The 57,671-nt window shown below is 41.1% G+C and carries 37 protein-coding genes, 1 tRNA gene, 2 pseudogenes and 2 riboswitches; of the genes and pseudogenes, 22 read left to right on the top strand and 18 right to left on the bottom strand.

The genetic code is table 11. The annotated features are described in order from the left end of the window. Nucleotides 1-352: 352 nt before the first annotated feature. The 3 genes from H6G83_RS22630 to H6G83_RS22620 all read right to left on the bottom strand — a co-directional run bounded on the left by H6G83_RS22630 (nt 353) and on the right by H6G83_RS22620 (nt 5,441). The gene (locus H6G83_RS22630) at nt 353-739 is read right to left on the bottom strand and encodes a 6-pyruvoyl trahydropterin synthase family protein (protein ID WP_190476221.1); all 387 of its coding nucleotides are present in this window, start codon (nt 737-739) and stop codon (nt 353-355) included. Between the two features lie 759 nt (nt 740-1,498). Further along, nucleotides 1,499-3,496: an ABC transporter ATP-binding protein/permease gene (locus H6G83_RS22625; RefSeq protein ID WP_190476220.1), complete on the bottom strand. Its 1,998-nt coding sequence runs from the start codon at nt 3,494-3,496 to the stop codon at nt 1,499-1,501. A 547-nt stretch (nt 3,497-4,043) separates the two neighbouring features. Then, a complete protein-coding gene (locus tag H6G83_RS22620) occupies nt 4,044-5,441 on the bottom strand; it encodes a proton extrusion protein PcxA (RefSeq protein WP_190476250.1) in 1,398 nt (465 codons plus the stop codon). 86 nt (nt 5,442-5,527) lie between these two features. On the opposite strand from H6G83_RS22620, the gene H6G83_RS22615 reads away from it, so the two are divergent. From H6G83_RS22615 to H6G83_RS22605, 3 genes are all read left to right on the top strand, one after another. Further along, nucleotides 5,528-7,825: a recombinase family protein gene (locus H6G83_RS22615; protein ID WP_190476219.1), complete on the top strand. Its 2,298-nt coding sequence runs from the start codon at nt 5,528-5,530 to the stop codon at nt 7,823-7,825. A 416-nt stretch (nt 7,826-8,241) separates the two neighbouring features. After that, nucleotides 8,242-8,910 (top strand): peptide-methionine (S)-S-oxide reductase MsrA, encoded by a 669-nt coding sequence (msrA, locus tag H6G83_RS22610; RefSeq protein ID WP_190476218.1) that lies wholly within the window; start codon nt 8,242-8,244, stop codon nt 8,908-8,910. A 327-nt stretch (nt 8,911-9,237) separates the two neighbouring features. Further along, nucleotides 9,238-13,707, top strand: a complete 4,470-nt coding sequence (locus H6G83_RS22605; RefSeq protein ID WP_190476217.1) for an ATP-binding protein — start codon at nt 9,238-9,240, stop codon at nt 13,705-13,707. A gap of 499 nt (nt 13,708-14,206) precedes the next feature. Here H6G83_RS22605 and H6G83_RS22600 read toward each other — a convergent pair whose 3' ends face one another. Then, nucleotides 14,207-15,151, bottom strand: coding sequence for a class I SAM-dependent methyltransferase (locus tag H6G83_RS22600; protein WP_190476216.1), 945 nt, complete (start codon nt 15,149-15,151; stop codon nt 14,207-14,209). 106 nt (nt 15,152-15,257) lie between these two features. On the opposite strand from H6G83_RS22600, the gene H6G83_RS22595 reads away from it, so the two are divergent. Then, nucleotides 15,258-15,893, top strand: coding sequence for a Uma2 family endonuclease (locus H6G83_RS22595; protein WP_190476215.1), 636 nt, complete (start codon nt 15,258-15,260; stop codon nt 15,891-15,893). A gap of 146 nt (nt 15,894-16,039) precedes the next feature. Here the strand turns inward: H6G83_RS22595 and H6G83_RS22590 are convergent, their stop codons facing one another. Beyond that, nucleotides 16,040-16,354 carry a threonine dehydratase gene (locus H6G83_RS22590; RefSeq protein ID WP_190476214.1) on the bottom strand — a complete coding sequence of 105 codons (315 nt, stop codon included), beginning with the start codon at nt 16,352-16,354 and terminating at the stop codon, nt 16,040-16,042. Nucleotides 16,355-16,750: 396 nt separating this feature from the next. On the opposite strand from H6G83_RS22590, the gene H6G83_RS22585 reads away from it, so the two are divergent. Next, on the top strand, nt 16,751-17,050 hold the full coding sequence (locus H6G83_RS22585) for a hypothetical protein (RefSeq protein ID WP_190476213.1): 300 nt from the start codon (nt 16,751-16,753) through the stop codon (nt 17,048-17,050). Here the strand turns inward: H6G83_RS22585 and H6G83_RS22580 are convergent. The 4 genes and pseudogenes from H6G83_RS22580 to H6G83_RS22565 form a co-directional block, all read right to left on the bottom strand. Further along, a pseudogene (locus H6G83_RS22580) lies at nt 17,038-17,296 on the bottom strand (PAP/fibrillin family protein); the annotation flags it as partial. The gene H6G83_RS22585 and the pseudogene H6G83_RS22580 overlap by 13 nt on opposite strands. A 19-nt stretch (nt 17,297-17,315) precedes the next feature. Further along, nucleotides 17,316-17,954, bottom strand: coding sequence for a hypothetical protein (locus tag H6G83_RS22575; protein ID WP_190476212.1), 639 nt, complete (start codon nt 17,952-17,954; stop codon nt 17,316-17,318). Next, entirely contained in the window at nt 17,954-21,088 is a 3,135-nt protein-coding gene (locus tag H6G83_RS22570; protein WP_190476211.1) for an HsdM family class I SAM-dependent methyltransferase, read from the bottom strand. Before H6G83_RS22570 ends, H6G83_RS22575 begins: the two co-directional genes overlap by 1 nt. Nucleotides 21,089-21,448: 360 nt before the next feature. Further along, nucleotides 21,449-21,520: transfer RNA gene (locus H6G83_RS22565), tRNA-Thr, on the bottom strand. Nucleotides 21,521-21,789: 269 nt separating this feature from the next. Here H6G83_RS22565 and argF point away from each other — a divergent pair. The 4 genes from argF (at nt 21,790) to H6G83_RS22545 (ending at nt 26,894) form a co-directional block, all read left to right on the top strand. Next, nucleotides 21,790-22,710: an ornithine carbamoyltransferase gene (gene argF, locus H6G83_RS22560; protein WP_190476210.1), complete on the top strand. Its 921-nt coding sequence runs from the start codon at nt 21,790-21,792 to the stop codon at nt 22,708-22,710. A 411-nt stretch (nt 22,711-23,121) separates the two neighbouring features. After that, nucleotides 23,122-23,727 carry a transcriptional repressor LexA gene (gene lexA / locus H6G83_RS22555; RefSeq protein ID WP_190476209.1) on the top strand — a complete coding sequence of 202 codons (606 nt, stop codon included), beginning with the start codon at nt 23,122-23,124 and terminating at the stop codon, nt 23,725-23,727. A gap of 223 nt (nt 23,728-23,950) precedes the next feature. Continuing rightward, nucleotides 23,951-25,426 carry a DNA phosphorothioation system restriction enzyme gene (locus tag H6G83_RS22550; RefSeq protein WP_190476208.1) on the top strand — a complete coding sequence of 492 codons (1,476 nt, stop codon included), beginning with the start codon at nt 23,951-23,953 and terminating at the stop codon, nt 25,424-25,426. Nucleotides 25,427-26,108: 682 nt separating this feature from the next. Further along, nucleotides 26,109-26,894 (top strand): RNA polymerase sigma factor SigF, encoded by a 786-nt coding sequence (locus tag H6G83_RS22545; protein WP_190476207.1) that lies wholly within the window; start codon nt 26,109-26,111, stop codon nt 26,892-26,894. 69 nt (nt 26,895-26,963) lie between these two features. Here the strand turns inward: H6G83_RS22545 and bchD are convergent, their stop codons facing one another. Beyond that, a complete protein-coding gene (bchD, locus tag H6G83_RS22540) occupies nt 26,964-29,003 on the bottom strand; it encodes a magnesium chelatase ATPase subunit D (protein WP_190476206.1) in 2,040 nt (679 codons plus the stop codon). 329 nt (nt 29,004-29,332) lie between these two features. On the opposite strand from bchD, the gene H6G83_RS22535 reads away from it, so the two are divergent. The 5 genes from H6G83_RS22535 to H6G83_RS22515 all read left to right on the top strand — a co-directional run bounded on the left by H6G83_RS22535 (nt 29,333) and on the right by H6G83_RS22515 (nt 33,438). Beyond that, a complete protein-coding gene (locus H6G83_RS22535; RefSeq protein WP_190476205.1) occupies nt 29,333-29,947 on the top strand; it encodes a hypothetical protein in 615 nt (204 codons plus the stop codon). Nucleotides 29,948-30,197: 250 nt separating this feature from the next. Continuing rightward, nucleotides 30,198-30,785, top strand: coding sequence for a Uma2 family endonuclease (locus tag H6G83_RS22530; protein ID WP_190476204.1), 588 nt, complete (start codon nt 30,198-30,200; stop codon nt 30,783-30,785). A 729-nt stretch (nt 30,786-31,514) separates the two neighbouring features. Then, a complete protein-coding gene (locus H6G83_RS22525; RefSeq protein WP_190476203.1) occupies nt 31,515-32,048 on the top strand; it encodes an NYN domain-containing protein in 534 nt (177 codons plus the stop codon). A 129-nt stretch (nt 32,049-32,177) separates the two neighbouring features. Next, nucleotides 32,178-32,864, top strand: a complete 687-nt coding sequence (gene rnc / locus H6G83_RS22520) for a ribonuclease III (protein WP_190476202.1) — start codon at nt 32,178-32,180, stop codon at nt 32,862-32,864. Between the two features lie 238 nt (nt 32,865-33,102). Further along, nucleotides 33,103-33,438 carry a XisI protein gene (locus H6G83_RS22515; RefSeq protein WP_190476201.1) on the top strand — a complete coding sequence of 112 codons (336 nt, stop codon included), beginning with the start codon at nt 33,103-33,105 and terminating at the stop codon, nt 33,436-33,438. Here H6G83_RS22515 and H6G83_RS22510 read toward each other — a convergent pair. Next, the gene (locus H6G83_RS22510; protein ID WP_190476200.1) at nt 33,435-34,625 is read right to left on the bottom strand and encodes a sensor histidine kinase; all 1,191 of its coding nucleotides are present in this window, start codon (nt 34,623-34,625) and stop codon (nt 33,435-33,437) included. The two genes, H6G83_RS22515 and H6G83_RS22510, sit on opposite strands and share 4 nt — an antisense overlap. A gap of 382 nt (nt 34,626-35,007) precedes the next feature. Next, a riboswitch (cyclic di-AMP (ydaO/yuaA leader) is annotated at nt 35,008-35,331 on the top strand. Nucleotides 35,332-35,428: 97 nt separating this feature from the next. On the opposite strand from H6G83_RS22510, the gene ntrB reads away from it, so the two are divergent. The 5 genes from ntrB to H6G83_RS22485 all read left to right on the top strand — a co-directional run bounded on the left by ntrB (nt 35,429) and on the right by H6G83_RS22485 (nt 41,504). Further along, on the top strand, nt 35,429-36,304 hold the full coding sequence (ntrB, locus tag H6G83_RS22505; protein WP_190476199.1) for a nitrate ABC transporter permease: 876 nt from the start codon (nt 35,429-35,431) through the stop codon (nt 36,302-36,304). Between the two features lie 103 nt (nt 36,305-36,407). Continuing rightward, the gene (locus H6G83_RS22500) at nt 36,408-37,850 is read left to right on the top strand and encodes an ABC transporter substrate-binding protein (RefSeq protein ID WP_190476198.1); all 1,443 of its coding nucleotides are present in this window, start codon (nt 36,408-36,410) and stop codon (nt 37,848-37,850) included. Between the two features lie 198 nt (nt 37,851-38,048). Beyond that, complete coding sequence (locus H6G83_RS22495) at nt 38,049-38,885, top strand: ABC transporter ATP-binding protein (protein WP_190476197.1); 837 nt, start codon at nt 38,049-38,051, stop codon at nt 38,883-38,885. A 16-nt stretch (nt 38,886-38,901) separates the two neighbouring features. Next, nucleotides 38,902-39,172: riboswitch (cyclic di-AMP (ydaO/yuaA leader) on the top strand. 123 nt (nt 39,173-39,295) lie between these two features. After that, nucleotides 39,296-39,925: a universal stress protein gene (locus H6G83_RS22490; RefSeq protein ID WP_190476249.1), complete on the top strand. Its 630-nt coding sequence runs from the start codon at nt 39,296-39,298 to the stop codon at nt 39,923-39,925. Between the two features lie 241 nt (nt 39,926-40,166). Continuing rightward, nucleotides 40,167-41,504, top strand: a complete 1,338-nt coding sequence (locus H6G83_RS22485; RefSeq protein WP_190476248.1) for an ArsB/NhaD family transporter — start codon at nt 40,167-40,169, stop codon at nt 41,502-41,504. A 255-nt stretch (nt 41,505-41,759) separates the two neighbouring features. Here the strand turns inward: H6G83_RS22485 and H6G83_RS22480 are convergent, their stop codons facing one another. The 3 genes from H6G83_RS22480 to H6G83_RS22470 form a co-directional block, all read right to left on the bottom strand. Then, nucleotides 41,760-41,972, bottom strand: coding sequence for a high light inducible protein (locus H6G83_RS22480; protein ID WP_190476196.1), 213 nt, complete (start codon nt 41,970-41,972; stop codon nt 41,760-41,762). A gap of 197 nt (nt 41,973-42,169) precedes the next feature. After that, on the bottom strand, nt 42,170-42,382 hold the full coding sequence (locus H6G83_RS22475; protein ID WP_190476195.1) for a high light inducible protein: 213 nt from the start codon (nt 42,380-42,382) through the stop codon (nt 42,170-42,172). A 46-nt stretch (nt 42,383-42,428) separates the two neighbouring features. Then, a complete protein-coding gene (locus tag H6G83_RS22470) occupies nt 42,429-42,632 on the bottom strand; it encodes a chlorophyll a/b-binding protein (RefSeq protein WP_190476194.1) in 204 nt (67 codons plus the stop codon). Nucleotides 42,633-43,152: 520 nt separating this feature from the next. Here H6G83_RS22470 and H6G83_RS22465 point away from each other — a divergent pair. Further along, nucleotides 43,153-46,275: an MFS transporter gene (locus H6G83_RS22465; RefSeq protein WP_190476193.1), complete on the top strand. Its 3,123-nt coding sequence runs from the start codon at nt 43,153-43,155 to the stop codon at nt 46,273-46,275. Nucleotides 46,276-46,497: 222 nt separating this feature from the next. Continuing rightward, nucleotides 46,498-46,713, top strand: coding sequence for a bromodomain-containing protein (locus H6G83_RS22460; protein ID WP_190476192.1), 216 nt, complete (start codon nt 46,498-46,500; stop codon nt 46,711-46,713). Here H6G83_RS22460 and H6G83_RS22455 read toward each other — a convergent pair. Then, nucleotides 46,678-48,030: an RNA-guided endonuclease InsQ/TnpB family protein gene (locus H6G83_RS22455; protein WP_242044753.1), complete on the bottom strand. Its 1,353-nt coding sequence runs from the start codon at nt 48,028-48,030 to the stop codon at nt 46,678-46,680. The two genes, H6G83_RS22460 and H6G83_RS22455, sit on opposite strands and share 36 nt — an antisense overlap. A 79-nt stretch (nt 48,031-48,109) precedes the next feature. On the opposite strand from H6G83_RS22455, the pseudogene tnpA reads away from it, so the two are divergent. Next, nucleotides 48,110-48,517 (top strand): annotated as a pseudogene (gene tnpA / locus H6G83_RS22450) (IS200/IS605 family transposase). Nucleotides 48,518-49,734: 1,217 nt separating this feature from the next. Here tnpA and H6G83_RS22445 read toward each other — a convergent pair. The 3 genes from H6G83_RS22445 to H6G83_RS35485 all read right to left on the bottom strand — a co-directional run bounded on the left by H6G83_RS22445 (nt 49,735) and on the right by H6G83_RS35485 (nt 57,134). After that, nucleotides 49,735-51,423 (bottom strand): hybrid sensor histidine kinase/response regulator, encoded by a 1,689-nt coding sequence (locus tag H6G83_RS22445; RefSeq protein ID WP_190476191.1) that lies wholly within the window; start codon nt 51,421-51,423, stop codon nt 49,735-49,737. Between the two features lie 2 nt (nt 51,424-51,425). Next, the gene (locus H6G83_RS22440) at nt 51,426-56,474 is read right to left on the bottom strand and encodes a PAS domain-containing protein (protein ID WP_242044752.1); all 5,049 of its coding nucleotides are present in this window, start codon (nt 56,472-56,474) and stop codon (nt 51,426-51,428) included. A gap of 117 nt (nt 56,475-56,591) precedes the next feature. Then, nucleotides 56,592-57,134, bottom strand: a complete 543-nt coding sequence (locus tag H6G83_RS35485; protein WP_242044750.1) for an IS110 family transposase — start codon at nt 57,132-57,134, stop codon at nt 56,592-56,594. Nucleotides 57,135-57,671 lie beyond the last annotated feature (537 nt).

Here is a 57,671-nt window from a genome sequence, read left to right as displayed (position 1 = left end):
GTAAAGATGTAAATTATAAAATTTTGTTAAAACTTCTAATATTTCCCAAGGAACTGAAAATTAAGCATTTATTTATATATTGTTAACTACATAAATATTATCATAGTTAAGAAAAATATCTATTACCAAAAACAATTAGCAAAAAATAAAAAGTGCATTATGAATAATAATGCACCCTTAATCAAGACAATTATAGCTGAATTGTTGTTGAAATATTACTTTTACAGGAATTACGCAACTGGCACTTGGGGTAGGGTGCGTCAGATGTGGAAAATCCTTGAATCTGTAAGAAATTATTGGGGCTGACGCACCCTAAAGTTAGTGTGATGATGACACTTGCGTAAGTCCTATTTTAGTCTTCGTATTCTACCCAGCTATTAGGCGTTTCCGAAACATGAACTTTTAATTGTACATTTGGTGGTACTCGTTTCTTTGTTTCATCATAAATATACTTAGCAATCATTTCCGCAGTTGTTTCATATTCAGGAGGCATGACTTCATTTAAAATCCCGTGGTCTAGCCCTCCTTTGGTAACATCTTGTTTAGCCCAACGTAAGGTTCTAAAGTCAGCTACCATAACAGGATGTGGACAATACTGAGAAGAGTGCAGTTCTGTTGATGATGCTTCAATACGGACTTGATAATTATGACCGTGCATCCGACCGCAGGGGCCATTGTAATCTTTAATGTAGTGAGCGCTATTAAATGAAAATTCTGTTACTACTTTCCATTTTGGCATTTGAATATCACCTCGTAGGCAACTTTGAGATATTGTAGGGGACAGGTTAAAGGTAACAGGTTACAGAATGAAAAGTTTTATGTTATCTGTAATGGTTAGTTAGTGTTCTAATCTATCTGGCAAATAAGTATAGTTTAAGGTAGGAGGTAGAGAGCAGTGACAGGAACGTAGGGCTTTGCCCAAGTGGAGCAACTGCGGAGAGGGAAGAAGGTTTCAGCTTATTTTACTCAGGACTTATGCAACTGGCACAATAGGAGTGGCTTGTCTAGGCTAAAAGGTTGCATAAATATCAGGACTTACGCACCAATGTTATCTGTTAAGACTGGGTGTAAGGGTGTAAGGGTGTAAGGGTGTAGGTTTTGAAGGCTTACCCCCCTACACCCCTATACCCCTATACCCTTGTTCAAACCCTTGATTTTTCGTTTTCATGCGTAAGTCCTAAATATAACTCTTGTGGTGTAAGCATCTTGCCTGCACTGGACGGGCAAGATGCCCATCCCACAAGAGTTTGCTAATGCACAAAATTAGTCCGGTCACGCCAGTAGGGTTTGTCAGATGTGGAAAATCCTTGAATTTGTACGAGATGGTTGGGGCTGACGCACCCTAGAGTTAGTTTGATGATGACACTTGCGTAAGTCCTATAATTCTTACAGCGAATTGCTGGTAAATGAGGTACAGATATAAATTGTAAAATTCTTGTGGGGTGGGCATCTTGCCCGCCCTTGTGTACCTCACTCAAATAAAATGTACTGTACCTGCTTAACTTTCAATCCTCAGCCATTTCAACACAGTGGGGTTCTTGTCATAGCGGTAAGTCAAGCCATCCCTAGTAGTGATAGTTTCTCCTTTACTAGCCTTACTTCTAACAGTACTAATGGAATAGTTAGTTAATTGGCTCATTTCTTTATGAGAAAGACCTACATTTATGCTGGTTTCCGTCAAGATTTGTGTTTGACTTGAAGGTTCATTATTAGGTGTGGTTTGAGTATTTATATTTCTTTGGTTTCGATAATCTTGCACAGTCATAAGTCGCCAACTAGAGTCTTGTGAAAGTTCCAAAACCCATTGATGATAGTTAAGTAAACTTTCTCTATGACCAGCACTAATAAACGTTGTTCTTGTCTGTTGTAACTGTTGATATAAATTTGCTTCATTCCTTAAATCTAAAGCACTTGTGGCTTCATCTAAAATGGTGAATTGGGGATGAGTAATTAACAGTCGTGCAAAAGCAAGACGTTGTTGTTCTCCCAGCGATAATATAGTTTCCCAACTCACTTCAGTATCAAAGCCTTCAGAGCGAATTAGCAAGTTTTGTAGGTTGACTTGTTGCAAAATATCTCTGAGTTCTGCGTCGCTCATTTGACGATTAGTTTTGGGGTAGAGTAACTGTTCGCGTAAGGTTCCCAAAATGATGTAAGGACGCTGGGGTAAGAATAACACATCTTCTAGGGGAGGACGCAGCAACCTACCTGTTCCAGCATCCCACAAACCTGCGATCGCTCTCAACAAAGAACTTTTACCTCGACCACTTGGCCCTACAATTAATAAACCTTCTCCAGGCTGAACACTGACTGACAAATTTTCGACAATTACCTGTTCATAATTGGGTGTTTGTAGGGTGACATTCTCAAAAGCCAATTGATGATTTTCTATTGTTTTAATAGTACTAACATTTGCGGGTTGTTTAGTTACTTCTTCCAAAGCATCTGTAAACTCAGATAAACGTTGAGCATGACTAGAAAATCGCCCAGAAGTACTAAATTCACGTAATAATTCTTCTAAAGCCGTAGCAAACTGATAGCTAGCTGTAGTAGCTTGTCCCACTTGTCCAAAATCAATCTCACCTCTCATATATAAGGGTGCGAGTACCAAGAGCATACCAATTTCTATCGCCGCTCGATATCCTCTGTTGAAAATTGCCTGATTTCTTTCCCAATCAATTCGACGCTGCATATTTTTGATCAGAATCAGAAATCGGCGTTTAATTATATTCAGTTCTTGTTTTTCTCCTTGATAAAAAGCGATGGATTCGGCATGATTGCGAACATGAGTGAGAGAGTAGCTATAATCCCCTTTAGATTCGAGTTCATCCTGATTAATATTAATTATTTCTTGAGTTAAGTAAATTGCAATAAAATTACATATAATTGTATATACAATTAAACCTATAGCTATCTTTTGAGAAATTGACCAGATAATTACTAAAAAAGCCAACATTGCTAGCAGTTTTTCTAGTAAACTAGCTAAAAAAGTTAGAGAATTATAAGTAATTGGCTCAATTTCTTGAGCTAAACGTTGGTCTGGGTTATCAATCTCACTTTGGAAATTAATTTTATAATAAGCCCGCTTGTGCAAATATTTCTCTAAAATCAGATTATCAAGCCATTTATACCAGTCAAGAGAAATTTGTCTCCTCACTGCTCTAGTAAATCCAATTAAGAATGTGACTAAAACAAGCCCCACAGCATAAATTGCTATGGTATAAGTAAATTTAGAAACATCTTTTTCTTGAATAATGACATCGATTAAGTAGCGATAAATAAAAGTGTTAAAAGCAGTTGCACCGACCAGACTGAAAATTAGCAATAATAGTAAGATAAGCATTCCCCAAGCGCGGATAACGTCGGAAAATGCTCTTTCAGTTACCGAATTGGGATACCAGTAAGGTGCAGCGATCGCTTTTACATCTTCCCAAAATTGAATAAAATCTGAAAAAAGATTTGTTGAGGATCGCTCTTGAACAACTTGGGTTTGCATATACTATAAATAAACTGATATCTTTAAGAATTAGATTTAATACTTTTTTGTCTTGAATAACCAGGAATTTTATAAATTTTTATACAGTATATGTAATATTTGTTGTGACTTGAGTCGCACTTGTCATCTTTTTTACTCCCTGAATGTTGCTATTATTTATTTAGACCATCTTATGGAAGAAGAGTGGATCTGAGGCTAGAGGGTTTTTTGGAGACCATGCTTGTATCATCTAGCGATCGCCCTTCAATATGCAAGGACAGTTAAGACAGTTAAGCAAATTTTCGGGACAGTTAAGAAAAAATCATCATCAGGGTTTTCGGCTGTGATTTTCGAGTGGAAGGAACTGGTGCAAGATACCATCCAATGTCTGCGGTAAAGTATCTAAGTCAAGACTTACGCATATTTTAGCCTTGCCACGCCACTACTTAATATTTACTATTTTTTGATCAAGTAAGACGATATTTACAAAACTCTTGAGTATGTGGGTGACTAAGTCACCCACATAAATCTTTTAGGTAGCATATGTAGTCGCAACAGCAATTTTAATTTACTCATTCATATTGCGATAAGTAGCAACGGCGGAAGGAGATATACGATTGAGATAGCGGAAAATCCAGTATTTAAATATAGTGTCCAAAATTACAGGGAAAGTAGCAATGAATAAAAAGATAAAATCTCTATTGGCTGGTAGTCCCCAGTGGCGAGATAAACCTTCTAAAATTACTTCCCAGCCATGAGGAGAGTGAAATCCTACGAATACATCAGTAAACAAAATAATGATAAATGCTTTGGCGCTATCACTCAAGCCATAGACGACATTATCAAAAAATTCTTTAAGTACCATGATAGAAGGCTTGCTGACAAGTAGTAACCAGATAAATGCACCCACAGAAAAGACATCAGCAAAAACATTTTTAATTGCATTCGTACTTTCACGGCGAAACTCAGTGGCGATTTCTTCTGCTCTTCTTTTTACCTCAGTTTCTATGGCTTCAGCAGAAAGAGGTGGTGCATTACTAATTAGGCTTTCAAATTTTAGCCTTTCTTCAAACCTATGCAAATTTGTTAAGGCTTCTTCCTCCATTTCCGAATTTAAAAATATCTGCTGTGTCTGTGGAGTTTTAAAACGGTCAATAATTGGCCCAACTAGTAAAGCTTTTGATAACTGATGGGTTAAAAGAGGTACTATAATTAGTAGTAATATAAATCTAATGGATATGATACTTCTTTTTTGAGCTTGCCGAAAATTATTCACAACATCTTTTTCGGCATTGGGGTCTAATTCAATTTGTAAACGTCCGATGGTACTCAAGATAGAACGTGGCAAAACACCTGTTGTATCGGCTTTACCCTTTGGTCTTTTGTTTTGTTCTGTTCTCCTCACTACTTGTGGAGGTGATGTTGGCGTATAAATCCGCTCGACTAAATTATTCTTATCAATTTCATTAGTTTTTACAGTATAGGTGAGTGACTGATCGTTAGGCAAGGTTGAGTTATTTTCCTTAACCGTTACTGCTGAAACTTCAGATGGTGCAATTTCACTATCAGCAATGGTATATTTAGAAATTATATCATCAATAAATTTTAATTTTTCTAAGATAGTAGCCTGACTGGCATACTCTATACCCGCTTTCCGAGCAGCTTTTTGATTGGATTCATTAGAAAACCAACGGCTGAAGCGAAATTCAGTTAGCCGCATTCTAGCTATCTTCAATTGTTGGGCTAAGTCAGCCTCGAAATAATCCATCACACTATTACTGTAGATGGGAGAATTTAAGTCTATTTTGTTACCATTAAAATGTTCATTTTCTAAAGCTCTAATGTTTAATGCTGCTCTATAGGCTTCTTCTAAAGAACGCTCTGGAGTGCGTAAATACCATCGATAAGCGGACAAGAGAAAGGGATAAACTTTTTCGCTATAAAATGAATTTCTCATTGTAGGAATTGGCTTGTAACTACTGAGTAGGGGTGCTTTGATAACTGAAAATTAACGCAATAAATATACTAACAAATCTGTTCAGGAGATATTTTGTGGTTTCTCATTCTATTTGGATTGTTGGGGGTAGCCGTAGTGGTAAGACTACTCGTTTGGTAGAACAATTTTGTGCTTGGGTAAAGAATAATCAGCAGGTTCCTGAATTATTTTATACTAAAAAAGCAAAATTAAAAGCAAGCACTTCCGTATCTTTATCTTTAGATATTCAACAGGCTCGACCCGGAGTTTTAGTTTTATCTGCTAATGATGATAATCGCCGAGAACTGGGTGATATAATTGTTACTAATACTCAAGGAAAATACCCAGTTAGGGTAAAAACTCCATTAGGTTTTTTTCAGGATGACATAATTTTATTTTGGCCTTTACTGACTCAATTGCTGAATCTCAAGGCACAATTTCCTGTAAGATTACGCCCAGAAACTGAGCAAGAACTAGCGACAAAACTCTGGCGATCGCAATTAGATGAAGCAACCCTCCGCCGTGCAGGAGTAAATGAGTATCGCTTAGTCAGGCGCATTTTGGACTTGATGCAGCTAGCGGCTTATAGTGGTACAGCCTGCGAAAAGATAGCTGAGGTTTTGCAAACAGGACTAGAAGATAATAATCTCGATTTAGAGCCAGAATTTTTGGCATCTTTACTACTAAAATGGCGTAATTGGTGTTTAGAGAGAGGATTTTTAACTTATGGAATTATTACTGAACTTTACGGTCAGCATCTTTTAACCAATGAAAATTACCAGCAACACCTAGCTAAAAGATATCAAGCAGTGCTGGCTGATGATGTAGATGAATATCCGGGTGTAGTGCGGAACTTATTCGAGGTGTTGTTAGATCAAGGAGCGATCGCCGCTTTTAGTTACAATCCTGATGGTGGTGTGCGCTTGGGACTAGGAGCCGATCCCGAATACATGGCAGGGTTAGCAAAACGCTGTCAAGTCGAAACCTTGATGAGTGTAACAGAATCCTTAGCAGATAGGCTAGCCGGGCCAATGGTAGAATCACTAACTGAACCGATGTTTTTGTCTGGTTTACCGCCGATAGTCAAATCAATTCAAACCACATCCCGCGCCCAACTCTTACGCCAAACCGCCGAAGTTATTGCTAACGCCATCAAATCAAAACAAGTACAACCAGAACAAGTAGCAATCATCGCCCCTGGTTTAGATGCGATCGCCCGTTATACAATCATAGAAATCCTCACCAAGCAAAACATCCCCGTTGATTCCCTCAATGACCAACGCCCCCTAATTAGCTCACCAGTCATCAGAGCATTACTCACCATGATGGCACTAGTCTACCCAGGTTTAGGGCGCTTAGTAGACCGAGATGCAGTCGCTGAGATGCTGGTTGTTTTAAGCAGAAAACCAGAACCCCCAGAACCCCCAGAAACCCAATCCCCAGTCACGCCAGTTCGCTCAACGGAGGGAACCTCCGCACGCGACTGGCTCCCCAATACCCAGTCCCCACTCTCCACAAACATCGACCCAGTAAGAGCAGGATTAATTGCTGATTATTGCTTCGTCCCCCATCCCGACCACCCCAACTTGCTACCTGTTACCAGCTTTGAACGCTGGGATCGGATTGGTTACGCAGCCACCACAGCCTATAGTGAAATATTACAGTGGCTAGAAGAACAGCGATCGCAACAACAACTCCGCCTCATCCCCAGCCCCATTTCCCTGTTAGATAGAGCAATTCAGCGCTTTTTGTGGAATGGGAGCAACCTCCCCTATGACCAACTAGCCGCATTACGAGAACTACTAGAAACAGCCCAACACTACTGGGAAATCGACACCAGGTTACGGCAAAGCAGGGGAGCAGAGGAGCAGGGGAGCAGGGGAGCAGAGGAGGAATTTCTCAATACCCAGTCCCCAGCCACCAACACCATCGGCGAATTTATCCAACTACTCCGCCGAGGTACTATCACAGCCAACCCTTACCCTGTACGTCCCATCGGCTCAGTGAGAAAAGCTGTTACCCTAGCAACTATTTTCCAATATCGTGCTAACAGAAAATCTCACCAGTGGCATTTTTGGCTGGATGCTGGTTCGCCCCTGTGGGCAAAAGGTGGTGCAGCTACCTTGTTCGGTGCGCCATTCTTCTTACAGGATAGGTTAGGACAACCTTGGACAGCAGAAGATGAAAAATTAGCAGAACAAACTCGGCTCCAAAGAATTTTAACTGACTTGCTATCTCGCGTTTCCAAGAGGATTTATCTTTGTCATAGCGATTTAGCCGTGAATGGGCAAGAACAACTAGGGCCATTGTTACCCTTAGTCCATGCTTCTGTACCGATGGAGTTGGAAACAGAAACTTTAGCGGCTAGAGGCTAGTATTTTTCCCACAATATCATACTTTAGGCGCTGCACTGCCCACCCTACAGTTACTCTGACTTTTCACGGTATCTGAAAAACCCCACTTCCATTCCTCTTCTCTAAAAGTCCAGAGGCTTTAATTGCTCCCCCTTCCCTTGTAGGGAAGGGGGCTGGGGGGTTAGGTAGGAGCGTTAACTTTTCCACATGACATGAACGCAGATGCACGCAGATAAACGCAGATGAGCAAGATGAGAGATTTTTTGCTAATGCACTATTTTAGCTGTGTCAATCCACTAGGCATGAAGCAGAAAAACAGAGGATACAGCCTTTCCCCTTCCCCACTCCCCTTTTTCACAACATATTCCTTTAACGCGCAGAAACAGGAAAATTTTCAGTAAATTAAATATGTATATAAAAACTCACACTCACAATCAATGGCACTATTCGGATTTGGCAAAAAACTAGAAATGCCCACCCCTGAGAAAGCCTTACCAGGAAGGGCGCAATTAATGTCTGTACCAGCTCACCACTATGTCAACAACAACCCACTCAAACCTCCTTTCCCCCAAGGATTAGAAACAGCATTGTTTGGTTTGGGTTGTTTTTGGGGAGCAGAACGTAAATTTTGGCAACAGCCTGGGGTTTACACCACAGCCGTTGGTTATGCTGCTGGATTTACACCCAACCCCACCTATGATGAAGTATGTTCGGGGTTGACAGGTCACAACGAAGTAGTATTGGTCGTGTTTGATCCGAAAGTCATTGGTTACACCCAATTACTCAAGGTTTTTTGGGAAAGCCACAACCCCACCCAAGGAATGCGCCAAGGTAATGACGTAGGGACTCAATATCGTTCTGGTATTTATGTCTATTCCCCAGAGCAAAGACAGCTAGCGGAAGCTTCACGAGATGCTTATCAGCCAGCCCTCAGCAAAGCAGGATATGGAAAAATTACCACAGAAATTATCGATGCCCCTGAGTTCTACTACGCCGAAGCCTATCATCAGCAATACCTAGCGAAAAATCCCAATGGTTATTGTGGTTTAGGTGGAACCAATGTTTCTTGTCCTGTAGGTGTAGTTGAATCACCAGTGAACGGTTAGGGACTGGGGACTGGGGATTGGGGATTGGGGACTGGGGACTGGGGGAAGATAGGAGAAAGGGAAAAGGGTAAGGGGTAAAGGATTTAAATGCTTCCCTTTCCCCTTTCCCCCTTTAACCTTTTCCCCTCATCTCCCCCCAATACCTACTCAGCACTACAGATAGGTGACTAGTGCTACATTCATGGTGTAATTAAGAATCAGCAGGATTTTTGTAGTATTTATCGGCAATATCGGCTAGGTTGTAATAGATAGAATTGGAAAAAGGATAGCTGTGTATCAACTGATCCACAGCAGCGTGATTCGGGGACTGTTACCGTGATCCAAGAGATGAACTCTCAAATTAGTGAAAATCTCTTTATCGGCGATAGTGAGATGGCGGCGCTAATGCGATCGCTCGATTGGTCGCAAACGTCGCTGGGTGCGGTGGAAACTTGGTCACAGAGCTTGAAAACGGCTGTACGCATTATGTTGACATCTCGTCAAGCTATGTTTGTTTGGTGGGGTGATGAGTTAATCAATTTATATAACGATGCCTATAGAGCGATTCTTGGTGGTAAGCATCCAGAGGCGCTAGGACAGCCTGCGGCGATCGTTTGGCGGGAAATTTGGGATCAAGTGGAACCCCGTGCAGCCACAGCACTTTCCCAAAATCAGGGTACTTACGATGAAGCCTTATTGCTAATCATGGAGCGTAACGGCTACCCAGAGGAAACTTACTACACCTTCTCCTATAGCCCTGTGCCAAATGATGATGGTAGCACCGGGGGTATTATCTGCGCTAACACTGAAGATACACCCCGCATCATTGGCGAAAGACAGTTGGCACTATTAAAGGAACTGGCAGCCAAAACAGCAGACGCACGTACATTTGAGGAAGCCTGCATTCTCAGCAGCAATTGTCTGGCAACCAACCCCTACGACTTGCCGTTTGCGATGATTTATTTGGTTGATCCACAGCAGCAATGTGTCACCTTGGCGGGAACCTGCGGAATTGAGCGTGGACATCTAGCAGTTCCCGAAACTGTGGGTTTGGAAGAGGATTCACTATGGAACTTTGGCGAGGTGTTGACAAGCCATAAACCCTACCTCATATCTAATTTACAACCATTTGGTGATTTGCCTACAGGAGCCTGGGATCAACCACCCCATCAAGTGGCTGTAGTGGCGATCGCACCATCAGGACGCACGGGAAAAGCAGGGGTATTAGTGGCGGCTTTAAACCCATTCCGCCTATTCGATGAGAATTACGAAGATTTTCTGAACTTAGTATCGGCGCAAATTGCCGCCAGTATTGGCAATGCACAAGCTTATGAGGAAGAACGCAAACGCGCCGAAGCTTTAGCAGAACTCGACCGCGCCAAAACCACCTTTTTTAGTAATGTTTCCCATGAATTTCGCACTCCCCTAACTTTAATGCTGAGTCCGTTGGAAGACTTAGTAGCCGCAGATGACTTACCCACCCAACGAAGGCAAGAACTAGCATTAATCCACCGCAACGGCTTACGCTTGCTGAAGTTGGTCAATACCTTACTAGATTTTTCTCGCATTGAAGCCGGAAGGGTGCAAGCAGTTTATGAACCCACAGATTTAGCCGCCTTCACTGCCGAGTTAGCCAGCATTTTTCGCTCGGCGATGGAGCAAGCAGGGTTAGAGTATATTGTCAACTGTGAACCACTGGCGGAAACCTTGTATGTTGATCGCCAGATGTGGGAAAAAATAGTACTTAACCTGCTGTCGAATGCCTTTAAATTTACCTTTACTGGTGCGATCGCCGTCACCTTAAAACAGGGACAACAGCAAGTAGAATTAACAGTCAGCGATACGGGAATCGGCATTCCCCAAGCAGAGTTACCCCAATTGTTTGAGCGCTTTCACCGCGTCGAGGGAGCGCGGGGGAGAACTCAAGAAGGTTCCGGTATTGGACTGGCCTTAGTTCAAGAGTTGGTACGCTTACATGGTGGTCAAGTGCAAGTTACCAGTATAGAAGGGCAAGGTACAACCTTTACCATCACCATTCCCACAGGTACATCCCATTTACCAGCAGATAGAATTCAGGGAACAAGAACCCAGGTTTCCACCGCCTTGGGTGCGGCTCCTTATATTGAGGAAGCCTTGCGTTGGTTGCCGGAGGAAGGTTACAGGGGACAGGGTACAGGGGATAGGGAAGAGGGTATAGGGTTCATGGGGCTGGGGACTGGGGATAGAGTACAGGGAACGGGGAACAGTGAGGATTACCTATCACCCTCCGGGTTCGCAGTCGCCTACGGAGGGAAACCCTCCTACAGCGCTGTCTCACCTGTCCCCTATAATCTATCACCTTCCTCACCCCGGATTCTGCTAGTTGATGACAACGCAGATATGCGGGATTATGTGAAGCGATTGTTGAGTCGGTATTATGTGGTAGAAACGGCAACTGATGGGATGGCAGCACTAGAGGCAATAGGTGAGCAACTGCCGGATTTGGTGCTGACGGATGTGATGATGCCCCGTCTGGATGGCTTTGGTCTACTGGGAGCCTTACGCAGTCACAATCGCACTCGTGAAATTCCGATTATTCTGCTTTCTGCAAGAGCTGGGGAAGAAGCCAAAGTTGAAGGATTAGAAGCTGGAGCCGATGATTATCTAATTAAACCGTTTTCGGCTCGTGAATTGTTGGCGCGGGTTGAGGCAACTTTGAAGTTGTCCCAACTGCGGCGAGATGCAATGGAGCAGGAGCAGACATTGCGCCTAGAAGCAGAAACAGCAAAGCAGAATGTAGAAACTATCTTGTCCAGCATCAATGATGGCTTTTATGTCCTTGACCGCGACTGGCGATATATTTATGCTAACGATCGCTTGTGCCAGCTCATTAGAAGGAAGCGTGAGCAGATTCTCCATCACAGCATTTGGGAGATATTTGCAGATACCGTTGACACGGAAATTTATACTCAATTTCACCAAGCATTTAATCAACAAACGCCAGTCCAGTTTGAGTATTTCTACGCCACCTGGAATCGTTGGTATGAACATCGGGTTTATCCTTCGCCCGATGGGTTGACTGTTTTTGCTGCTGACATCACCGAGCGCAAACAAGCCGAACTAGAACGCGAACAACTACTCGCCCGTGAACGCCACTACGTCTACCAATTGCAAGGATTAACTACAGCCGCACTCGCAGTTAATTCTGCCCTTTCTGTAGAACAAGTGTTGCAGGTAATGACAGATCAGGCAGCATTAATTATCGGTTCTCACCAAGCTGTCACTAGTATGACAATTGCCCAGAACTGGGCGCAGGCGATTTCTGCCATCTACTTATCCGATAAGTATGCTCAATGGCGCAATTACCATGAAAAGCCAGATGGGACGGGCATCTATAGCTATGTATGCCATATCAATCACCCAATCAGGTTGACTCAAGCCGAACTAGAAACACATCCACGTTGGCAAGGTTTTGGTAAAGAGGCAAAAAACCATCCGCCCATGCTTGGCTGGCTGGCGGCTCCTTTGGTGGGGCGAGACGGCAAAAACATCGGCTTAATTCAGCTTTCTGACAAATATGAAGGGGATTTTACCGCCGCAGATGAAGCAATTTTGGTGCAGTTAGCGCAAATGGCTTCTGTGGCTGTGGAAAATGCCCGGTTATACCAAGCCGAACAGCAAGCAAGGTCAGCAGCAGAAAGGTTAAGGGAAGAAGCTGAAGCTGCTAACCGCATTAAGGATGAATTTTTAGCAGTGCTATCTCACGAATTGCGATCGCCCCTCAACCCGATTTTGGGTTGGGCTAGGTTACTCCAAGGCGGCAAGTTAGACGCAGCCAAAGCCAAACAAGCTGTAACAATTATTGAGCGTAACGCCAAGCTGCAAGTAGAATTGATTGAAGACCTGTTAGATATCTCGCGGATTTTGCGGGGTAAAATCAGGCTGACTATCAGCCCAGTTGATCCAGCATCGGTGATTAAAGCGGCATTGGAAACTGTGCGACTGGCAGCAGAAGCCAATTCTATTCGCCTAGAGGTCAACCTGGAGGAGGGAGTAGGACTAGTTGCTGGCGACTCAACCCGCTTACAGCAAGTCATGTGGAATTTACTCTCTAACGCTGTTAAATTTACATCTACGGGTGGACTGGTAGAGGTACGATTAGCAAAGGTAGGCAATCAAGCACAAATCACCGTTAGGGATACAGGTAAAGGCATTGCTAGCGATTTCCTACCTTATGTGTTTGATTATTTCCGTCAAGCTGATAGCGCCACTACGCGGAAGTTTGGGGGACTGGGTTTAGGTTTGGCGATCGTCCGTCACTTAGTCGAGCTACATGGTGGTACAATTCAGGCTGAAAGTGAAGGTGAAGGTATGGGCGCTACATTCACCCTAAACTTGCCACTGATGCCAATTCAGCCGAATGTCACTCAAGATTCACCATCTTTGGAAGCCTCCTTGGGGCTGCATGGTGTTCAAGTTTTAGTAGTAGATGATGACACCGATACAAGAGACTTTGTAGCTTTCCTCTTAGAACAAGCAGGAGCAAGTGTAATCACAGCCAGTTCCGCACTTGAAGCATTGACAGTATTCAGCAAATCCCTACCCGATGTGATGGTAAGCGACATCGGAATGCCAGACATGGATGGCTATATGCTCATGCGACAGGTAAGGACTTTGACAGCAAACAAAGGCGGATTGATAAAAGCGATCGCCCTCACCGCCTACGCCGGAGAAATAGACGAAAAGCAAGCTCTCCAAGCAGGTTTTCAAAAGCACATTTCTAAGCCAGTAGACCCAGAAAATTTAGTTAAGGCCATCTTTAATATCATGTCCGCTTAAACACTTATCATATCGTCAGGGTTGGTAATAGGTAATAGGTAATTGGTAATCGGAGAAAACAATTACCTATTACCAACTAAACCAACCATATCGTCAGTAATAGTTCGGATAATTACCTATATAGCAATTCCTAAGCAAGTGAGGTACAGAGTTATTCTGTTTAAACGCAGAGGGGCGCAGAGGAAAACGCAGAGGATTTTTACTTAGTACCTCAGTAGATTGGGAAACGCTATAATACCAAGTTCAGCAAGCCCTACTTAATAATATGGTTGTTTTCGTCGGTAATTGGTAATAGCTAATAGCTAATGGTTTAGAACCACTACCGAGTAAACCTTGAGAAGTAAATTTATACTTAGGAAAGGGGAAGGAAAGGGAAAGAGAAAAGCCTTGACCCTTTCTGTGAACTATGGATTAGAGACTTAATCAGTTATCAGGTGATGTTAACTGATAACTGATAACTGATAACTGATAACTGATAACTGATAACTGATAACTGACCTCAGCACTCAGCAATAATTGTCCGATGCCGGGGGTCGCTGGGGACTGTGATAGGTGGCGCGAAGCCTACTTCTTGTAGGGCGGACTCAATATCAAAACTGTAGTATTCATCACTCCAAGGCTCAGTGCTTTTCATGAGAGTGTAGAGGACGGGGGGCAGATTTTGGATGACAGGCGATCGCGGGTTATTATCAACTATGGCAATATAACCACCGGGACGTAATAATCTCTTAGCTTCTGCAAAAATTTCCTTGCTAACGTAACTTGGTAGTTCATGGGTAACAAATTGCAGAGTCACCAAATCAAAAGATTGAGCTGGTAAACCAGTATGTTCTGCTCTAGCATGAATCCACTCAGCTATTTCACTATTAACATCCCTAGTCCTGGCCACAGCCAGCATATAAGGCGACAAATCTAAACCTACAGTACGGACTGGATATCTTTCCCGGCGTTGATAATAACGATGTAACGCCAAGGTAGAAATCCCAACAGAACAGCCAATATCTAAAATATCCCTGACTTGCTTGGGGCCATAAGTCCCTAAAGCATCATGAAAAGTACCTCTTAACCTAGCATGGGCAGCTTCCCAAGTAAGATTTTCTTGCGGCCATACCCGTAACGCCATCGCATAGGTAGCCGACTCAGTTTCAAAAGCCGCATCCCAGCACAAGTTACCTTCCGAGTAAGCATGAAACGGTACTCTATAATAATCAGGATAGATAACATGAGGATTAGTTACAGCCCCCAGCATTTTTTTTGCAGGTGATGCTTGGAGTGCTTCATAGTTCTTACGCCAGGGAATACCGTTTTTCTCAGCCGTGTTAATCAGAACTTTTCTCGCTTGTTGCTTCATCACCCCGTAAATGGGTTTAGTTTGAATTAACAAATTCACGAAATTGGAGAGTAAACTTTCACCAGCCCAGTCTGGCTTGCTCTTGTTGTTCATCCGTTTGAGTGTAATGAGGCGATAACTGCAATACCTTTATTGTAGATTTGTTGTAGATGTTGGGTGAGAAAAGTTTTTGCTCATTCTCTAGAAAACCATAAATTTTATGATATCAGCTACTACTAATACGGGTTCTATTAGCTTTGAGACATTTGTTGCTGGGTATCTGGACGATGTACGCTACGAATTAATTGATGGAGAACTCATTGACTTGGAACCTACTGGACTTCATGAACAGGTAGCTGGACTAATTAACCGTAAGCTGAATGTAGCAATTGAGCTACTTGATTTGCCCTGGTTTATTCCCATGAAATGTCTGATTAAACCATTAGGTTTAAATTCTGCTTTTAGACCCGATGTTGTAATTATTGATCAGACAGCTTTGACAAATGAACCATTATGGCAAACTGAGCCAGTAATTACATTGGGTAACTCTGTCAAATTAGTAGTTGAAGTTGTGAGTACGAATTGGCAAAATGACTATGCCCGTAAAGTAGAAGATTATGTTCGCGTAGCGTCTCGAAGAGAAGCATTAGGAATTGGAGAATATTGGATTGCAGATTACTTAGGACTGGGAGGTAAACGTTATATAGGTTCATCTAAAGAACCTGTGATGACCATTTATCAGTTAGTCGATGGTGTTTATCAAGGAAATCAGTTTCGGGGAAAACAAAAAATTATCTCTCCAACTTTTCCCAATCTCAATCTAACTGCCGCACAAATATTTGCTGCTGGTCGATGACTTGTTCTCGCTCGTTATACTGAGTTGCAGTCAAAGATAGTACCCTGAACTGGAAGTGGAAGTATTATCTTGAACATCTATTGTTGTACATCATTTTATATAGGCTGTTGACAGTTAGCAGTCAACTGTCAACTGTCAACAAACCTTTAGTTTTTGTTCACTTCACGAGCCATATTAATGTAATAGTCGTCTATTTTTTTAGAATTAGGACGGCGGCGGGGAGTGACAAAAGTTTCAGGAGTAGCATTATGAACATTAGCAGCAGGCTCTGGAGGCGAAGCTTTTTTCATGGTTTGCGCCTCATCTGTTTCTAAGAAATACTCAGACTGAGTAAATCCAAACAAACCAGCGAAAAATCTCAAAATATTGCTGACAAAACTAAACAAACCTTTGAATAAAACGCTAAACAGACCTTCCAGGCGAATGAATAAGTTCCGCAGAATTTGAGTCAGACGAAACATAGCAAAACCCTCTATGATTGCCTATTCCTATTGTGACGTAATCGCCTGACGATGTGTGGTTGTGTAAAAATTATTTAGTCAACACCTATGGTAAATGAGAGGATGTTTGAAAAGTATTATTGCTGACATCAAAATTTTAAAGACCTAACCCCCCTGCCCCCCTTCCCTACAAGGGAATGGGGGTTTTAAAGCCTCTCTCCTTTTAGGGGAGAGGTTTGGAGAGGGGTCATTAGTATACTTTTCGACTTTCCAAACATCCTCTGAGAATACTTGCTCTTGTTGACTGCAAATTAACCGCAGAGATTGATAAATCAACCAATATTCTCTTTAATAGGGTTTAATTGAGTAACGTTCCACAAGAAAAGAGCCAATAGTCATTTCTAACAGTTGAGTTAAATGAGTAAATTTCCCATTGATCTGGATTTTAGCCATGTAGACTTATCCTCCTTGGAAACTGAGGAAGATGTTCGCCTTGAAGCCAAAAAGTTATTGCCTGCGGCACTTGTCCAGCTTGGTGAAGCTGTAGCGCTGCAAACATGGGAAGAACTACAGAAGAATTTTTCTGGCAAAGCCTCCCAAGCTGAGAAACGTAAATTTATCCAACAAACAGGGAAAAATTACCAACGTTCTGCAAGTAACCGAGAAAAACAAGAACTCGAAGAGCATATTGTAGAACAACTACGTCAACTATTGTAATTCATCGGTACTGACAAACTGCGATCGCCCCCACGCCCAATTCTCAAGGTGTGGTCTAGGTAAGTAATATCAAGGGTGGCTCTACCTTGAGGACTTTTAGCCGACACAACCTTAAATGGATTAAGTTGGGGCGTATCAATGCCAATATTTTTTCCAATAGATTAGGTAGCGTTTGTTGAGTACAGGCGATGAATGCTCTGTGGCTGGCTGAAAACTAGCTGTCACCTTCACAAATCCCGATAGCATTTTTGATAGCATCGTTAATTCATAGTGGCAGAAACACATGATGGATGACAAACTGGCGAGAGAGTATGTGTGCGGTTTCTTTTATGTGTGGGTGATTTTCTTTGATAGAAGATTGGCATAAACCGCTTGGTGGACTAATTCGCAGTTCTTTACACTGAGTTTTCACTTGGCTATCTACTGCTTTGATGGCAGTTTTTGAATCGCTATTCATAATGTAACCGATCATCCCTCCGCAGAGAAGCCTAGAAGCATATTGTGATGTAATATATCTCATCATTCCATCTACTACATAATCTTTGGCTAGAGATTGGCGTATTCCATCTTTTGAAATTACATTAAGTCGTTTGCATTCAAAAGAAAAATAAACGTCTTCACGGCATCTTTCAATTGAGATAAATCGCAAATCAATCCGTCCTTTTTCGGTTCCAGTTGCTAAGTCATCCTCTGGAATTTCACGGTCAATTATGACAGGTAATCTTACCAAATCTCTTTGCTGTCTCAGAATAGCTCTAAAACGCTTAGTTATGGGTACTTCATGGTCATCAATTTTAGGTTTACTAAAAACTTCCCATGCAGACAATACCAAATCTAAAATATCTGGAATAAGATAGTCAGGAAAAGTATCTGCCCAAAGACTAGTATTACCTACTATTGCCATCAGCTTTCCTTATAGTTGCTACTGAGGATTGCTGCAGCTATCTCGTCTGCATCATTCAAGGCAGAAGTCTTAGTCCAGAAGCGACGAGCTAACGGTTTAAAAATATACAGCTTGTCTTGCTCGAAAACTTTGAGATTTCGCAAAAAACTAATGCTTCCTTGCTGATCTGGTAAAAGATTAATAATTCTCCTGAGAATAATATCTAATTCCTGTGTTGACTCTTGCTCAATATCTACCCAGTTTTGCTCTACATTAATTTTTCTTTCTAAAACAATTATTGCTGCACCCATCTTAGGAGAACTTATAACGTTGCCAATTATAGTATACTGACTTTTACGCGCCCAAGTATTAAGTACATCACATAAAAGCTTTAGATATTCTTTGCGTTCTTGAGGTTTACTTATAACCAGTGTAGGAATAGGCCAAGTCTTTCGATTTGGTTGAATACTTGGTATGGAAATATTTATAGTGTCATTTATTAATATTTGTTCATATTCATCAATATCATAATATTCATATACATATTTAAGTAATTCGTCCTTCTCATTCTGTACCGCCTGCTGACGATTCAACAAAAAATTTTCATTAATCTGCTTTTTAAGATTTTTAATTTTTTCTACTACTTGCTGAATGATTTCTTTTGCTCTAGAAGGATCGTGAGTCATTTCTGGCAATAAAAATGGAAATCTAAGTAGTTCTGAAACACGTATATCACCACGCTCAATACCCCAAGTAGATGCTGTATGGAATAAGAAATACTTTGCTAAAACAGAGTTTAAAACAACAGCTAAAAACATAAGAACTTCGGTATCTTCTGGCTTACCATGAATACCTCGAAGTGCATCTTGGAAAACAACATCAAAGTCCGCAAAAGCTACTTTCAAGCTTTTACTTACAATTACAAGTGGAGCGGTAAATATATCTTGATGTGGCAATCTCCGAAGCCTTTTAAAACGATTGCCCACAAAAGTACAATCAGATTCGTAAACAATTAAATCAATATTTTTACTTTTTCCATCCAAAAATAATGTTTTTGGAGTCCATTCGGATAATATAACTTTATTGGGATTATCCTTAGCTCCTTCAGGTTCAAAACCTCGACTCATTAACCATTGCTTTTCTCTCTTGCTTTCCGCTTTTTTTAAAGTATCTATTAAAACATTTAGTGATGGTAAGTCAGACAATCTTTCTAAAAATTTTATATCTCTAGGGGTTCCCCAAAAGGATTGTTTCCAAATTAGTGCAGTCTCTTTTTTATTGAGGTCATATAAGACTTCTCTAAGTCTTACTTTGATTTGATCTTCTGGTGAGATAGATAGAATTTCTGCCCTAATTGTTTCTAACTCAGTTTTAGGAACTACATAGTCTATGGTGCTAGTTTTTCTATCAGGTTTTTCCTTCCGATACCTGACGATGAGTGTAGGACGGTCAGCACCGTCAAACAGGTAAAATCTCATATCGGATAGGTTAATTACTTTCTCAAGAGTATATGTTGATAACCACTCATTTTGAAAGTCTATTGCTTTATCTTGGTGGTTAAATAAAACTCCTGCTGGAAGTAAAAAGCAAATGCGTCCTTCATCCCGTAAGTGTTGCGGAGCCTTCCACACAAACCCACAAGCCAACTGTCTTTGAGCAATTGTATACTTTTCTTCCTCGCACCACTTCTCCATAAAACTTTTTTGTTTTCCTGTCACTTTTGCCCAGGGTGGATTACCTACTATCAAATCAAATTCATTCCCAGATATAGGCAAATTTCGCTCAAAAAAATCTTTGCAAATAAGGTTATGACCTACTAATTTTGGAAGGGCGTTTCCCTTTTGTTGAAGTTTCTGAATATCTCTAGGATCAAGCTGGTCTAAAAAAGCAAGATATAAACTAAATGCTGCAATACGACAAGCCGTTTCACTAGAATCTGCATCTATGCCAAAAAGATTTTTCTGGAGAATATTAATTAAGGCTGCTGCAAGTTCATCATTGTTATTGCTAACACTTCTGTGCTTGATACGCCATTCTTCAGCTAATCGGTTAAAAATCGCTACTAGAAATATACCTGAACCGCAAGCTGGGTCAAGAAAACGTTTTTCTAATAAGGAAGTCCATCTATCTAATGCTGTATCAAGAACTATTTCAACTAAAAATCTTGGTGTGTAGTATATGCCACTTTCTCGCTTTTCCTGTGTGTCAAGAAAATGTTCATAAATACTACTTATAGTTTCAATTGGTATAATACTAAAATCATAAGCCCAAAACCCCAGCGAAATTTGACCACTACTTATATCATCACCACGAAGAAAATTCTTTAAAATATTAATATGTCTAACTTTAATGAGTTTATTTTCGGATTGAAGATCAACATCAAACAAGTCACCATTGAAGTCATGTTTAAGTTGTTGAAATAAAGCATATAAAAGTTGCTTGGCTTCATCAGGTTCGTTTCTTTCCAAAAGGTCAATTAGTCTGTGACAATCTCTTGCACCTATCTTGTTAAAATAAGAATGATTAATAATTTTTCTATCAACTAGATAACAGGTAAAGATTGTGCGCCATAGCAAAGCATTGACGGTTCTAATATCTAGAGCATGATCAGTTTCTTCTTCCAATAAACTATGACGTGCAGCCTGAATATTTCTGAGTAGGCAGCGATCAACACGCCTATCTGGGTTAAAAGATTTTTGTTTTTTTCTAAATAACTCGCCAAGTTCTACTGATCTAATAAATTGTCTGAGTTCAATTTCATCAGATACGCGACTTAATATTTGAACAAGACGGTCTTGTTGGTCAACACCTTGTTCATCTTTGGCAGGAAGTGCAAGTCCAGAATAAACTTGAATTTCAGTAGGACTAACGACTACAAGTAAAGGGGCAATACCCTGGTTCCAAATCTGGCGATGTAATTCACGCATCTGGTCATAATTTCTACCAGAAACTTCTTTAAAATAAATGTAGGGTGCATTATTGATACATAAAATTCCGTCAAGTTCTAAATCTTTCCATGCTCTACGCATGGCGTGTGTCTGTGAAGGAGGCTGATCACCTGCGTAGATTTCTTCAAGGCTACAAAAGAAATTCGGGGGTCGTCTGTCGCTAAGTCCAAGTTGTTCTCTCCAATCTAAAATAGGTGATTTATTCATAATTTTGTCTTCCTACTCAGGGAAGCCTAAGAGTCTATCGTTAACTACCTCCATTCATTTAGGAGTAAGGCTATTATTTTATAATGGGAAACTGTACTTATTTATTTTTTATATGTAGAAAATTGATCAACAACGTTCTAATGGTGTTGAGTAGAGTTTTATGGTTCATATGTACTACAAAAACAATATAGAATAAATCTCAAAAAAAATCTATCACCTTAAAATGTATTTTTGTATACATTTAAAACAACCAGGTATTTTTGCTCCAATTCTCCAATTATCTAACCAAAACTCTAGAAGAAAACAGCCATATATTTATCAGTACACATCCTGCTTTAGGAACTGTTCATTTTATATTAAAGCCAGCAGTCGGATTTGAACCGACGACCTTCCGATTACAAGTCGGATGCACTACCACTGTGCTATGCTGGCATTTTTGGTATTTGCTCTAACGCACTCACCGATTTATTATTTTAGCACAACTAATTTATTTGTCTACCCCTAGTGCATATTAATTTCAGCCAGTAGATGAAGGTTGGCTCTAGTCAAGTTACGTTTGAGGTGGATGAAGCTTGGAAACCTTCTCATTTCCCAGATAATCCCCAAAGGCGAATTAGGAAATTTCTTACCAACAGTGTTTAGTTTGACTTGACTGGGCAAAGGAACAGAGATTTATAATTATTCTTTAACAAAACACAAGCATGGCAGCATTGTTAGGACGAGATTTGTTAAGTCTGGCAGACTTAACTCCTACAGAACTTCAAGAACTCCTGCAATTGGCAACCCAATTGAAATCACAACAGTTGAAGTTGCGGTGTAATAAAGTGTTGGGCTTGTTATTTTCTAAAGCCTCAACTCGTACAAGAGTTAGTTTTACTGTGGCTATGTACCAACTGGGTGGACAAGTAATTGATCTCAATCCCAATGTCACTCAAGTTAGTCGGGGAGAACCAGTACAAGATACCGCAAGAGTGTTAGATCGATATTTGGATATTTTGGCAATTCGCACTTTTGAACAGCAGGAGTTAGCAACTTTTGCTGATTATGCGAAAATTCCTGTGATTAATGCCCTGACGGATTTAGAACATCCTTGCCAGATATTAGCAGATTTACTCACAGTACAAGAATGTTTTGGGACAATTTCTGGCTTAACTTTGACCTATGTTGGTGATGGTAATAATGTCGCTAATTCTCTCATGCTGGGTTGTGCGTTGGCGGGCATGAATGTGAGAATTGCCACACCTGTTGGATATGAACCAGATCCTCAAGTTGTCGCCCAAGCACAAGCGATAGCTGATGGGAAAGCGGAAATTTTGCTAACTCATGACCCAGAATTAGCAACTAAAGGCGCATCTGTACTCTACACTGATGTTTGGGCGAGTATGGGGCAAGAGGCAGAGGCAAGCGATCGCTTCCCTATTTTCCAACCATATCAAATCTCGGAACAGTTATTGAGTCTTGCTGATCCACAAGCAATTGTTTTACACTGCTTACCAGCCCATCGTGGTGAAGAAATTACCGAAGAAGTCATCGAAGGTTCTCAATCACGAGTTTGGCAACAAGCTGAAAATCGGATGCACGTGCAAAAAGCTTTGCTAGCTAGTATCTTAGGGGCAGAGTAAGGAACTGGGGGAAAGGGGAAAGGGGAAAGGGGAAAGGGGAAAGGAAGAAGCTTTTACCCTTTTTATGAACTAATCTATCTGGTATGGCGATCAGCTACGCTGGGCGGAACGCCATCGCCCCATAGCTTAGGAAATAAATAAAGCATAGAATCTTGATAGCAAGTAGCTTTTAAACCTGTCCCCCTCCGGGTTCGCCAGTTCCCTACTGCGGGAAACCCGCCTACAGGACTGGACTCACCTGTCACCTGTTCTCTTTCCCCTGCACTGCTATAAAATTCAAAAATAAAGAGGCAAAATAAATGTAAATTGTCTTTCTTTTGCCTTTGAGATTTTTATTTTTATCTTGTTATTAAAGGTTTTTTGTAGTACTAATGTTCTAGGGACATTTATAATTAACCGCCCTATTATTTTATGGAACGCCTAACAGAAGCTCAACAAGAACTTTATGAATGGCTGGCAGAATATATTCGCATTCACCAGCATTCACCTTCGATTCGTCAAATGATGCAGGCGATGAATTTAAAATCACCTGCACCCATTCAAAGCCGTTTAGAACATTTACGTACCAAAGGGTACATTGAATGGACTGAGGGTAAAGCGCGAACTATTCGCATTTTACGACCTATTAAGCAAGGTGTGCCAGTGTTAGGAACGATCGCAGCTGGTGGTTTAATTGAACCATTTACTGATGCTGTTGATCATATCGACTTTTCTAACTTTACTTTACCAGCACAAACTTATGCTTTACGGGTAACTGGCGACAGCATGATTGAAGATTTAATTACCGATGGAGATTTGGTATTTTTACGTCCAGTTCCCGAACCAGATCAGTTAAAAAACGGCACGATTGTCGCCGCCAGAGTTGACGGTCACGGTACTACATTAAAACGTTTTTACAGAAGTGGCGATCGCGTCACTCTCAAACCCGCTAACCCCAAATATAACCCGATTGAAGTTGCAGCCATGCAGGTACAAGTACAGGGTTCTCTCGTCGGTGTTTGGCGGGGTTATATGTAAGGGACTGGGGACTGAGAGAAAGCAGAGGAGCAGGGGAGCAGAGGAGCAGAGGAGCAGGGGAGCAGAGGAGCAGGGGAGCAGGGGAGCAGAGGAGATAGTCTTTTCCCCTTCCCCCTTCCCCTTTCCCCTTTCCCCTTTTCCCTTTTCCCTTTCCCAATACCCAATACCCAATACCCAATACCCAATACCCAATACCCAATACCCAATACCCAATACCTAACCTATGTACCTGAAGCAAGAACCAGTGCAGCATCCTGCTTTTCGGCTCAAATTACCATTTGTGAGGGAAAGTCGGGGTAGTTATCAGACTCAGCCATTACCAGGGTGTCCTAGAATGCCGCTATCTGTGCAGTTGCGACAGTATCAGCGTCAAGCTATGACTAACTGGTTTGCTCACAATGGCCGAGGAACGCTAAAAATGGCGACTGGTAGCGGTAAGACTATTACTGCACTGGCGATCGCTTGTGAATTATACCAGCAGATTGGCTTGCAGGTGCTGTTGGTTGTGTGTCCCTATCGTCATCTGGTGGCACAATGGGCGCGAGAATGCGAGAAGTTTAATTTGCAACCTATATTAGCCTTTGAGAATCTCCGCAGTTGGCAAAGTCAACTTTCTACCCAAATTTACAATCTGCGTTCTGGTTCTCAAAGCTTTATGACTGTAATTACTACCAATTCCACATTAATTGGTGATGGTTTGCAATCGCAACTCAAGTATTTTCCTGCCAAAACTTTCATTGTTGGGGATGAAGCCCATAATTTAGGCGCACCCAAGTTAGAGGAAAGTTTGCCTCGGCGGGTAGGTTTAAGGCTGGCTTTATCTGCTACACCGGAAAGATATTTTGATGATGATGGGACACAATCTTTATTTGATTATTTCGGCCCAGTGTTGCAACCAGAGTTTACTTTGAGGGATGCGATCGCTCAAGGTGCTTTGGTACATTATTTGTATTATCCCATTCTGGTAGAATTGACGGAGGTTGAGAGTATTGCTTATTTGAAGTTAACTAAAAGAATTGGGCGAGCGCTACTATATAAAGAACGCAACACTGGGGAATCACCAAACTTTGAAGATAACGAAGATTTAAAACCATTACTAATGCAACGTGCCAGATTAATTGGCGCAGCAGAAAATAAACTCAAAGCCTTACGTCAGTTAATGGCAACTCGCCGCGACACTACTCACACATTATTTTATTGTAGTGATGGTTCACCGGAAATAGGACAACGCTCATCACTGCATCAACTCAAAGCTGTGGCGAAAATTTTAGGTGGACAATTAGGATATAAAGTAAGTACCTACACAGCCCAAACATCATTAGAAGAAAGAGAAATTTTACGTCGTCAATTTGAGAGTGGAGAATTACAAGGTTTAGTCGCAATTCGTTGTTTAGATGAAGGTGTAGATATTCCCGCAATTCAAACCGCAGTAATTTTATCAAGTTCTGGTAATCCTCGGCAGTTTATTCAGCGACGGGGTAGAGTTTTACGTCCTCATCCAAATAAGGAAAGAGCAACTATTTACGATATGATAGTTTTACCGCCAGATTTGGATAGAGAAACAATAGAAGTTGAACGCAATCTATTAAGAAAAGAATTGCGTCGCTTTGTAGAATTTGCTGATTTAGCTGATAATGCGGGTGAAGCCAGAATTAAGTTACTCGATTTACAAAAGCGATATGGACTATTGGATGTTTAGTTATAGCAGGGTACAGGTGATAGGGGACTCTTGACGAAAGTTTCAAGGGAAGGGGGCTGGGGGGTTAGGTCTGCTGTTAACTTTTCCACATAACGTGAAAAGTCAGAAAAATTTCCCTCTTGCTCATCTGCGTACCCTGCCTTAAGGCTGCGCCAACATCTGTGTTATAAGTAGTAGGGATTTTTAATTGGTAGCCAAAATTATCAAGGAAATTTATGTATTACTGAACAAGAATATTTGTATAAATATTAAGTAGAGGAGGCAAAATTGGTGATTTCTCCCGCTTTATGGCCATTTTGTGACTGCTTTAGTCCAAAACACCCTACAGCTAATTTAATTTGTACTTCATATATAACCTCTAAACAGAATTAATTACTTAGATTATTTCACTATTGTATGTTTCTTGGCTCCTGTAAGGATTTGTAAGCTTTGTGGCCATTTATTTCCAGGCTGAGACATTATCTATACAATATTTTCCCTTCATTAAATAAAAATACTGAGTGCAGGGATAACCTAGAAATCATGCGTACAAACACTGAAGAGTAGAGTCAGCCCACCAATAAATTCAGTGAAACAACGATGGTTTATTCAGGCTCGACTCTGGAAAATAATGACAGCTTTAAGACAATATTACTCAACTCCCTTTTGGCAGAAAAAGGAGTTATATCAAAGGAATTTTTATATGACAGCAATTGAGTCCTATATGCAAACTGATGGTATAGAGTTATTGCGCTTATACCATCAAAATCCTTCTATTAAACTTCGTAATAAATTAGTTCAATTACACACTGGGTTAGTGAGAAAGATGGCTCATAAATTTAGCCATCAATGTAATGAACCCTATGAAGATTTAGAACAAATTGGTTATTTTGGTTTAATTAGAGCTATAGAACGCTTTGATCCTAGTCAAGGATATGCTTTTAGTTCCTTTGCTGTGCCATACATTCGTGGTGAAATGCTGCATTTTCTGCGCGATCGCAGTAGCTTATTAAAAATTCCCCGTCGTTGGCAAGAACTATATAATGAAGGGCAAAAAGTCCGTAAAGAATTAGCAATGTCTTTAGGTCGTCCCCCCAAAGATGCAGAAATTGCCAAGCATCTCAAAGTATCTGTACAAGAATGGCAAGAAACCAAGCTAGCCGCCCAAAACCGGATGCCTTTGAGTTTAGATGCTACCGCAGTCAACTATGTTGATTGCCAAATTACATTAGGCGAAGCCCTTCCTTGTCCCCGGACAATTGCCCAACAACAACAATACGAAGAACGCCAACAACTGCAAGGGGCAATTAGTATGTTAGAAGAAAAGCCCCGCCAAGCCGTGGAAATGGTCTTCTTGAAAGAACTTTCCCGCAAAGATGCAGCCAAAAATATTGGCACTAGCCCCATGACAGTAACGCGGTATTTGCAAAAAGGTATTCAAGATTTAATTGGTTATTTGCAACCCCAAGCAATGCCAACAGGTTCATAGTCAATAGTCAAAAGTCCATAGTCCACAGTTTATGTACTAATGACTATTGACCATTGACTAATGACTAATCTACCGAGATTTTAAATCAGCGATCGCACCCTTAGTCATAGCCGCAATGGCTTTGTCTGTGGCTTTTGGCAGGTGATAATATTTACCTCCTGATGTTTTGGCTAATTCCTTAGCAAAGCCAGTAGAGACAAATTTACTTTCAGTATCTATTACGAGTAACTGCATCCCCAAAGCGCGAATTCTGGCGGCGATATCTAACAGTTCGGCTTTGATGTCTGGTTTTTCTCCAGGTTCTTGGGGTTCACCCAAGGAACGCGACAAGGGAATATTCCCTCGTCCGTCGGTGATAGCGACAATCACAACTTGCCCAATATCTCCTCCCATCTGGGCGTTGACACCGATACGGACGGCTTGGGTTAAACCATGCGCTAGGGGTGAACCACCACCACAAGGTAATCTTTCCAAACGATTTTTTGCTAAAGCGATAGAACGGGTAGGTGGTAATAAGACCTCGGCTTGTTCTCCCCGGAAGGGAATTAAGGCTACTTGGTCACGGTTTTGGTAGGCTTCGGTGAGTAGCTGCATCACCGCGCCTTTGGCTGACTGCATCCGGTTTAAAGCCATTGAACCGGATGCGTCTACTACGAATACTACCAACGCCCCGGCTTTGCGTACCAAGCGTTTTGAACGGATATCACCCTGTTCAACAATTACCTTCCTATCTGGCTGTCTTTCTCGCCTGGCTTTTTGGTAAGGTGCAGCCGATCGCAATGTGGCATCTACGGCAATGCGTCGGACTTTCCCCTTGGGTATCATGGGTTTAATGTAGCGTCCCCGGTCGTCGGAAAAGATGATACTACGACTACCAGATTTACCTTGACGCTGTGCCATTTGCGCGAAATACAGCACACTATTATCTAATATTACCCCTTCTGGGTCGAAGATAAATTCTTCGGGAATGCTGGGGGGTTCTTGCTGTTCTTGTTCTTCTGGCTTGTCTTCCTGTTCTTCTTCCTGTTCTTCCTCTTGTTGTTCTTCTGACTCGTCTTGATTTTGTGGGGGGGGTGGCGGTGGTGGTGGCGGTGGTTGGTCTGGTGGCGGTGTCTGAATAACCGTTGCTCGTGGTACAATTACTAACTCTACCGCCCGCCGCAAATCTTCAGCGTTGACGGTGGTGCGTCCCTCCAAAGCCGCCGCCGCTTTCGCCACGCGCACCGCAAATAATTCGGCGCGATGTCCTTGTACGCCGCCACGAATGGCTTCATCTACTAAGTAGGCGATTTGTTCGTGGGTGATGGTGACTTCCTTTAACCATTCCCGCGCCAGGATGATTTGGGTTTTCAGCGAGTCTAAATCTTCGTTGTATTGCTGGAGGAAATCTTGGGGAGATTGGGAATAGGCGATCGCTTGCTCAACTGCTGCTACTCTTTGATCTAGACCGAGAACACCGTCAGCCGAAAGGGCGATCGCAATTCTATCTAATAAATGTTCTCGTAATGCGCCTTCTTCTGGGTTATAAGTAGCGATGAACAGGGATTTACATGGATGCTGAAAGCTGATACCTTCCCGTTCGATTTGGTTGCGTCCTTCGGAAAGTACAGTTAATAGCTGATTGGAGATTTGGTCATCTAATAAATTGATTTCATCTACGTACAGTACACCCCGGTTAGCTGTGGCGAGTAACCCTGGTTGAAATACTGTATCTCCTTGTTTAACTGACTGTTCGACATCCACAGAACCCAGGAGTCGGTCTTCTGTCACACCCAAGGGTATTTGTACGAAGGGTGCGGGGATAATCTCCGTGGGGACATCCTGAATATTTTTATCAGCATTCTCCGCTAACAGATAATCATCCCATTCTTCTGGGCGGTTGGGGTCGCAGTTACTTAAGGAACCTTGAACAACTTCAATTGGCGGGAGTAGGGCGTGAATAGCACGCGCCATGACAGATTTTGCCGTACCGCGACGACCTGCGATCGCTACTCCCCCCAAACCAGGATCGACTGCTGCTAACAGCAGGGCGAGTTTGATAGCTTCTTGACCGACTACAGCCGTCAAGGGAAAAGCAGTAATTGTGGGATTTATCGTAGGCGCAGGCATAATTACTAGGGATTGGGGATTGGGGATTGGGTACTGGGAAAGTAGAGGAGAAATATCTTAACTTAACTTACTACTCAGCACTTTCATCTTAGTCTCGGTTTTTAGCATATCAATTTTTGGTACGTTTACAATCAAGTTATGGTAAATCCTCTTACCATTTCTCCATAAAACTGCACTTAATACCTTAGATTATTAAGCTCACGCAAAGGCGCAAAGGCGCAAAAGAACAAAGGAACCAAATTTTATTAAGTGCATTGTTACAGAGAACGGGTATCAGTTGTTTGCTGCCATAGATGAATACGGCTGCATTAGGTGGAGGAATGATATTTATGGCTTATAGTGATTTTAAACTGAGTGAAATTATTGAAGATTTTGATTTAACTGTTCGTGAGGCTTCTGGATTATTTGCTAATACTTTAGAGCAAGAATGTAGCGAATTGTTATCTATTATTTTACAAGAGAATGTAGATTTAGCTGTGGCTATTAGTTCTGAAAAGGCTCGGAGTGAAATGATTATTAGCCCAATTTTATTAGAAATTAGGCGTAAATTTAATTATCAGATTAGCTTGTTTTCTGGAATTGATTTTACTGTTGATTCTCAGCGCGGCTTAAATGGCTTTTGCGATTTTATTTTGAGTCTTTCTACTGAACAATTATTTGTTCGTAGTCCGATAATTGTTTTAGTTGAAAGTAAAAATGAAAACTTACGTTCTGGGCTGGCGCAATGTATTGCAGAAATGGTTGCTGCTCAGATATTTAATGAAAAAAATGGCAATGCAATTAAAGCTGTTTATGGTGCTGTCACCATCGGGACTATTTGGCAGTTCCTGAAACTTGAAGGTAATGTTATCAGCATTGATTTAAGTGAATATTATATTAAGGATATTAAGAAAATATTGGGCATTTTATATAGTGCGATCGCTCAAAATCAGTCATATAATTAAAATGTAGTCCTAAAAATTTAAGTAAGGCAAACAAGTATTGTGAAATAATTTCCATGAAAACATTGATATTTTCAAATAGTGGTTGTAAAAATAGTAATACCGAATTAATATGAAACTGTCTAGAATAATATTTTCAGATGAATTGAACGCAGATGCACGCAGATAAACGCAGATGAATCAATGAATTTTCTAATTATGTGCAATATCATATAAAATTGGCATAAGTTATATTCTTGTGGAAGCAAAACTTATGAGTATTGCTCAAGCTAAACGCTTTTCTCTGGAAGAGTACCACAAACTAACGGAATTAGGCTTTTTCCATGAGGACGACCATATTGAATTAATTAACGGGGAAATCATTCAAATGGTAGCTAAAGGTACTACTCATGAAACTTGCTTACGAAGACTTTGGAAAGAATTGCCAAAACTTATAGGTGATAGAGCTACGTTGCAATCTCAAGCCCCGATTACTTTACCACCTAACAGCGAACCAGAGCCAGATTTTGCTATTGTCCGTAATAGCACCGATGATTATTTATCTGCTCATCCTAGTCCTAGTGATGTGTTGCTGGTGATGGAGGTTGCAGATTCTTCTTTAAGTTATGACCAAGATGTTAAAATACCTCTCTACGCTAAAGCTGGTATTGCAGATTATTGGATATTCAATTTATTTGATAATTATTTAGAATGTTACAGTGAACCTTATCAAGATAATCAAGGAAAATATGGTTATCTGAATAAGCGAATTGTTTTGGTTAAGATGGCGATCGCTCTACCCTGTTTCCCTGATTTGTCCCTCGATTTAAGCAGAGTATTCCCCGCAAAGCTAAATTTGTAAGTTTTTTGGGCTATAGCCGAGCTTAGGTAAAAATCTTTACAACTACTATATTGACATTCATCTTTTGCTATGCAATTCTATACTTAAGACAGCCAAGTATATGTAGTCTACTCGCATCTTGTACCAACCTCTTCTACTTGTAAATCTAAGCTTTAAAATCCTTACGATTTCGTAGGGTGGGCATTGCCCACCATGTGTTTGTTGAGAAGTGCAAGATATTCAGACTCCCAAGGGCGCGGTCAACGCTCCCGCAAAACGTAGAGCAAGCGCATTTTTTTGAGATTTCTCAAAGCTTTACCACACAATGGTTTTAAAATGTGCAACTTGAGCGACTACAGGTCTAACTCTAAGCTCCAACTACTGACATTTTTTGTTACCTTAAGAAAAGGATAATTTTTGTCTTTTTAGTAACAAAATAGGGGTTGATAGTTGTCTCAATGTATAGAACTCCTGTTTTACCTGTGGTAAGTTGTGTTTACCTTCGGCTAAGTATTTAGCCTAGTGACAATTCACAACAGTGAAGACTAAATAGTTAAAATAGTCAGCCATTTGACTAAATATTTAGCCGGATGTCAACACAACTTACTACAGTTAAAATAGGGATTCTATAACTGAGACTGAAATCAATCTAGTTAGTTGTTACTGTTTTTGCTTGAAAGTGAAAATAAATTTTAGAGAAGTTATCTTTTAAAGCTGTCCAGTTCAATATAACACTGGAGACAATAACCAATGACTATTCGCAAATCTTCTCATAGTCAAAAAAGCATGGGAAAAAATTCGGTTGCCATTTTCTGCGACGTACAAAATGCACCAAAAATAAAAGAAATGGCTAAATATTTACTTGATTTTGCAGCAATTACTCTTGGAAGTGTGCATTACAAGAAACTCTACTACAATTCATCTTTCAAAGAGCAAGTTTCTATTAAGGACAAGCTCAAACTTCTTGGTTTTGAATGCGTTAATGTCACCGATACTTCAGAGAATAGTGCAGATTATAGATTGGTTGCTGACTGTGTTAAATTATTTGCTCCACAAAAATTCCCTATTCCTAATACAGTTATTATTGTATCAGGGGATTGGGATTATGCAGGTTTAGTTTCCGTTCTTCAGGCTATGGGTAAAAGAGTAATCATTTTTGCTCAAAAAGGTAGTGCTAGTACGAAGATAGCAGGACTTATTGGTAGCAGTAACTTCTATTTTGTAGATGATTTACCTGATTTGCTAAACAACATAAATAAACTTCAGCCAGATAGTTTAGTTTAGCTATAATACATTTACGCAGGGTTTTGAAAAAGTAATGATTAAAAAATTAGGTTGACAAAACCCTAGATTATTACATAACTTTTGTTTTGTTGATATTAGTTAATTCTGTCTAAAAGACAATATTTAAAAATGCACGAACTTCTCAAATTCAATAATGAAAAACTTCTCCGCCAAGCACTCACACACCGTTCTTATGTGAATGAACATCCAGGCGAAGATGTACAAGATAATGAACGCCTAGAATTTCTAGGTGATGCAATATTAAATTTTCTCAGTGGTCAATATCTGTATGATAAACATAAAGATAAGGGAGAAGATGAATTAACTCGTCGTCGTTCTGCATTAGTAGATGAAAAGCAATTAGCTAAATTTGCTACAGAAGTAGGTTTAGACTTTCGGATGCGGTTGGGACAAGGCGCAATTCGAGATGGTGGTTTTCAAAACCCTAATTTACTTAGCAGCACTTTTGAAGCTGTGGTAGGTGCTTATTATCTGGATAATGGCTCTAATATTGAAGCGGTTCTTGCTGTTGTTAAACCGCTTTTTGATTCTGTACCAGAACAGGTTGTGGTTATTCGTTCTAATGTAGACTCAAAAAATCGTTTTCAAGAGTGGGTACAAAGTACAGGAATTACCAATCCTCCTAAATATGATACAAGACAAATAGGCGGTCCCTCTCATGCACCAAAGTTCATTGCTAAAGTGTTGGTGGAGGGTAAAGAATACGGTGAAGGTGAAGGACGTAATAAAAAAGAAGCAGAGAAAGCTGCGGCTGAAGATGCACTAACTAAATTGAAAAAGAAGGGACTGCTATAAACTCAACCTTCCTCCATATACCCTCTGCATCACTCTGCGCTTAACTCCGCGTTCCTCTGCGTTTAACTGACATCTTGCATCTTGTCGATAAGCTGGTGATGGGCAATGCCCACCCTACGAAATCATAAGGGTTTCAGGCTTCGATTTTTGCAATAAACTAATGGTGCAAGATATAAGTTAAATAAAGTGAAAATCTCAAGTTACTCATTTTTAATTCAGAGAAAGAGAGGATTATTCAATGGATACCTTAGATAACTATCGACGCATTATTGCAGAAGTTTTAATACCTTACACAAAGATTCCTTATTCCCACGGGAATATTGAATGTAAAGCAGTTTTTGATAGAGAAAATGATAGTTATTTGCTGATAACTCTGGGTTGGGATGATGTCAAGCGTATTCATGGGTGCTTAGTTCATCTTGATATTATTGATGGCAAAATTTGGGTGCAACGTGATGACACAGAAGACGGCGTAACCTATGAATTAGTAGCAGCAGGCGTTCCTAAAGATAAAATTGTCTTGGGTTTTCACCCACTAAATGTAAGACAACACACGGGATATGCAGTTACTTAAACCTCCACTTTCAAAGGTAAAGTCACCGTAAAAGTAGAACCAACTCCTTCTTGCGAAACCAGGCTAATTTCACCTTGCAATAGTTTGACTAAACGCACAACTATTGCTAACCCTAAACCAGTGCTGTCAGGTGCGTAAGGACGAGTTTGAGAAGTGACGCGAAAATAAGGTTCAAATATCTTAGTTTGGTCTTCTTTGGCAATGCCAATTCCTGTATCTGAAACTGCGATCGCCCATTTTTCACCTTCCACTACTTTAGATAATATACTAATAGTGCCTGTCTCTGTATAGCGAATGGCATTACTTACAAGATTTGTGACAATTTGTTGTAATTGAAAGCCATCTGTGATTACTTCATTCGGTGCTTCTACCCACTCAACTAAAATTAATAAATTTTTTTCACTAGCTAACGGTTCCAACATTTCACAAACGTTATTAATTATTTCTCTGATATTTGTTGGTGCTAGTTGTAACTGAATTTTCCCGGCTTCATACCGCGATAGTTCTAATACATTATTAATTAAACGCAATAAATGTCTACCGTTACGCAGCACACGTTCAATATGTTCTATATTAACTGGGTTCTCTTTTTTTTGAATTGCTCTTTTTTGTTGCCGTAAGAATAAGTCTGAGTAACCAATTATTGCCGTTAAAGGATGTTTCAGTTCGTGAGCTAGTTGTGATAGTTTATCTTCATTACTAGTGACTAAGCGCGTTAGTTCTTCATTATGCAGCGTCAAAGAGGCTTGGAGATGTTCCAATTCACGCAAGCGTTCCCCAACATAACTATGAAAACATCTGGCGATCGCTTCATCAATCACCGCATCGATTAAACGCATATAACGAATAACCTCGGCGGTTGCTGCCTGTAATAAATATATTTCTACAGTATCAAATATTACTTTCCTTAACAAGCGGTATTCACGGGCAATTTCGGACGGGTCAAAGCCTTGTTCAGCGCGTAGTAACCCATGCTGCCAACTAGCGGTGATAATGGATTTAATATCACTCTCCTGAGATTGGGACAACACTGTTACCATTGCCTGAAACACATCAGGTATATGGTTTTTAATCGCTGTGTAGGATAAGTCATCAGCACTTTCAATCTGTCTATCCTCACGAACTGCGGCAACCCACTTGGCGATGATAGTGTTACTATTTTCAGCCAGAACTTGACTAAATTCCATGCTTTTAAATTCAGCTATGCGATAGAGGAATTAATTCTATATGGAATTAGTTTAACTAGCGTAGTGGACACTATCACCATTAATGAAAAAATTCACCTACCTAATTATATATATGGGTAATACTACCATCAAAATACTAATTAACTCTCAAGCAGGATTGATTATTCTCAATTGCTAAAAATAAAATTAAATATATTGAATCCTGTAGCTTTATGTGCCTTGCTTAATCGCGTTTAAATGCGATCTTGAATATCACACCAGTTTATTGCCAAATATGAGCATATGAGTTATTTTGTGGTAATCAAATAAACAACATTTATCAATCGGAGATTGTTTTTATTGGATGAAGATGTTAAGGTCTTAGATACTATTATCTTAAATTAGAGTAAGTCAGCCTAATCCAACCCATTACAGTAATTGAAAGTTGGAGCGGAGGAACCATATTCACAGTTATCAGTTATCAGTGAGCCAGCGCGGTCTTGGGGGTTTCCCCCATGAGCGACTGGCGAACCCGTAAGGGTTATCAGTTATCAGGTTATACTCCCTGTTTACTGTTCACTGTTCACTGTTCACTGGCTTAAGGGGCGTATCTTCGAGAGAGTGTTAACTAAAAAGTCATGTAACTCAACACTCAGCACTTTCAAGAGAAGGGCATCTCTCAGCCCTAGCCCGTCAGCTAACTTCGTAGGCATTGAGAGGAGACTGAAGAGACAGCATTGAATAAATGTTTAGTTCTCATCAGTGTCCGAGGCTGGTACTGCTCAGTTTTTCGTACCTGCGCTGAACTCTGTTGAGGTGGCATAATGATATTTCAATTAAATTTAGCAGCGATCAGCTCTGCTGGGCGGAACGCCATCGCAGCTGTTGCTAGTCAAGCTGCGTGGAAAAAAGCTAAACCGATTTTGGTTAAGGATGTAGTCATACTTCCCGCCTTGGGATTTTTAGGCATTATCTTGTTGTGGTGGATAATAGCCTTGGCAAATAATGAATTAATGCCAACTCCACCAGAAGCATTAATTGCTAACTTAGACTATATATTAAACCCCTTTTACGAAAGAGGCCCCGGTAACTTAGGAATTGGTTGGTTATTGATAGCCAGTTTACGGCGAGTATTGATTGGTTTTGTCTTAGGTGCTATAGTCGCCATTCCCTTGGGCTTTTTGATTGGGATGTCTAAATCAGCCATGTTAGCACTCAATCCCATCATTCAGATATTCAAACCCGTCTCGCCCTTGGCTTGGCTACCCATCGCCTTAGCTATATTCAACTTAGCAGATCCCTCAGCCATATTTGTGATTTTTATCACCTCCCTCTGGCCGACCATTATTAACACCGCCCTGGGAGTAGCCAGCGTTCCCAAAGATTATCTAGATGTAGCGCGAGTGCTAGAAATGCCACGCTGGCGGAGAATTACCAAAATTATTTGGCCTGCGAGTTTACCTTATATTTTCACAGGCTTACGCATCAGCTTAGGCATTGCTTGGCTAGTCATAGTTGCGGTAGAAATGCTAACAGGTGGTATTGGGATCGGTTTCTTCGTCTGGGATGAATGGAGTCGCTTAAACCTCAGTTCAGTATTCCTCGCCGTCTTCGTCATCGGCATAACTGGACTTGTCCTCGACTTCGCCGTCGCCAAACTGCAAGAATTTGTTACCCATCGCCCGACAGTGAGTAATTAGGGGCGATATCAATTCAAAATTCGCGCATTCAAAATTCAAAATTATGAAAGTCATATGTTAAATGGGTTTCTGAGTTTTGCATAAAAGCATTACGAATTAAGAAATGAGCAATTATAACTGGAATAGAAGAGACTTTATCAAAGGCATAGGAGCAACTACAGCTACAATCAGTTTATCATCCTGTGCCATATCGGGGGATAGATCAGCCAAAGGCTTAACCGAAGAAGCTTTAGCAGTAAAACCAGTAGTTAAATCTAGCGACTTAGAAAAACCCGACTTAGTTGTCGGATACGTCCCTGTAAATGATTGTGCGCCATTTGCGATCGCCTGGAAAAAAGGTTTCTTTCGCAAGTATGGTTTAAACGTCAAACTTAACCGCGAAGCGAGTTGGGCTACCTCCCGCGACGGTATTATCTTCGGTCGTCTCGATGCTTCCCCTGTCGTATCTGGTGCGGTGACAAACGCCCGCATCGGTGCAGAAGGTGCGCGTCACGCCCCCTTATGCGCCGCCATGACAATACACCGTCACGGTAACGCCATGACGATGAACAAAGCCATGTGGGATTTTGGTTTGCGTCCTTGGTATGAATATCAGCAGCAATATGGTGATGGGGCGTTAGAAGCCTTTGGTAAAGATTTTCGCGCCTACTTCAAAAAACAGCCAGTAGAAAACAAAGTCTGGGCGGTCGTTTTAAGTTCGGCGATATACGAATACTTCGTCCGTTACATATCGGCGGCGGCTGGTGTTGATCCCCTAAAAGAATTCCGCATTATTATCGTCCCACCACCGCAGATGGTGACAAACGTGCGGATAGGCGCAATGCAAGCATACATGGTAGCAGAACCTTGGAACACCAGAGCGATTACAGGTAATGAAGGTATTGGTTTTACTTTCGCCCAAGGTAAAGAAGTTTGGTTAGGACACCCCGACAGGCTATTGGGTGTGATGGAATCCTTCATCGTCAATTATCCCAAAACCTACCGTTCCTTGGTTAAAGCGATGATTGAAGCTTGTCAGTATTGTAGCAAGCCGGAAAATCGCCAAGAAGTAGCCGAACTAATTACAGACCGTTCCTTTACAGGCGCAAGACCGAAAAATAAAAATGCGCCAATTACTAAGTTTACAGCCCCCGCTATTCTTGGGGCTTACAACTACGGTGGGTTTGATGGCAAAGACCGCACCATCAAAGCCGCCGACACCACCATATTTTATGATATTCCTGACAACTTACCCAAAGAACCAAACGAACACTCGACATTCATGTGGCGATCGCGTAGTCTTTGGTTAATGACCCAAGCCGCCCGTTGGGGACAAATCAAGGAATTTCCCAAAAACGCCGAGGAATTAGCCGAACAAGGCTGGAGAGCAGATTTATATCGAGAAATAGCCGCCGAAATGGGTATTGAATGTCCCAAGGATGATTACAAAGTCGAATTACCAGAAGTATTCATAGATAAAAAAGGTTTTGACCCCAGCGATCCCGTTCGTTACTTAAATAGCTTTGCAATTAGGGCTAACGCCCCCACTCGTTTTTTTATGTCTTAGGGGGCTGGGGAGCAGAGGAGCGGGGGAGCAGAGGAGCAGAGGAGCAGAGGAGCAACCCACCCCTAACCCCTCCCAGGAGGGGAAAGGAGCAGAGGAGCAGAGGAGCAGAGGAGCGGAGGAGAAAATAATTACACTTCCTTACCCCTTCCCCTAGTAATCAAACCGAATTCATATAAGTTACTTTTTGGAGCATTTGATATGAAATATACACCACCAGTAGTAGATAGTTATCAAAAAGCTATGTCTAGCTCTAATTTCTTAGAAATTGAGAATTTAGTTAAGTCTTATCCTACACCAGATAAAGGTAACTTTGTAGTTTTAGATGGTGTTAATTTAACAATAGGTGAAGATGAATTTATTTCAGTAATTGGGCATTCTGGTTGTGGCAAATCAACTCTCTTAAAAATAGTTGCTGGGTTAGAAAAAGCCACCTCCGGTTCAGTCAGGCTTGATGGCAAAGAAATTAACAAGCCAGGTGCGGAAAGAATGATGGTGTTTCAAAACTATTCACTGTTACCTTGGCTAACGGTGAGAGAAAACATCCGCCTAGCGGTGGATGAAGTGTTAAAAAATGCTAATAGGGCTGAAAAAATTAGCATTGTGAACGAACACTTGGCAATGGTAAACTTAACCCCGGCAGCAGATAAATATCCTGATGAAATCTCTGGAGGGATGAAACAACGAGTAGGTATTGCTAGAGCCTTAGCAATTCGCCCAAAAATGTTACTTATGGATGAACCTTTTGGGGCGTTAGATGCTTTAACCAGAGGGAAATTACAAAGACAAGTATTAGATATTTGGGAGCATAATCGGCAGGCAGTCATGATGATTACCCACGATGTTGATGAGGCAATTTATATGAGCGATCGCATCGTTTTAATGACCAATGGCCCAGCCGCAAATATTGGCGAAATATTAGAAGTTCCCTTCCCTCACCCCAGAGATCGGGCTGCTATGCGTAACTCCAAGGAATATTTTGAACTTCGCAATCATGCCTTAAACTTTCTCGACAAATACTTTACACATGACGAGTAATTTAGTTTATTATTTCTTTAGAGGGTAGCCTAATTCAAATTTAATCGGCAACAATTTGGAACGGAGGAACCATATTCACAGTTATCAGTTATCAGTTATCAGGTTATATTCACTGATTACTACTGTTCACTGTTCACTGGTATAAGGGGCGCATCTTACAAAGAGTAGCTATTCCAGAGTAAAAAAAGACAACTATTAATAGTCAACTCATTACTCAGCACTCAAAAGAGAGACACCTTCCAGTCTTAGCCCGTCAGCTAACTTCGTAGGCAATGGAAGGAACCCCCAAAATGGCTTTAATACCAGTTGTTATTGGGGTTTCCTGAAGGATAGAAAATCTGTCTTTACCCTACTTCTCATTTATTAGTTCGTTGAGTTTAGGAGAAGTTAAAACTGTGAAAGTCAAGCCAATGTTAGCACGCCTGCAAAGTGCAATGGGTCGGAATGACCTAATTGACAAAATGGTATTGTTACCAGAACCTAAACAAGACCAAATTACAGAATCAATCAATTTAATCGTCGGTTATGACGCTTCGCCTAACAGTCATACTGCACTAGATATTGCCTTTTGGATAGCCCATCAAACCCGGTTAGCGACTAATCAACAAGTCACAGTGCAAGCTGTTTACGTATTAGTAGAAAGTTGCCCAATCGACTATAGCAATATATTAAACTTTGGGAAGCGATCGCCAACAATAGAACTGCCCATAAATCAGCAAACAAAGTCTGGGATATCTGTCATCACTCAACCACAATTGACAGGGATCAAATCCTATTTACAAACAGACACAATAACGCCTTTGCAAGAAGCAGATAGAGTTCTCTGGCAAGCCAGAAGTTTAGCAGAAGAATGGCAAGGTTCGTTTAAATCTCATTTACGCTTTGGTTGCGTGAGTACAGAATTAAGAAAAATTGCAGAGTTAGAAGCTGCTGACATACTATTTGTGGGTTGTAAATCTGTTTATCATCCTTTAATTCAAGCCTTGGGTTCCGATTTTCCTTGTGCTGTCTTGGGTATTCCCGACTCCATAGATGAATAATATCATGTCCGCTTAAACACTTATCATATCCTGAAGGTTGGTAATTGGTAACTGGTAATGGTAGAAAACAATTACCCATGACCCATTACCGACTCAACCAAGCATATCTTAAGTAATTAGCCGGACTTGGTATAGTTTCTGAAATTATTTACCTAAATTTAAAATATCCATAAAAGCCACCTATATACTTAGGCGGCTTTTTTCGCTATTATGCAACCAAATAAACTGTATGGAGTACGAAGTGGAAAACTGGCAAGCACTCCTAACTATCATCATATTTATCAGCGTCATCTTCGTCATTATGACGGAATGGGTGCATTTAACTATTGCTGCATTGTTAGGGGCATTAATCTTAGTCTTTACCAACGTTATGACGTTATCAGAAGCTGTTGCTTACATTGGTAATAGTTATGGCACATTGGGGTTATTTTTTGGGGTAATGGTGTTGGTGAGGGCATTTGAACCAACAAAAATCTTTGAATATTTAGCAACACAAATAGTCATCTTGGCTAAAGGCGATGGTAAACGTCTGTTACTGGGTATTGTCGGTATAGTCACTCCCATTTGTGCCTTATTACCCAATGCAACAACAGTAATGTTGTTAGCGCCTCTAATTCCACCAATGGCTGAGGAAATCGGCATAAATTTTGTTCCCCTACTCATATTGATGGTATTAATTGCCAATAGTGCCGGATTGTTAACATTAGTTGGCGACCCAGCTACATTTATTGTGGGCGATGCTGTTAATATTAGTTTTATAGATTATTTAGGAAAATTGAGTTTGGGGGGTGTCATTGCTGTTGCCACTGTCACTGCTACTTTACCTTTTTTATTCCGGAAGATTTGGCATACCAGATTAGAGAATTTGGAAGCACTACCACATCCCCAAATCAATCATCCACGAGTGTTAACTGCGGGTGCAGTAATTGCTGCCTTTGTACTACTATTTTTTGTCATTGGTGAATCTCTCCCCATCCCAATTTCTCCGGCGGCGGTAGCTTTATTAGGTGCAGCTTTAGCTTTACTATTATCTCACCATAGCAAGATTGATACAGTTAATAATATTTTACGAGATGTAGACTGGAGTACATTGATATTTTTTATGAGTATCTTTGTGCTGATTGGCGGGTTAGAAAAGACTGGTGTAATTAATAGTTTATCGGGAGTATTGGCTGTAATTTTAGGAAAAAATATTATCTTGGGTTCTTTAGTTTTGATATTCTTTGTCGGTATCTTATCCAGTGTTGTACCTAATATTCCGCTAGTTGTGGCAATGGTTCCCCTACTTAAACAATATGTTGTAACTGTAGGATTAGCACCAGCAGAAGTTTTAGCAAGAGATTTTTCAGGACAGTTTCCTCCAGAGGTTTTACCTTTGTTTTACGCCATGATGTTTGGTGCAACTTTGGGAGGTAATGGCACACTTGTAGGCGCATCTTCTAATATCGTAGCGGCAGGTATTTCTGAACAGCACGGAAGGCGCATTTCATTTAAAACTTTTCTGCACTATGGCGTTCCTGTGACAATATTGCAACTAGTGACTTCAGCTTTATATGTGTTAGTTCGATTTTTAATTTAAGAGATAGCTTTGTCAACTGCCCCATCCACATATTTTATTTATCAAAGTAAGGCGAGAAGCAGACAGACCAGAGTATGATTTATCACGGGTCTTTGCTTTGTTTACTTCTGCCAAAGAACTGTACAATATCTGGCAAATTCTTAAACGTATTGGTCAAAGAATTTTTTAAAATAAATACCCGACTTCTCTAAGAAGTCGGGTATTTATGAATTTCTCTGCCAGGGTTAACTCCTTACATAGAAATAAGCTTTAAATTTAGTAACCGATGATGCGTAATACGTCACGCAGAACGCTATAACCTGCTAAATCCCACAGTAAGTAAGCTAAAAAGCCGATCGCAGCTAGGCGACCATTCCACAATTCCGCTTGGGGAGTCCAACCAAACAGAAAAGCGTTACGGTCTACGCCGTTGTATGCTGTAGCAACTGTTGGTAAATCGGTAGCTGGACGAGTTTCTTGAGTAGCCATTGTTGTGTCTCCTAAAATTTGGTAATTGTCAGTTGTCAGTTGTCAGTGGGACTTACGCAAGTGTCATCAAACTAACTGTAGGGTGCGTCAGCACCAATAATTTCCTACACATTCTGTGGATTTTCCACATCTGACGCACCCTACCCCAAGTGCCAATTGCGTAAGTCCTGGTCAATTGTCAATCAACTAATGACAATTTAGTAACCGATGATGTGTAATACATCACGCAGAACGCTATAACCTGCTAAATCCCACAGTAAGTAAGCTAAAAAGCCGATCGCAGCTAGGCGACCATTCCACAATTCCGCTTGGGGATTCCAACCAAAGATGAAAGCATTACGATCTACGCCGTTATATGCTGTAGCAACTGTTGGTAAATCGGTAGCTGGACGAGTTTCTTGAGTAGCCATTGTTTTTTCTCCTAAATAAATTGTTTTTTAGTAAATATTTAATTTTCTAATAACCGATGAAGTGTAATACGTCGCGCAGAACACTATAGCCTGCTAAATCCCACAATAAATAAGCTAAGAAACCAATCATGGCAAAACGACCATTCCAAAGTTCAGCTTGGGGAGTCGAACCAAACAGGAAAGCATTACGATCTACGCCGTTATACTCTGTAGCAACTGTTGGTAAGTCAGTGGAGGGGCGGGTTTGCATTTGCTTGTTCCGAATCAAATCATTTGTTACTTAACTTAACTTTAGCTATTAATCAGTCAACTGCTTTCCGTCAATGGACACAAACTATAGCCACTTCTAGCGGACGATAGCTTGAGGCATTTTTATACTGTTAAATACCCCTCCAGATGGTGATAAAAATAATATTTGTAAATAAATGTAAATCTCTAATATTTTTACCTTGATAAACAGCTAATTTAAAGAAATAAATTATCTAACAATAAGTAATTAGAAATAAAACGGACATAACCTTAGCTAGCAAGCGTTTTCACCCGATTTTATCAAGATATTATTAGAAGATTGCTAGCCTTAAACAATATAAATTCTATCTACCGTAGGATATAGGTTTCAAACTTTGGAGGGATGTTTTGATGTACTAAATTCTTGGATTCTGTAAGCAAGAACATTTGGGTATTGCGATAGATACAGAAACTGCAGATTTTGCTGACGAAATTCTAAATCCATCCAAATTTATATTGCTTAGAAGAAGGAAATACATACAATGTTTCAAAGTACGGAAATTACACTGGAACTCTTCCGGCCCCTATGGTGGGCGGCACAGATTCCAGTGGATACTACAGGTGTTACACCAGCACAGGCTTCGGTGCTGACTTCAGGGCCGCGCTTTTTTGTGGCTTTACTGTCTGGTGTCATTTTAGCTTTCGCCTTCCAGCTAGTATTAACTAACCTCTCCGTTGCCGCAGGTATTTCTTACTTGGGGCGTTCATCTGATTCAGACTCACATACAGGGGAGTCAGGAAGTTTTGGCGGCACTGTTCGCAAGATTGGTACGGCTGTGGGGTTGTGGACATTAATCACTGTGACCATCGCCTTATTAATTGCATCTTTCCTCGCCGTTAAACTTAGCCTAGTCATTCTCGACCCCAGATTGGGTGCAATTCTTGGTTTAGTCATTTGGGGCGCATACTTTTTGTTGCTGATGTGGGTGAGTTCCACAACAGTTGGTTCCCTCATCGGTTCGGTAGTTAACACCGCGACCTCTGGCTTTCAGGCAATTATGGGAACAGCCACAGCCGCTTTAGGTGCAAAGGCTGTGAATCAGCAAGTAGTAGCTACAGCCGAAGCCGCAGCAGCAGCCGTGCGTCGGGAATTGGGCAGTGCAATTGATCCAATCAGCATTCGCGAAAACATAGAAGATTATATTGAAAAACTGCGTCCACCAGAATTAGACATATCTAATATTCGCAGTGAGTTTGAAAGGTTACTAAATGATCCGCAAGTAAAAGCGATCGCCGGCAGTCCCGACTTACACAATATCGATCGCCAAAAGTTCATCGACCTAGTTAGCAGCCGTACCGACCTTTCCCAGCGAGATACCAAGCGCATAGCTGACACCCTATACAAAGTTTGGCAGCAAACCGTGTCTCAACACCAACCTACCCAAGACCATTTGGCTGAGTTGGTTGATTATCTCAAATCACTCCCACCCGGACAAGCTAAAACTGATGAACTCAGCGCTAAATTGGATAGGTTAATTGCTGAAACCCGTTCCTCTCAGGAAGCTGACCAAAAATCTGCCCCAGTAGGGCCAATTCAAAGCAGCATCCAGCAAGGGATATCCGCCTTAACTGGGGTTGCTTTGGGGAGAACAGACTTGTCTGATTTAGATGTAGAAAAAATCTGGCAAGCACTGACCACAGCTAAAGACAAAGCCACAGAAAAAGCAGATAAATTAGGCTTACCCGTTCCCTCACAACCCTACAGCCCCATTCGGGCGGATGTAGAGAACTATCTGTCAAACACCTATGCTTGGCAGTTGAGTGAACAAAGAATTGCCGAAGAGTTCCGCGATGTTATCTATGACCCAGCCGCCGACCCTGGTACAGTACGCCGGGAACTAGAAAGGCTTTCTCGTCAAGATTTCGTCAATATTCTCCAACAACGGGGACTTCTCACCCAATCCCAAATTCAGCATATAGCTGACAGACTAGAAGCTGTACGTCAAGCGGTGCTAGTGATAGTCGCAGCTGAAGAAGAAAGGGAAATTACCCAAGATTTGCAACGCCGCATCGAAAGTTATCTGCTGGTTACTAGTAAGGCAGATTTGACTCCCGAAGGGATTGAGAGAGATTTCAAACCCATATTGGCAGACCAAGATGCAGATTATGAAACCCTGTCCCGGCGATTGGTAATCGTTGACCGTTATCCCTTGCAGCAGATATTGCTAGAACGCAATGATATGCAGCCAGGGGAACCAGACAGAATTATCGATGAGTTGGAAAGACAGCGCGATCGCGTCCTCTTAGAATCCAAGAACCTGGCAGACCAAGCCAGATATCAAGCCGAAACCCTGTGGTTGAATGTCGAGTCATATCTGCGTAACACTGGCAAAAGTGAACTAAACCCCGATGCTATCCGCGCTGACCTGAAAACCTTATTGTCTGATCCCCAAGCCGGAATCTCTGCAATTCGGGCGCGGTTGTCTCGCTTTGACCGCGATACACTTGTACAGTTGCTCAGTCAACGCCAAGATATTAGCGAAGACCAAGTACATCAAATTATCAATACTGTGGAGGATTCTTGGCATAATGTCCGCCACACACCGCAAATAGTAGCCGACAAAGCCAAAGAACAATACGACTCTGTGACCACCACCATTTCCGACTATCTGCGGAAGACTGGTAAAGCAGAACTCAACCCCGAAGGAATTCAACGGGATTTAACTAGACTGTTTGAAAACCCCAGAGAAGGTGCAGTTGCTTTGCGTCGTCGCTTATCGCAAGTAGACCGGGATACCTTAGTTAAATTACTCAGCCAACGCCAAGACTTGAGCGAAGAACAAGTCAATCAAGTAATTGACTCTGTACAGGGTTCCATCCGCAATATTATCCGTGCGCCACGTCGTTTAGCTACTCGTACACAGCAACGAGTACAGACATTCCAAGCTTATTTGGAAGAATACTTACGGCAAACTGGTAAGGAAGAACTCAATCCAGAAGGAATTAAGCGTGACTTGCAACTCTTGCTGCATGACCCCAGAGTGGGTGTAGAAAGCTTGAGCGATCGCCTAGCTCATTTTGACCGTTCTACCATTATCGCCCTGCTGAAGATTCGCGAAGACCTCAGCGATGAGGAAGCCGCCAGAATTGCCGATAATATAGTCTCTGTAAGGGATCAATTTGTTGAGCAAGTGCGGAGTATCCAACGCCGGATTCAAGACGTAATTGAGGGCATTTTCGCCCGGATTCGCAATTACCTCAATGGTTTGGAACGTCCCGAACTCAACTATGATAGTATTAAGCGTGATGTGCGTACTTTATTTGAAGACCCACAGTCCGGATTCGATGCTTTGCGCGATCGCCTGTCTTCATTCAACCGTGACACCTTAGTAGCCATTGTTAGTTCCCGCGAGGACATCTCCCAGGAAGACGCTAACCGGATTATTGACCAAATTGAAAGGGCGCGTAACACCGTCTTACAACGCGCCGAACGCCTACAACTAGAAGCGCAACGCCGTCTAGAAGAAGTCAAACATCAAGCCCAACGGCAAGCCGAAGAAACCCGTAAAGCCGCAGCCTCAGCCGCTTGGTGGTTATTTGCCACAGCGATAGTCTCAGCCATTTTCGCCGCCATAGGTGGTGCGATCGCTGTTGTTCTGGTCTAGGTCAATCAGTTGTCTCCGCTCTATATTTCCACCTCCCACCAAGGGAGGTTTTTTCATTAGTCATTAGTCATTAGTCATTAGTCCATAGTTGATAGCTCTCCCTCATCCCCTTCACTCCCCAGGCTTTCCCGAACGTTTACCTATGATAGAGGAATTATTTTCTCTAACTACCTAATATTACTATTATAGGAGTATAAATGCAGACAAGGCTGCTTTTGAATTATGGATTTTAGGTACAAGTGGAAGAATGGAAAACCACCCAGTCGAGATGCAGCGATCAGGGAAAAACACTTATTAGATGAGGGTCAGTTTCATAGTGAACAAGACCATAAGTTAGCAGAAGAAGCCGCAAGGAAACATTTGGGCATACCTCTGCTCACTCCAGATGAGGAAACCTCTACATTACCTCATGCTGCTCCGCCTGATAGAAAAATATGAACTACTCACTCTTACAACGTTATCGGGGTGAGTTTCTACATCCACCCCAGTAGAGTTGAATTTTTGACGCTTCATTTGCCCTAGTTGCTTCATGCTTCCCGCAGATGAGCCAGTACGTGAGGTAGAGCTAGTGACATCAGCATCTTCGAGGGTAGTTCCTACCCCCGGTAGATTACCTTGAGCATAGTAAAGCATAACTTCGGCAGCAGCAATATCACGGTCTTGAAAGTATCCACAAATCTCACAATTATGAACCCTGATATCAAGAGTTTTCTTGTGCTGATGACCGCATTTAGGACAGGTTTGACTAGGTTTTACTTTTTTGGTTGGGACTTCAATAAACACACCACCAATTTGTTCAACTTTATATTTGATGGTACTACGAAGCATCCCAAACCCAACATCAAGTATTGACTTATTCAAACCTGCTTTTTGCTTTTTGCGCTTACATTTTTTAGCTTTACTAGACATATTCTTGACTTCTAGTTTCTCAGTGGCAACGAAGCTATTACTGCTGATTATTTCTACTGCCACCTGATGAACCCAATTTTGTCGTTGATTAGCAACTTGACGAGTTAGTTTACTAACCTTACTTTGGGCTTTTTTCCATCTTCTAGAAGCTTGAACTTTTTTCTTTGTGTTTGGTGATTGCTTCCTTCTTTTATCTTTAGAAGCTTTTTTGATTAGATGTTCAGCATTTCTCAAAAACTTTGGTGCTTTAATTTGTTGATGACTTTCGCCATCAGTAATTGAAAGTGCTGACTTACATCCTAAATCTATCCCAACAGCACCAGTTGGTAAGACATCTGGTTTAAGAGCTTGGTCTAATACTTCAACCGTAATAGATGCGTACCATTTACCATTACGATAAACAACCGTACAAGTAGTAGGTGTTCCCCAATATTTAGCTTTGCCACGCATCTGAATACGTCCAATTTTAGACAGATTCAAGTAACCATGTTCACCATTAGATTCTACAGAATACCCAGTTTTAGCTGGATAAGTCCAACCTGAGTAATGACGAATTGATTTATATCTAGGACGTTTACCTAAGCCTTTGAACCAACGCTCAAAGGCAAAATCGACACGCTTCAAAGTTGCTTGTAGAGCCTGTGAATTGATTTCTTTGTACTCTGTCCAAATCTCCTTAAATGCAGGTAAACAATTCTGTTGCTCGAAATAGCTAACAGAATGATTGAATTTTTGATATTGAGTAAATCGGTTATATACCGCAGCGTTGTACAAGTCTTTGTGGAGCTTTCGGTGATACCTCAAAGACTGCTCTATTTGTTTATTGGGGTATAACCTGAAAGTCATCCGTCTTGTAACCACTGATTTAGTTGTCTCCTAAAATGAATTGTTCTATGATATTACAGTTGACATACAGGCTTGTCAAGTGGTTATCAGAAAAGGTTCTCATTCTGTTTTTTTAGGTTCACCTGCATTTTGTATTTGTCACTAAGTACAGACGCAAAACAATAACCGCACCAATACTGGAACGGTTGCATGACATATTTGCTAATGTTTGCATAAAAACTAAGTGCAGACTAATTGAATTTTCAGGAGAAATAGACCAGGTTCATTGCTAATTGATTTCCATCCAGATAATAATTTATCTGCTCTTGTAGGTAGTCTAAAATCAGCGTCTAGTAGAATTATTCAGAAAGAGTTTTCAGAGCATTTATCTACGTTCTATAGAAAACCTGTGTTTTGGTCTAGTTCATATTATGTTGCTTCCACTGGTGGCGCACCTATTGAAAAAATCAAGCAATATATACAATCGCAAGAAAAACCAGAAGATTGATTGGCTACTCCGCACTACGTGCCGCTACGCGAACATACATACCATTTCCTTATCAACCAAGAGGATTGATTTTAGTCAGGTATGCAATCGTCGTAGCCCGCTATTCATCCCCACCTTACTTCGTTGTTCGCGTAGCGTCTCGCAGAGAAGGTGGGGACTTTCGCTTGTCGTTAACAGGGAATTAGGAAATGGGGAGTTGTAGGAGATGAGAAGCAGAGGAGCAGGGGAGAAAAACTAATGTCAACTGACAACTGACAACTGACAATTAGGTAATAAATCCCCCCTTGCCAGGTAAAACAGGGGGGGTGTATGGAGCTAAAGCCCGGTTGGGCAATCGGGCTATTAGTTATTTAGTATTTATTGGCTTTAATTTAATTCCCCCTAAAGATAGAGAAATATACACTAGGAAATAGGGAAGGGGAACAGGAAACAGGCTGAAAATTCGTGCCTTAATTAAGAAAATATCCACCGTTACATATTAGCAACAGGTAGTATCTGTAGGATGGGCTTTCCCTAGCAAAATCATGATACGAGCGTTTTCATAATTTACTCTTTCACCCTTCCCCTTTTCCCGGTCAAGTCCAGGCATATTTTTTCGGTTGAATACTACTGGACACAATTATTTAGAAGACGCATTTCGACACTTCTTGAGCTTCAGTGCGGCGCTGCGCTCAATGCTCGTTAACCTTATTAGAAGAGGGTTGAGTTTCGACTACGCGGTAATCGAGCGCAGTCGAGATTCAACTTCCGCGTAGTCGAAACCCGGCGATCTCAAGTTAGGTTTAATTTATTCTTTCTACTGAGTAACGGGTAGATTTATAGTTATAATTCGTCAGGTGATCGGAACATTTATCTATTTAGTATTTATAATCTAAATAAAAACTCTACCAATAGAATGATATCTTGCACCTTCTCAATAAACAGGTGGCTCCCTGCACTCCCCACCCTAAAAAATAATAAGTTTTCTAGCCTGTTATTTTGTCAATAAGATAGTGGTGCAAGATGTAAGTAGAGAGATAAATCATATTATTTTTTATAAAAGTGTAAATAGGTAGCCACAAATAAACCCAACTATGTAAAGAAAAATAAATCAGCATAAAACCCACTTTCCTCCTGCCTCAAAACCTACAGCTTTGTACTTGATGCAAAAGAAAACATCTGTAGATTTTGCCATAAGAGCGTCAGTCAGTTGGTTTTTTGCTGTTGCCTGTTCCTGGTCATTTCTTAACTATCGACAAGCTCAATGGCAATTGAACTGTAAAGGTAGTCAAGTTGTGACTACTTGTAACCTCAATTGTCCCTTGAATATACTGCACAAGTTTTTTCACTAGTGTTAATCCCAAACCTGTATCACTACTTGGAGCATAATCAATCATTGGCAGTTGGTAAGATTGTTCAAATACTGATAATTTCTCTGTAGTTTTCTTAGGAACAATTCGGTAAAAAGGTTCAAAAATTTGCGATTGTTCCGCTAAAGGAATTTCTACCCCAGAGTTGTTAATTCTGATTTGAAAATAGGAAGATGAAGCAACAGAAGATAAATCAGATTGAGTATCTTGAGTCTTGAAAGATTTTGATTTTTGGTAGAAATGAACCGTGACGGTAATTCGCTCATGAGGAGGAGTATATCTGCAAGCATTAAGTAGTAGTTCCGAAACAATTCTAGCTAAGATATTTACATCAGAAAATAAAGCTGGCAAATTATCAGCAATGTTAACTTCTAAAGCTTGTTTGTGAGCTTGGGCAATTTCTTGGAAGTCCTTAACAATTTCCGGTAGCCAAGATTGAAGATGAATAGGAACTAATTCTAAAGGATAAGTTTCTGTATCCATGATTCGCATATTGAGCAAATCATCTACTAAGTTTAATTCTCGTTCACACTCATGACGGATAATACCTAGATAGCGACCTATAGATACAGAGACAGGAGGAACTGTGGATTGCAAAATATCCTGCTGATTAATGACATTTTCTAGCATAGAAATTGCCATTTTGATATTTGATAACGGTGTTCTCATTTCGTAAGAGGTAGCCGTTAAAAAATCTTCTTTCAATTGATTAAATCTTTGCATTTCCGCCATTTGAATTTCTAGCTGTCGATTGCGTTCAGCAGCAAGGTTCCGTTCTTCTAGGAGTCGGCGTTGAGTATCATCCCGAAAAACCATGACTGCGCCAGTAATCTCACCATTGTTGTTACGTAGGGGAGTGGCGCTGTCAGCAACGGGAATCATTGTCCCATCTTTGGTGACTAGGAGAATGCGATCGCCTAAATAAACAGTTGTTTCTTTCTCAATAGCAGAGATCATCGGATTTTGGATGGAATGCAAAGATTGTTCGTCAATCAAACGCAAGACATCAGTTAAATTTTGGTCTTTTGCATCATTAAACCGCCAGCCTGTGAGCGCTTCGGCTATTTGATTCATGTACTTAACGCGCAACTGGGTATCCACAACAATCACCCCATCTCCCATACCCCGTAGCACAGAACTTAAAAATTGCTCACGTTCATAGCGATTAAGAGCGGTTTGAATGGCGACGTAAAGTTCTTGTTCTCTGACGGGTTTGAGAATATAACCAAAAGGGAAAGTGAGAGTTGCTCGTTCTACAGTGCTTTGATCAGAATGTCCTGTCACGTAGATGATGGGAATTTGTAGATTATGCCAAATTTGCTCTGCTGCTTGGATACCATCTTTCTCACCCCGTAGCCTGATATCCATCAAAATTAAATTTGGTAATAATTGGGTTGATTTCTCTATTGCTAATTCTGCGGAATCTGCTATATCGACAACTGTATATCCGAGTAATTCTAAACTTTCTTGGAGGTTGATTGCCAAAATATATTCATCTTCCACAATCAGCACTCTGACTGTGCGAATTTTATGTGTTTCTGTACAAATGTTAGTCATGCTTATACTCTGCTTGATATAGAAGAAATTTTAAATTCAGTGCCAACTTGGCTCTGAATTTCCAATTTACCCCTTAACTGCTTGACTAAACCCTGAACTAGAGTTATGCCTAGTGTTTTTGCCTTTTTGTTATCAAATTCCGCAGGTAAGCCAATACCATTATCTTGAACAACAAGTGTCAAGGACTGATCCTTTTCTTGGAATAACCTGACTTGAATTTCACCCCCGCGATTATGCGGAAAGGCGTATTTTAACGCATTAGAAACCAGTTCATTGATAATCAAGCCGCAAGGAATAGCGGTTTCGATATCCAAGCTGACATCCTCGACTTGAATATTCAGTCGAATACAGTTGGAACTAACATTATAAGAGTCAAATAGGTGAGTTGTTAAATCTGGAATATATTGAGCGAAATCTATATTAGCTAAATCATTGGAGCGGTACAATTTTTCATGTACCAGAGCAATTGAAGCAATGCGGTTTTGGCTATCACGTAATATGTCCCTTGCTTGAGAGTCTTGGGTACGTCTGCTCTGCATTTGTAACAAACTACTGACGATGCCTAAATTATTTTTGACTCGGTGGTGAATTTCTTTGAGAAGTACTTCTTTTTCTTTAAGATAAGCTTTAATTTTTTCCTCTGTTTCTCTTTGCTCTGTAATATCTTGTTGAACAGCGACTAAAACTGTGCCATATTCAAGATGTTCAAAAACAGATGTTGTCGCTCGACACCAAAAAGGAGTGCCATTTTTTTTGACATTTTGCACTTCATAGGTAGCCTCACCATCTTGCATCACAACAACTGCGATCGCCTCATAAACTTCTGTTGCTTTAGTATTCCCATCTTCATAGTTAATAATCGAGATATGCTGACCAATTAATTCACCTGCCTCATAACCAAATATTTGGTCAAATTTGGGATTAGTATAGACAATCACAGCATCATCAGCGCGAATTAAGCATAGTCCCTCTGCCATATTACGAGTAATCACAGCTTGTAGCTCTAACATCTGTTGAGCGCGTTTTTGTTCGGTGATGTTAATGCTACTACCAATAATCCGGTATACCTGTGAATTTTCGTCTTTTAAAGGAGTCAAGTTCGTAATCCACCAAGTATCCTGATCGTGGAAAAATATATATTCTTCATAGGTAATGGTTGCTCCAGCCTCCACACAATTTTGATAATGGTGGCGCACAGATGCAGCTAAAACAGGTGGAAGAACCTGCTCTGGAGTTTTACCTTGTAATTCCAGAGAAAGCAAACCTGTGATTTTTTCGTGAGTAGGGTTTAAACCCATATACCGAAAATCACCATCAACAACATCGACGACAAAAATAGAATTAGCAACGCCATCATATATACTACGTAAAAACTGTTCTTTTTGCTGAAGTTCTTGCTCGGCTCGCTGGCGCTCACTAATATCTATAACCACACCCAGCATTCTCACAGGATTTCCGGCTTCATCATAAATTCCATGTCCTTTTCCAGCTAGCCAGCAAACCTGACCATCAGGATGAATCACTCGATATTCGGCTTCATAAGTGGTCTGTTCTCTGAGTGCATTCTCCAGATTCTGCTCAACAAGGTTAATGTCTTCTGGGTGAACAGCATTACGCCATAATTGATAACTAGCTGTTAATCTTCCTGGTTCCAACCCTAAAAGACGATAGTGATTATCGTTCCAGATAACTTCATTGGTTTGAATATTCCAGTCCCAGGTGGCAATGTTAGTATATTCTAGAGTGAGCCGCAATTGCTCTTCACTTTTGGTTAAGGCTTCTTGAGCTTGTTTGCGGCTAGTAATATCCTGAGCAGTTCCGTAAAGACGAGTTACTATTCCTTGGGAATTAAACTGTGCGTGTCCAATGGCTTCCACGTACATCTTAGAGCCATCAGCCTTGAATGCACGCAGAACCAATTTGTAAGATTCCCCTGTGGAACTTGCCCTTTCCACAGCTTGGTGTAGTTTCGGCTGATCCTCTGGGTGATAAAATTGCAAATGATCCAAATAATTTGGTACTTCTAGTGCTGGATCTCGTAGAAACAGATCAAACAATCCCTTCGACCAAGTAATTTTGCCAGTAGCTAAGTCATAATCCCAATTACCCAGACGAGCTACTTGTTGGGACTCGGCTAAACGTGCTTCACTCTGGCGTAAAGTTTCCTCAGTGTGCTTAATGTCGGTAATATCAACAACCAACCCATCCCAAATAACACGACTATCTGGTAATTGGCGAGGAGTGGAACGAAAATGGAGCCATTTTAACTGACCGCTAGGCGTTTGAATGCGTAATTGAACATCAAATATAGATAAATTCAGGCGAGACTCATTAATAGCTTGTTCTAACCTTGGTGAGTCCTCTGGAATAAACTGACAAAAGAGCAAACTTGAATCTCTCAGAGCATCTTCTGCCTTAACTTCCATCAGTCTTTCAATTCCCGCACTTAGATAGATGAAGCGATCGCTCCCATCTAATTCCCGAACTACCTGATATACTGCCCCATTAGGTAGGTTATCGCCAATACTCCGCAACATCGCTTCTCGCTCATGCAAGGCAAATTCCGCCTGTTTACGTTGACTAATATCCGTAACCCGGACTAAATTAATTGCCTTACCAGCCACGCAAATTTGTTTAATAGCTAGGTTTCCCCAAAAGGAGTTCCCCCGCTTGGTGAGATATTCAATTTCTTGAATCCAAAATTTTTTGTGATTAATTTGTTCAATAATTTGAGCTAGCTCATCAGGGGTGAACTGTTGTTTTTGGAGAGTTTGTCCTTCTATCCCTATCAGTTCGGCTTTGCTGTTAGCGGCGAATAGTTCCACCGCTCGTTGATTACAGTCAGTAGTGAGGAGTGTGGTGGAGTCTACCAGAAACAGCGCATCCGCAGAACCGTTATAAACGCCTTCTAGTAAATCTCGACTGTGAACAATTTCCAATTCAGCCAGTTTGCTATCAGTAATATCTTGAGTTGTACCCAGAATTTTACTAGGACAATGATTCTTATCCCTAGCAAAAACTACCTCCCGTGACCTCAACCAGCGCCAAGTACCATCCTGATGCTTCATGCGGTACTCAGTCGTCAACACTTCGCCATTCTCTGCATTTTGCCACTGCTTGAAGTTACGTTCTAATAGGGGTAAGTCATCAGGATGCAAAACATCCAAAAAAAACTGAGCGCCTTGTTGCTGAATTTCTTCTGGGGTATAACCTAAAATCTCCTCAGACTGGCGATTAAGATAAACATTACTACCTGTTACTGGGTCAAATATGTATAAAAGTTGAGGAGAATGACTAATAACTTGCTCAATAAAATGTTTACTCTCCCGCAGTTGCGCCTCAATTTGTTGCAGTTCGGACTGTGCGGCTTTTTGTTGTGTGATATCTTTAGCCAAGACAAATCTTGCTGGCTTCCCTAACCAACTGATGATATGAGAATTAATCTCTACATTGATCTCAGTTCCATCCTTTGTGCAGTGTTTTGTTTCACCTATAAAGAATGCAGAAGCAGTGGCGTTAGATATAGAGTCTAGGAAAGTAGGTACATCCTCACGGGGACGAATATCACAAAGTGTCATTGACAGAAATTCGGCTTGGGAGTAACCATATTTGTAAATTGCTGCCTGATTGACAGCCAAAAAACGCAGTGTTTCCGAGTCAAAAATCCACATGGGATTAGGATTATTTTCAAACAACAATCGATATTGAGCTTCTGATTGTATTAAGGCTGTTTGAGTTTGTTTGCGTTCTGTAATATCTGCCAGTGAACCAACTAATCGGATGGGATTTCCTTGTTCATCCCAAACGGCTTTAGCTCGTGAACAAAACCATCTGTAGTCTCCATCTTTGCGCCGCAGACGATACTCGCTGTAATAAAATGGTATTTCCCGCCGCAAATAAGCCGCTTGCGCCGCCATCACGCGCTCATAGTCATCAGGATGAATGCGAATGCTCCATTCATCATCAAAGCTACTCAGTTCGTGGCGTTCATAGCCCAACATCTCAAACCAACGGTCTGAGCGATAGGTATGATTAGTAGATATATCCCAATCCCAAATTGCTTCCTCTGTGCCGGCGATCGCTAATTGCCATCTTTGTTCACTGTGGCGTAATGCGGCTTCTGCTTGCTTGAGTCCGCTAATATCAATATTAGTCGCTGTGACAACCCAGCAGTTGGCTTCTGAGTCATAGCGAGAGGTGTAGGTAGAAGCAATCCAACACAGAGAACCATCTTTGTGATAAAATCTATACTCCAAATTAAAGGTTTTACCTGCAAAAATATCTGCATAACCAGGTATAATCACTGTTTCTTGATCCTGTGGATGTACTCGTGACAACCACAATCGCTTATCTCTAAGTAATTCCTCTGGTGTGTAGCCAAAAATGGTTTCACAACCCACAGAATGGTATTCATATTCCCAATCACAATTGGGGAATACACGGAAACTAACGATCGCTGTGCCAATGGCGCTATTGAGAATATCGTTCAATCTCTCTTTTGAGACGTGATACTCAGCCTCCCTTTCGCAAAGTAACTGAGATATTTCCTCTCTCTGGGCTATTTCTTGTTCTAGTTGTGCTGTTTTAGCCTGGTCTAATGTCACCACACCCAGCAGCTTTCCCTGACTGTCAAGCACGGGTAAATGACTAATTTCATTTTGGTGGAAACACTGTATTATTTTGGGTAAATCCTCAAGCTCTGCCTCATTGACAGTAATTACAGGTTGGCTCATCAGTTCCCCAACAGACATATCTGCGAACGTCTTTTGCTGGGCAATGCTGCCTATGATATCTGTTTGCGTAATAATACCGATAATTTTTTGCCGCTTCACAATTAGTACACAACTGCTCTCGACTTGATACATCTGCGCGATCGCTTCAGCCACTGGTGTATTTATTGTTGCGATCGCCAATGGTTTTTGATAATTTTCCTTCAACAGATGCAGCCAACGATTATTCATCAAAGTGTTACTGTCATTAATTGTCGTAATTAATAATTTACTTCTTGAGTAACTACAAATAGTTAAAATTGTAATTTTATTTTCATACATTTTTTAAATTAATAGTATACAAATCACTCCATCCACAAAAGCATACTTTCAAGAAACACATTCGGTGGAGTGAGAGATAGGGATGAGTTCTAAACCAAGAGCCTGAGCTTTTTGCTCTTAGTTTTTGAGCATCAGTTCCTGGTATTTTTGCTCATAGTAGTCCATACCAGGATCAGAATATTGTCCAGCAGTGAGCCACATCTGGTAAAACAAACGAGCCAGTTTGTGAGCAGTAGCAGTAATGGCTTTGGGTGCGCCCAAGCGAGAACGTAAACGGTGTAATTTTTGTAACCACTGGCAGTCTAACACATCTGTTTTACGCCCAGGTACTGTTTTAACGTGGTGAGCATTGACTAATTTGACCTCAAAACCCTTGGCTTCTAAAATTTGAAACACCGGAATCCAGTAAACTCCTGTTGCTTCCATTGCCACAGTATCTATTCGGCACTCCATTAACCAATCGGCCATTGCAATTAAATCAGGAGTAAAACATCCAAATCGGCGAACATTTTTGTCAGTTCTATCTGCGGGTACACAAACCCAATGTTCTCCACCACCAAGGTCTATACCTGCTGCATTCTGGTTAATTTCTTCTAAAGTGGATGATACTTTTTCCGTAAGTATAGGCTGGTTATAACCTTGATTTGGTGGCAATCTCATGACTGCAACTCTGATATGCTTATTATGGATAAGTCCTGACCTGGGGATGGATTTATAGATAATCTTTCAAACGGGATAGGAAACTTTTCCTTCACCAATGTCATAGCCATCAAGCCCCAGAACCATGCTCCTAATCAGGCTCAACACACTATTGTGGGTTCGGTCTTAACTGTCAGGATAATTATTAATGTACCCGTTAATTAGTCGCCTCAAAATAGTTTCTTTCATTCATAGCGGGTGGCAGCGCCGCCAGTGCGGCTGCTCCTAAGAAACACAGGGGTGTAGGGGTGTAAGGGTATAGGGGTTAGGACTTACGCATGAAAACGAAAAATCAAGGGTTTGGACAAGGGTATAGGGGTATAGCGCAAAGTCTGAGCGCCGGCTTCCGGCGCTCAGAACTTTGTAAGAGAGGGGTGTAGGGGGGCTTTCAAGGGCAGGTTTTTTGTTTAAGCAGAAGAGAAAGCGGTGGGGCTTCTCCAAGATTCAGGGAAGAAGCTACCAACAGGCAAAGGTTGACCAAGTAACAAGGCGACAATG

Origin of the sequence: Anabaena azotica FACHB-119 (genome assembly GCF_014697625.1) — a bacterium.
Taxonomy (GTDB): Bacteria; Cyanobacteriota; Cyanobacteriia; order Cyanobacteriales; family Nostocaceae; genus Trichormus; species Trichormus azoticus_A.
Note: the sequence above shows the minus strand (reverse complement) of the source record. Positions and strands in the feature narration are given on the sequence as shown.

Excerpts from the sequence above, each read along its gene's own strand:
- H6G83_RS22630 (WP_190476221.1), bottom strand. The coding sequence starts at position 739 with ATGCCAAAATGGAAAGTAGTAACAGAATTTTCATTTAATAGCGCTCAC.
- H6G83_RS22625 (WP_190476220.1), bottom strand. The coding sequence starts at position 3,496 with ATGCAAACCCAAGTTGTTCAAGAGCGATCCTCAACAAATCTTTTTTCA.
- msrA (WP_190476218.1), top strand. The coding sequence starts at position 8,242 with ATGGCACTATTCGGATTTGGCAAAAAACTAGAAATGCCCACCCCTGAG.
- H6G83_RS22605 (WP_190476217.1), top strand. The coding sequence starts at position 9,238 with ATGAACTCTCAAATTAGTGAAAATCTCTTTATCGGCGATAGTGAGATG.
- H6G83_RS22600 (WP_190476216.1), bottom strand. The coding sequence starts at position 15,151 with ATGAACAACAAGAGCAAGCCAGACTGGGCTGGTGAAAGTTTACTCTCC.
- H6G83_RS22595 (WP_190476215.1), top strand. The coding sequence starts at position 15,258 with ATGATATCAGCTACTACTAATACGGGTTCTATTAGCTTTGAGACATTT.
- H6G83_RS22590 (WP_190476214.1), bottom strand. The coding sequence starts at position 16,354 with ATGTTTCGTCTGACTCAAATTCTGCGGAACTTATTCATTCGCCTGGAA.
- H6G83_RS22585 (WP_190476213.1), top strand. The coding sequence starts at position 16,751 with ATGAGTAAATTTCCCATTGATCTGGATTTTAGCCATGTAGACTTATCC.
- H6G83_RS22575 (WP_190476212.1), bottom strand. The coding sequence starts at position 17,954 with ATGGCAATAGTAGGTAATACTAGTCTTTGGGCAGATACTTTTCCTGAC.
- H6G83_RS22570 (WP_190476211.1), bottom strand. The coding sequence starts at position 21,088 with ATGAATAAATCACCTATTTTAGATTGGAGAGAACAACTTGGACTTAGC.
- argF (WP_190476210.1), top strand. The coding sequence starts at position 21,790 with ATGGCAGCATTGTTAGGACGAGATTTGTTAAGTCTGGCAGACTTAACT.
- lexA (WP_190476209.1), top strand. The coding sequence starts at position 23,122 with ATGGAACGCCTAACAGAAGCTCAACAAGAACTTTATGAATGGCTGGCA.
- H6G83_RS22550 (WP_190476208.1), top strand. The coding sequence starts at position 23,951 with ATGTACCTGAAGCAAGAACCAGTGCAGCATCCTGCTTTTCGGCTCAAA.
- H6G83_RS22545 (WP_190476207.1), top strand. The coding sequence starts at position 26,109 with ATGACAGCAATTGAGTCCTATATGCAAACTGATGGTATAGAGTTATTG.
- bchD (WP_190476206.1), bottom strand. The coding sequence starts at position 29,003 with ATGCCTGCGCCTACGATAAATCCCACAATTACTGCTTTTCCCTTGACG.
- H6G83_RS22535 (WP_190476205.1), top strand. The coding sequence starts at position 29,333 with ATGGCTTATAGTGATTTTAAACTGAGTGAAATTATTGAAGATTTTGAT.
- H6G83_RS22530 (WP_190476204.1), top strand. The coding sequence starts at position 30,198 with ATGAGTATTGCTCAAGCTAAACGCTTTTCTCTGGAAGAGTACCACAAA.
- H6G83_RS22525 (WP_190476203.1), top strand. The coding sequence starts at position 31,515 with ATGACTATTCGCAAATCTTCTCATAGTCAAAAAAGCATGGGAAAAAAT.
- rnc (WP_190476202.1), top strand. The coding sequence starts at position 32,178 with ATGCACGAACTTCTCAAATTCAATAATGAAAAACTTCTCCGCCAAGCA.
- H6G83_RS22515 (WP_190476201.1), top strand. The coding sequence starts at position 33,103 with ATGGATACCTTAGATAACTATCGACGCATTATTGCAGAAGTTTTAATA.
- H6G83_RS22510 (WP_190476200.1), bottom strand. The coding sequence starts at position 34,625 with ATGGAATTTAGTCAAGTTCTGGCTGAAAATAGTAACACTATCATCGCC.
- ntrB (WP_190476199.1), top strand. The coding sequence starts at position 35,429 with ATGATATTTCAATTAAATTTAGCAGCGATCAGCTCTGCTGGGCGGAAC.
- H6G83_RS22500 (WP_190476198.1), top strand. The coding sequence starts at position 36,408 with ATGAGCAATTATAACTGGAATAGAAGAGACTTTATCAAAGGCATAGGA.
- H6G83_RS22495 (WP_190476197.1), top strand. The coding sequence starts at position 38,049 with ATGAAATATACACCACCAGTAGTAGATAGTTATCAAAAAGCTATGTCT.
- H6G83_RS22490 (WP_190476249.1), top strand. The coding sequence starts at position 39,296 with ATGTTAGCACGCCTGCAAAGTGCAATGGGTCGGAATGACCTAATTGAC.
- H6G83_RS22480 (WP_190476196.1), bottom strand. The coding sequence starts at position 41,972 with ATGGCTACTCAAGAAACTCGTCCAGCTACCGATTTACCAACAGTTGCT.
- H6G83_RS22475 (WP_190476195.1), bottom strand. The coding sequence starts at position 42,382 with ATGGCTACTCAAGAAACTCGTCCAGCTACCGATTTACCAACAGTTGCT.
- H6G83_RS22470 (WP_190476194.1), bottom strand. The coding sequence starts at position 42,632 with ATGCAAACCCGCCCCTCCACTGACTTACCAACAGTTGCTACAGAGTAT.
- H6G83_RS22465 (WP_190476193.1), top strand. The coding sequence starts at position 43,153 with ATGTTTCAAAGTACGGAAATTACACTGGAACTCTTCCGGCCCCTATGG.
- H6G83_RS22460 (WP_190476192.1), top strand. The coding sequence starts at position 46,498 with ATGGATTTTAGGTACAAGTGGAAGAATGGAAAACCACCCAGTCGAGAT.
- H6G83_RS22455 (WP_242044753.1), bottom strand. The coding sequence starts at position 48,030 with ATGACTTTCAGGTTATACCCCAATAAACAAATAGAGCAGTCTTTGAGG.
- H6G83_RS22445 (WP_190476191.1), bottom strand. The coding sequence starts at position 51,423 with ATGACTAACATTTGTACAGAAACACATAAAATTCGCACAGTCAGAGTG.
- H6G83_RS22440 (WP_242044752.1), bottom strand. The coding sequence starts at position 56,474 with ATGTATGAAAATAAAATTACAATTTTAACTATTTGTAGTTACTCAAGA.
- H6G83_RS35485 (WP_242044750.1), bottom strand. The coding sequence starts at position 57,134 with ATGAGATTGCCACCAAATCAAGGTTATAACCAGCCTATACTTACGGAA.